The sequence below is a fragment of the Nocardioides sp. PD653-B2 genome (assembly GCF_002117935.1).
In the GTDB taxonomy this organism is placed as follows: Bacteria; Actinomycetota; Actinomycetes; order Propionibacteriales; family Nocardioidaceae; genus Nocardioides.
Map to the genome: position 1 here is coordinate 1 of NZ_BDJE01000006.1, position 48,788 is coordinate 48,788.

The window sequence follows — 48,788 nt, forward strand, 5'->3', positions numbered from 1 at the left end:
GTCTCGAAACCCCGGGGACCCGGGCAGGCGCGGGGGCTGCGGGGGTTTCGAGACGGTTGCTGCGCAACCTCCTCAACCACCGATGCTCTCTCCGAACCCCTGTGGACAAAGGCGAAACACTGTTACCAGACCGTTACCCCCAACCCCCGATATCCACAGGAAGTCAGGGCCTCATTGTCGGTGGTCCCTGCTTGAGTGATGCGTATGGCGACCACCACGCACACCCCACCACGACACGTGATCTCCCGTGCCGTGGTGGGAATGCGCGCCCAGGTCGCCGACCTCGCCCACGCCAGCGTCTGGTCGATGGACCGCGACGAAACCGCCGCCACGCTGACCTCGCTCGCGAGACTGAAGGCCAGCATCACCGAGCTCGAGCTCCGCGTCGCCGCCCACGCCGACGACGCCGCCGTAGGCGAGGCCTCCGGCGCGACCTCGACCGCGGTGTGGTGGGCCCACGCCACCAACCAGACCCGCCGTGAGGCGATCCGGGACATGCACCTCGCCACCGCGTTGAGCGCCGGCCACGAACCCGTCCGGGTCGCCCTCGCCGCCGGCGACGTCCTGGTCGAGCAGGCGCAGGTCATCGTCCGGGCCGTCGAGCAGCTCCCCGCCGACCTCGACCAGAGCCTCGTCGAACAGGCGGAGCGGCACATGGTCGCCGAAGCCGCCCACCACGACGCGAAAGCCCTGCGGATCCTCGGGCGGCGGCTGTTCGAGGTCATCGCCCCCGATCAGGCCGACGCCCGCGAAGCGAAACTGCTCGAACGCGAAGAACGCGCGGCCCAGGAGTCCCTGCGGTTCACGATGGCCGAGGACGGCCACGGCCGCGTGCACGGCCGGTTCACCCTCGACGCGCTGACCGGCGCGATGCTCAAGAAGGCCCTACTCGCCCTGGCCGCCCCCAAGCACCAAGCAGCCCAAGGTCCGCTCGGTGAACGACGCCCCGGCCCCGAACGCATGGGCCGCGCGTTCGCCGAGCTCATCCAGCGCTACCCGATCGACCGGCTCCCCCACACCGGTGGCCTGAACGCCACCGTGGTCGTGACCATGACCCTCGAGACCCTGGAAGGCCGCCTGCAGGCCGCCCAGCTCGACACCGGCGAACACCTCTCACCCGGGCTTGCCCGGCGCCTGGCCTGCGAAGCCGGTGTCATCCCCGCCGTGCTCGGCGGACCCTCCGAAGTCCTCGACGTCGGCCGCAAAGCCCGCTTCCACACCACCCCCATGCGGATCGCCATGGCCCTCCGCGACCAAGGCTGCACCGCCGTCGGATGCGACTGGCCACCCGGACTGTGCCACGCCCACCACCTCCACCCCTGGTCGAAAGGCGGCGACACCAACGCCAAGGCCGGCCGACTCCTCTGCCCCAAACACCACACCCGAGCCCACGACCCCGCCTACACCACCACCCAGCACCCCGACGGCAAGATCGGCTTCACCCGACGCATATAGGCCTTCAGTTCAAGCAGGAACGCCACCAGCGCAGCGACCCTGACCAGCGCCAGTCGTTGCTCGCCCGGATCAAGAGCGACAACCGCGAACCATCTCCGACCGAGCGCGGGACTCGCTGGCCGCGTCCGTCGTTCGCGTCAAGGAGCTAGACCGGCATGTCAAGGGCCGCGCCCTCGTCGACTCCATCAAGCTCCTCGGGACCTCCGAGGACCTGCCCCGCGACGGCTCTCCGCCCCTCGCCCTCAACAAGTTGGTCCTCACCTAGAAGGCGTGGGCCGGCAGCCCGCCGTCTTTTCCTTCCAGTTCGTCGGCGGGCGGGTGCGGACCCCAGCCGGGGCCACCACACTGGCTCGCTTCCGTCCCCGTGCACGGCGGGCGAGAGCGGGCCAGGGCGCTGCCGCTCACCCATGGGGTATTGCGAATGGAGTACCGGAACCATCGTCAAGTGCACGGACAGGCGGCCGCATTCTGAGTCCTTCGCCAGGGACCGTGAAGTCGGCCATGCGGTCGATATCATCCATCAGCGGTTTCACAGTCGTCGTGGAAGTCGGCGTGAGATCGTCTGGTGCTGACGTCTCCCAACTAACGAGCGGGTTGCGAAGGCGACTACTCCACAGGCCAAAGCATCGGTCGTCTGGAGTGGGATTGCCCGGATGCCAAGAGAGCGCTGCGACTGCGATCCCACCAGTCGTCGGCAACTCATCCCAGATGTCGTCCGTCCTGACCGTGATCAGCAGCACGGCCTCGCGGCCGTAGGCAGACATTGAGACGACTTGATGGGTGTAACCCTCCCCTGCCAGCAACCCAATCGACGGCAAGCCGGGCATTAGTAGCGGTCGCCGCTCCTCTGCCGAGGCCTCAAGCAGGAAGATGGTCCACGTTGCGACATCCGGCCAACGCGCCACCGCTGTGGCGGAATCGCCCCGCCTCGCCATCCCTCCCGCTCTCGACGGCAACTCCCAGGTCCGTACCGCGATCAACGAGAAGATCTGACTGTTGTGCAAACTCGGCAGCGGCGCGAGTTGGAGGCTCCGTCGCTCGAGTTCATTGCCGCTGAGCGTCGCGTAGATCGCTCCCGAGCAGTGATAGTGCAACTTCGGCCTCAGTTGGGTGATGGCGCTTGTGGCCGCGGCTACGGAGTCGCTCTCCAGCACTCCGTATCGCCAGGCCCCAGGCACTTGGGCCGGCGCAAGGAAGACACCGCCGTCGGCCGAGAGGCCAATTGAAGCGGCTGACTTAAAGACCACCTCTTTCCCAACGCGACGCATTAGCCCGATCCGAAATGAGCGCACCCTTTTCGACTCATCCGTTAGTTCTGCCCCTATCCCTAATTCGTCCATGCAGGTCATCGTGCCAAGTGTGTGCGCCTCGTCCCAGTGGGTATCGGTCAGGGCAGGCGCGAAGCGGTTTGTGCTCGGGTTGGTCCAATCGCCTGCGAGAATCCTGGCGTGCTGCAGCCATCGAACCCGCACGACTATGGCTCGACAACTTCCGTTCTCGACGCGATTACCGCTCTCGGCACAGCCGCAGCCGTGCTCGTGGCCCTCGCCGCTGTGGCAGTCGGTTGGCACGTGGCAAATCGAGATCGCAAGCATTCACGGCTCGTTGAACGCCAGCGCGCGCTCATCGACCTGCTCGCCGCCTTTGAGGCGATGCAGGCGTACCAGGTACCAGCCTTCGGAAAAGACGGCGAACTCACCACCTGGTCCCAGACCCACCCCCGCGAGTTCGAGGAGATCCGCGCTCGCTGGCGCGCCAGTCTCTATGCGTCGGGCGAAGATCTCCCCTACACCCGGCGTGCAGCCTTTGACCACTTTGGACCTGGACCGCTGCCCGACGGGGCCAGGCTGGAAGGGAACCCGGAGATCGACACCGACGCGGTGCGCGCGATTCGCGGCGAGATCGTCGATGTGCTGGATCTGCTGCGCACACAGATTGAGGGCTGACCGCACCGGTCCTCACGCAATGACGTCTACTAAAAGGGGAAGGACTCCGCCGGTCAGCGCTGCTGCCACGTTGAGCCTGGCCGCTAGCACCCTTTAGTAAGGGCCCCCGACGGCCGACTCCTCTGCCCCCGACACCACACCCGAGCCCACGACCCCGCCTACACCACCACCCAGCACCCCGACGGCAAGATCAGCTTCACCCGACGCATATAGGCCTTCAGTTCAGCAGGAACGCCAACAGCGCAGCGACGCCGACCAGCACGATCACCACGCGCAGCACCGCGGGCGGCAGCCGCCTGCCCACGGTCGCCCCGAGCTGCCCGCCGATGACCGACCCGACGCCGATCAGGAGCACGACCCACCAGTCGGGGTCGGCGACCACGGCGAAGATCAGTCCGGCGACGGCGTTCACGAGCCCGGCCAGGACGTTCTTGACAGCGTTGAGCCGCTGGAGGTCCTCGTCGATCCCGGTCCCGAGGACGGCCATCAGCAGGACACCCTGCGCCGCGCCGAAGTAGCCGCCGTACACCCCGGTCGTCAGCACGCCGGGCCACACCCACCAGGTGCCGTGGTGCGGCAGCCCGCCGGTCGCGTCGTGACGCTCGGCGACCCAGCGCGAGATCCGCGGCTGGAGCACGACGAGCACGCAGCCGAGCACGATCAGCACCGGCACGATCGCGGAGAACGCGTCGGCGGGCAGCACCAGCAGCAGCACGGCGCCGGCGCTCCCGCCCACCAGGGACGCCAGGCTCAGGCGCAGCACGCGTGAGCGCTGACCGGCCAGCTCCCGCCGGTAGCCGATCGCACCGGAGGCCGAGCCGGGCACCAGCCCGATCGTGTTCGAGACGTTGGCGGTCACGGGTGGGATGCCGAACGCCAGCAGGGTCGGGAACGTGATCAGCGTTCCCGACCCCACCACGGTGTTGATGGTGCCGGCGGCGACCCCGGCGAGCAGGATCGCGACGACCTCGAAGAGACTCACGAAGCGGGCGGCTCCTCCGGCGGTGCCGGGGGTACCTCGCCGGGGTCGACGGACGGATCGGTCGACGTGGGCTGGACTGCGCGCGGGTTGGCGGCCTGGGCGGCCTCGGCGATGGCGGCCTCGACCGCGGCGTTCGCCTTCTCCAGCTCGGAGGTGGCGAGGGCGCCGCTGCCACCGAGCTGCGGACGCTCGGTGCTGCCCATGTCGACCCGGGTCTTCGAGCCCGACGAGTGCTGCGGGATGCCTGCGAGGTCGGTCATCGTGGAGCCGAGACCCTCGAGGGCCTTGCCGATCTCGCTCGGCACGATCCAGAGCTTGTTGGCACCGCCCTCGGCGATCTTCGGCATCATCTGGAGGTACTGGTAGGCCAGCAGCGACTGGTCGGGGTTGCCGTCGTGGATGGCCTGGAAGACCGTCTGGATGGCCTGACCCTCACCCTGGGCCCGCAGGATCGACGACTCACGGTCGGCCTGGGCGCGCAGGATCTGCGACTCGCGGTCACCCTCGGCGTTCAGGATCGCGGACTGCTTGTTGCCCTCGGCGGTGAGGATCGCCGACTGGCGCTGGCCCTCGGCGGTGAGGATCGACGCGCGCTTGTCGCGGTCGGCGCGCATCTGCTTCTCCATCGCGTCCTTGATCGACGGCGGCGGGTCGATCCCCTTGATCTCGACACGGTTGACCCGGATGCCCCACTTGCCGGTGGCCTCGTCGAGGACGCCGCGCAGCCCGGTGTTGATCTCCTCGCGGCTGGTCAGTGTCTGCTCGAGGTCCATGCCACCGACGATGTTGCGCAGCGTGGTCATCGTGAGCTGCTCGACGGCCTGGATGTAGTTCGCGATCTCGTACGTCGCGGCGATCGGGTCGGTGACCTGGAACCAGATGACCGTGTCGATCGAGACCACCAGGTTGTCCTCGGTGATGACCGGCTGCGGCGGGAAGCTCACCACCTGCTCGCGCAGGTCGATGACGTAGCGGACCTTGTCGATGAAGGGCACCACGATGTTGAGGCCGGCCGGCAGCGTCTGCTTGTACTTGCCGAACCGCTCGACGATGCCGGCCCGCGCCTGCGGGATGATCCGGACGGTCTTGGCGAGCAGCAGGATCACGAAGAGCAGCAGCAGCGCCGCCAGGACGAGGACGACGGTCGTCACAATGATTCTCCCGAGTCGAGGGTGGGCATCGGATGGACGTAGGCGGTGGCGCCGCGGATCTCGAAGACCTCCACGACGGCGCCGGGCTCGATGGTGTCGTGCTCGTCGTACGGCGCTGCGGTCCAGATCTCGCCGGCGAGCTTGATCTGCCCGGTCTGGAGGCCGGTGATCCGGACGGTCACCGTGCCCTGCTGGCCCACCAGCTTGCCGTGACCGAGCCGGAGCTCGGGGCCGCTGTGCAGCTTGGCGATCAGCGACGGGCGGACGAACGCCAGCATCGCGACCGAGGCACCGGCTGCGATCAGGACCTGGAGGACGACGGCCGCGCCGAGCGCGGCGGAGACCATGCCGGCGAGAGCGCCGACCGCGAGCATGGCGAGCACCAGGTCGAGGCTGACGAGCTCGGCGGCGCCCAGCAGGATGGACAGGCCGAGCCAGCCCGCCCACAGGTGGTCGCGCATCGAGTCCCAGTCCATGGGCCGACCCTAACCCGCCTTGCCTACCGGTGGCGCGTGCGGCGGCGTGCGCTCCAGCGGCCGTCGCGGTAGTCGAGCACCAGGGGCATCCCGAACGTCGACGACAGGTTCGCCTCGGTGACGACCTCCTCGATCGGCCCGGCGTGCACGACCTGGCCCGCGCGGAGCAGCAGCGCGTGCGTGAACCCGGGCGGGATCTCCTCGACGTGGTGGGAGACGAGGACCGTCGCGGGCGAGTCGGGGTCGGCGGCCAGCACGGACAGCGTCGACACCAGGTCCTCACGGCCACCCAGGTCGAGGCCGGCGGCGGGCTCGTCGAGCAGGAGCAGCTCGGGGTCGGCCATCAGCGCCCGGGCGATCTGCACCCGCTTGCGCTCCCCCTCGCTCAGCGTGCCGAAGGTCCGGTCGAGGAGGTGCTTCGCGCCGACCTCGACGAGCAGCGAGCCGGCGCGGTCGTGGTCGAGGTCGTCGTAGGACTCGCGCCAGCGGCCGACGACGCCGTACGACGCGGAGACGACGACGTCGTGCACCCGCTCCGAGCGCGGGATCCGCTCGGCGAGCGCCGCGCTGGTCAGCCCGATCCGTGGTCGCAGGTCGAAGACGTCGACGGTCCCGAGCACCTCGTCCAGGATGCCCGCGACACCCGACGTCGGGTGGATCTGCGCGGACGCCACCTGCAGCAGTGTGGTCTTGCCGGCGCCGTTCGGTCCGAGGACGACCCACCGGTCGTCTTCCTCGACCCGCCACGAGACCCGGTCCAGCAGCGTGGCCTGCCCGCGCCGGATGGTGACTTCGACGAAGTCCAGCACGGCGGTCATGCGCGCCACCCTATCCAGTCCCGACGGGCTATCGTCGGCCGCCGTGACCACCCTGCTGCCCAGCGCCGCCCGCCTCGCGTGGTGGGGTACGGCGTGGCTGCGCGGCCAGGTCGTCACCGACCTGCTCATCGACGCGGTGATCGGCGACGACGCCACCCATGCGGTCGCCGGGCTGCCGGGGTCCGACGGCACCGAGACCCTGGTCCTGGCGCTCGGTCGGCTCCGCGCCCTCGGCGCCACGTCGTTCGGGGCCGCGTTCCCGGCCGAGGGCGACCCGGTAGGGCTGGGTGGACCGCGCGCCTTCAACGCCGACTCCTACGAGGCCGGCGAGTCGGTCGTCGTCGCCGGGACGGGTCTGGGCCTGGTCCCCGACCGGACCGGCGCGGCGGTGATCTGGGTGGCCCAGCCGGCCGAGCGGCGACAGCTGCCCGACGTCGCGGAGGCCGACCAGCAGCTCCGGCTCGCGCTGATCGAGTCGGCGGACGCGCTCGCGCGACTCGACGTCGCCCGCTGGCGCCCGGAGGTGGCCGACGAACTGCTCAACCTGCGACACCGCGCCCCGGTCGCAGCGCCCGCGGGCGTGCCCCCGCGCTGCGTCGACCTGGCCGCCCGCGGACTCCAGGCGCTCGGCATCGCCGATCTGGCGCTCGAGGACGACGGCGGGGCGGTCAGCGCCGCCGAGATCTCCGCCCGTGAGGCGGCGCTGCGCCCCCTGGCCCGGGCCGGACGCCGGGCGCTAGTCGCCGCCTGCTCGCCCGAGGTGTGGCCGCCCGCCTGACCGTCACGAGTGTGCGAAGACGCCCAGCTCGTTGCCGGCCGGGTCGGTGAAGTGGAAGCGCCGGCCGCCCGGGAAGGCGTACGGCCCCTCCACCACCTCCCCGCCGGCCGCGGTCACGGCGGCGACGCTCGCGTCGAGGTCGTCGGAGTAGATCAGCACCAGGACACCGCCTCGTGAGCCCTCGCGGGCCGCGTTGAGCCCCCCGACCTCGCCCTCGCCGTCGCTCCACCTGATGCCGGCGTAGTCGGGCCCGTAGTCGTTGAACTCCCAGCCGAACGCCTGCGCGTAGAAGGCGCGGGTCGGCGCCATGGAGGCGCCGACGTTGATCTCGACGTAGTCGATCGCGTGATGGATGTTCGTCATGGCCCCGAACCTACGTCGGGCTTGCGACGTGGACGTGCGCACGGACAGCGCGCCGACGGGCGATAACCTCAGGCCACCATGACCGACCCGATCACGATGCCCGGCGCCAAGCCGGAGACCCTCCTCATCACGCTGTCGGGCAAGGACCGCCCCGGCGTGACGTCGTCGGTGTTCACCGCGCTCTCCGGCGCCGGCCTCGAGGTGCTCGACATCGAGCAGATCGTGCTCCGCCGGCGGCTGATCCTCGGCGTGCTGGTGACCGCGCCCCGCAACGTGAAGAAGGTGCGGGCCGCGATCGAGGACACCGCCGAGGCGCTCGGGATGAGCGTCGACATCGACCGCGGTGTGGGCGACAACAAGTCCCGCCGCGAGGGTCGCTCCCACGTCACGATCATCGGTACGCCGCTGCGTGCGTCCGCCATGGCCGCGATCGCCGGGCGGATCGCCGACGCCGGCGCGAACATCGACCGGATCGAGCGGATGGCGCGCTACCCCGTCACCGCCATCGACCTGCACGTCTCCGGCGCCGACACCGGCATGCTCCGCACCGTGCTCGCCGCCGAGGCCGCGGCCCAGGGCGTGGACATCGCGGTCCAACCCGCCAACCTGCTGCGCCGGGGCACCCGCCTGATCGTCATGGACGTCGACTCGACCCTGATCCAGGGCGAGGTGATCGAGATGCTCGCGGCACACGCCGGCTGCGAGCCCGAGGTCGCGGCCATCACCGGCGCGGCGATGCGCGGCGAGCTCGACTTCGAGGCGTCGCTCCGCGCCCGGGTCGCCCTGCTCGCCGGCGTGCCCGCCGTCGCGCTCGACGAGGTGTACGCCGCCATCCAGCTCCAGCCCGGCGCCCGGACCCTGGTGCGCACCCTGCGCCGCCTCGGCTATCGCTTCGCGCTCGTCTCCGGGGGCTTCAGCCAGATCACCGACCGGCTCGCCGAGGACCTCGGCATCCACTTCTCGCGCGCCAACGAGCTCGAGATCGTCGACGGCGTGCTCACCGGCCGGATCGTCGGCGCCGTGGTCGACCGGGCCGGCAAGGCGAGCGCCCTGCGCGAGTTCGCCGCCGAGATCGGGCTGCCCGACGAGGCGGTGATCGCCATCGGCGACGGCGCCAACGACCTCGACATGCTCAACGCCGCGGGCCTCGGCATCGCCTACAACGCCAAGCCCGTGGTGCGCGACGCCGCGGACACGTCGGTCAACGTGCCGTACCTCGACGCGATCATGTACCTCCTGGGCATCTCCCGCGAGGAGATCGAGGCAGCCGACGCCGAGGCCGGCATCGTCACGCCCTCCCCCCCTGTCTGAGCAGGTCAGCCGCGCCCGACGTGGAAGGCGACCAGCCGAGCCGTGCCCGCGGCGAGGTCGGCCCACGACCCGTCGTACTCGAAGACCGCGACCGCGCTCGTGGGGTACCCGGAGGCCATCTCGGAGGCCAGCTCGTCGTCGCCGTCCCCGTCGTCGAGCAGCTGCGCGACCACGGCCATGGTCGGGTTGTGACCGATCACCAGGAGCCGGCGCACGTCGTCGTCGACCAGGCGCACCAGGTCGAGCGCGGAGTCCGGGCCGGCGGCGTACAGGCCACGGTCGAGGTCCGGGTCGAGGTCCCAGTCGGCTCCCCCGGCGACGCTCTCCCACGTCTCGCGGGTCCGCAGCGCGGCGGAGACCAGCGCGTGGTCGGGCTCGAAACCCGCCGCGGCCAGCCAGGCACCCGCGGCCGCGGCGTCCCGGTGCCCGCGCTCCGCGAGCGGCCGCTCGAAGTCGGTCGGCCCCTGTTCCGCCTTCGCGTGCCTCATCACCGCGATGCTCCTCACGACGCCCACTGTCCCAGCCGCTAGCCTCGCTGTCATGCCCAGGGGACCTCTCATGATCATCGGCGGCGCCGAGGACAAGCTCGGCAAGCGCGCGGTCCTCGGTGAGTTCGTCGCCGCCAGCGGTGGGAGCGAGGCTCGGATCGCCGTGATCCCGACCGCGTCGTCGCTCGGGTCCGAGGTGGTCGAGCTGTACGACGCGGTCTTCCGCAAGCTCGGCGCGGCCGAGGTGATCGCCGTACGCCCCGAGACCCGCGCGGACGCCCACGACGAGAACCTGGTCGAGCAGCTGGCCAAGGCGACCGGCATCTTCATGACCGGCGGCAACCAGCTCAAGCTGTCGAGCGTGGTCGCAGGCACCCCCCTCGGCGACGCCATCGTCGAGGCGCACCGCACGGGCGTGGTCGTCGGCGGCACGTCGGCCGGTGCGAGCATCCAGTCGAGCCACATGGTGGCGTTCGGTGTCGGCGGCGCGACCCCCAAGCAGCGGATGACCCAGGTCGCCGGCGGGCTCGGCCTGCTCCAGTCGTCGGTCATCGACCAGCACTTCGACCAGCGCAACCGCTACGGCCGGCTGCTGATGATCGTCGCCCAGTCCCCCTCCCTGCTCGGCATCGGCGTCGACGAGGACACCGCCGCCGTGGTCGAGGACACCCTCGTCGACGGCGAGGAGCACGAGGTGCTCAGGGTGATCGGCAAGGGCTCGGTCACGGTCATGGACCCGTCCCGGATCGTGACCAACGCCCACGAGGCGAAGCGGTCGTCACCCCTGCTCGCCTCGGGCGTCGTGCTGCACGTGCTGCCCGGCGGATCGGCGTTCGACCTGACGACCCGCAGCCTGATCCCCGCGGCCGCGGTGCCCGACGCGGCGGAGGCGGCGGAGATGGCCGAGGCGGGCCGCGATCTCAGACAGATGGCCCGTGACATCGCGGCGGGCGACGTCTCCCCCACCACCCTGCGCCGCCGGCTCGCCCGCGGGCGCAAGCCCCACGACTCGCACTCGGACGGAACCATTCATGAGTGAACGCCCCACCCCCGACCTGACCATCCTCGAGACCCGCGTCTACCGCGGCGCCAACGTGTGGTCCTACGAGAAGGCCATCCACCTCGTCGTCGACCTCGGTGTGCTCGAGAAGTTCCCCACCAACACGATCCCCGGGTTCACCGACAACCTCCTGGAGATGCTGCCCGGTCTGCGCCAGCACTCCTGCTCCCGCGGACGCCGTGGCGGTTTCGTCGAGCGGCTCAACGAGGGCACCTGGCTCGGCCACGTCGCCGAGCACACCGCGCTCGCGCTCGAGCAGGTCGTCGGCCACGACATCCGGCGCGGCAAGACCCGCCAGGTCAAGGGCCGCCCGGGCGTCTACAACGTCATCTACGGGTACGCCGACGAGCAGGTCGGCCTGGCAGCGGGGCGGCTCGCCGTGCGCCTCGTCAACCACCTCGTCGAGGCCGACCCCGAGTTCGACTGGGAGGCCGAGCTCGAGTCCTACATCCTGCGCGCCGAGCGCACCGCCTTCGGGCCGTCGACGCAGGCGATCCTCGACGAGGCGGTCTCACGCGACATCCCGTGGCTGCGGCTCAACCAGCACTCGCTCGTCCAGCTCGGTCACGGTGCCCACGCGAAGCGGATCCGCGCCACCATGACGTCCGAGACGAGCTCGATCGCCGTCGACATCGCCTCCGACAAGGACCTCACGACGACGCTGCTGGGCGCTGCGGGGCTCCCCGTGCCCAAGCAGGAGATGATGCGCAGCGTCGACCAGGCCGTCCGCGCGGCCGAGCGGATCGGCTACCCCGTCGTGCTCAAGCCGCTGGACGGCAACCACGGGCGCGGCGTGATCCTCGACAACGAGAACGAGGCCGACGTCCGTGCGGCGTTCGAGATCGCGAAGGCCGAGTCCCGGCGCGGCATCGTCCTGGTCGAGTCGCAGATCGTCGGGAAGGACTACCGCTGCCTGATCATCGACGGCCGGATGGCCGCGATCGCGGAGCGCGTCCCCGCATCGGTCACCGGCGACGGCACCAGCACCGTCGAGCAGCTGGTCGAGCTCGCGAACGCCGACCCGCGCCGCGGCGTCGGCCACGAGAAGGTCCTCACCCGGATCAAGGTCGACGAGGCCGCGGTCCAGCTGGTCCGCGATCAGGGCTTCGCGCTCGACGACGTGCCACCGGAGGGTACGACGGTCAAGCTCGCCCTCACCGGCAACATGTCGACCGGGGGCATCTCCATCGACCGCACGCTCGAGGCGCACCCCGAGAACGTCGAGATCGCCGAGGAGGCGGCCCGGATGATCGGGCTCGACATCGCCGGCATCGACTTCATCTGCCCCGACATCACCGAGCCGGTCCGCGAGACCGGCGGCGCGATCTGCGAGGTCAACGCCGCGCCCGGCTTCCGGATGCACACGCACCCGACGATCGGCGAGCCGCAGTTCATCGCCAAGCCGGTCGTCGACATGCTCTTCCCGCCCGGCGCTCCGTCACGGATCCCGATCGTGGCCGTCACCGGCACCAACGGCAAGACGACCACCTCGCGGATGATCTCCCACATCTTCAAGGGCATGGGCCGCAAGGTCGGCATGACCTCGACCGACGGCGTCGTGATCGACGAACGGCTGCTGATCCGCTCCGACGCGTCCGGGCCGCGGTCGGCGCGGATGGTCCTGCAGAACCCGCGCGTCGACTTCGCGGTCTTCGAGGTCGCCCGGGGCGGCATCCTGCGCGAGGGACTCGGCTACGAGCGCAACGACGTCGCGGTGGTCCTCAACGTCCAGCCCGACCACCTCGGCCTGCGCGGCATCGACACCGTCGAGCAGCTCGCCGACGTGAAGGCCGTCCTCGTCGAGGCGGTGCCCCGCGACGGGCACGCCGTGCTGAACGCCGACGACCCGCTGGTGCGCGAGATGCGCCGCCGCTGCTCGGGACAGGTCGTCTGGTTCTCGATGGAGGAGCCGGGCAGCGAGACCCGCGACATGATCGACGCCCACTGCCGCCGCGGCGGCAAGGCGTTGGTGCTCGAGCCGTCGGAGCGCGGCGAGATGATCGTCGTCAAGCACGGCCGTCGCGAGATGCAGCTGGCCTGGACCCACCTCCTCCCGGCCACCTTCAGCGGCCGGGCCCGGATGAACGTCCAGAACTCCCTGGCCGCCGCGGCCGCGGCGTTCGCCGCCGGCGCGCCGCTCCACGACATCCGCCAGGGCCTGCGCACGTTCTCCACCAACTACTACCTGTCCCCCGGCCGCCTCAACGAGGTCGACGTCGACGGCGTGAACGTGATCGTCGACTACTGCCACAACGCGCCCGGCATGAAGATGCTCGGCGACTTCGTCGACCGGGTCGGCGAGTCGCTGGAGTCGTCCCACGAGCTGGCCCGGCCGTCGCGGATCGGCATCATCGCGACCGCGGGCGACCGGCGCGACCAGGACATGGTCGAGCTCGGCCACATCGCGGCCCAGCACTTCGACGTGGTCGTCGTCCGCGAGGACACCCAGCTGCGGGGCCGCGAGCGGGGCGAGGTCTCCGTGCTGGTGGCGGAGGGCGTGCGCGCAGCGATGGCCGAGGGCACCCGCTGCAAGCAGCTGGAGGTCGTCGTCGACGAGCTCGACGCCGTCCGGCACGCGCTCTCGCGGGCCAACCGCGGCGACCTGGTGGTCGTCTGCGTGGACAAGCACGCCGAGGTGATGGCCGAGCTCGAGTCCTGGTCGCACCAGGCCCAGCCCGGCTCCGGCGCCAACGCCGACTCCCCCGCCGCCGACCCCGACTACGCGCCCGCGCCGACGGAAGGCTGATGCGGGTCCTCTCGCTGGAAGGCTTCCCCGGCCGACCGAACGACGCGCACGACAGCTCGGGCTTCAGCGTGGGCGCCTTCGGCCTGGTCGCCGACGCCCACCTGGTCGTCGTACGTCTGAAGGCGGGTGGAGTGATCGGCCGGCACCCGGCCCAGGGCCGCCAGGTCCTCGCCGTCCTCGTCGGCGACGCGATCGTCTCCGGCTCGTACGGCGACCCGGTGGCGATCGGTCCGGGTCAGGTCGCGATCTGGGAGCCGTACGAGGAGCACGAGACCCGCTCCGAGACCGGTCTGACCGCACTGGTGATCGAGGGCGACCTCGACGTCACGTCGAGCTGAGCCCGGGGTCGGATGCGGCCGGAAATGACTGGGTTCCGACTCGGCGAATCGAGCACGCCGCCACGGCTTCGCCGTGCATAATCAGCGACCCGAGGGCATCCCACTGGGCCCGTCACGTGCAGCCCGGAACCTGGAGGAGCCACCGTGCAGCGCTACACCGACGAGCTCCAGCTGCTCCACGCGCTGAGCCTCGCGCTGCTCGCCACCGACGCCAGCGGGGCCGTCACCTTCGCCAACGAGGCCGCGGACGAGATCTTCGCCCGGAGCGACGAGGAGCTGGTCGGTCGCGTGGTCACCGACCTGGTCGGCCTCGACGACGACCCGGAGGAGACCCTCCCGCTGACCGCCGTGCTCGGCGGCACCAGCTGGCGCGGCGACCTCACGGTTCGCCGTCCCGGCGGCGACAGCCTCGTGGCTGCGGCGTCGGCCACGCCGATCCGCGACGCCGAGGGCACGGTCATCGGCGCCATCATCGGCCTCGAGGACATGACCGACATCCGCCGCGCCGAGGCCGAGGCACTCGAGAGCGAGACCCGGCTGCGCCTCGCACATGCGGCCGCCGAGCTCGGCACCTGGCACTGGAACGCCCTCGACGGCACCAACGTGTGGGACGAGCAGATGCACCACATCTACGGTCTCCCGCAGGGCGGCTTCGACGGCACCTGGGACGCGTGGGTGGCCAGCATCCATCCGGACGACCAGCCCGAGGCCATGGCGATCGTGGCCACGGCGATGGAGGAGCGCTCGACGTACGTGCTGCGCAACCGGATCGTGCGACCCGACGGCCGGCCGACGTGGATCGAGGCGCACGGCAAGGTCCTCGTCGACGCCGACGGCAACCCGGCCGGCACGATCGGGTGCGTCCAGGACGTCACCGCCCGCGTCGAGATGCAGCAGCGCCAGGACGACGCCGCTGCGCGGGCGCTGCTGCTCCAGCAGGTGACCGCGGACTTCTCCGAGGCGCTGACCCCCGAGCAGGTCGCCCACGTCCACGAGGCCAGCCTCGAACGGGTCCGGGCGATCGTGGGCGACCAAGCCGTGTCGAAGGAGGACGAGCAGCTGCTCGACACCCTCGCCTCCCAGCGGGCGATCGCCGAGGCCCGTGCCGAGCTCTTCCGGCACACCACCTCGATCTCCGAGGAGCTCCAGTCCAGCCTGGCCGCGAGCCCGCTGCCGAGGATGGAGCGGTTCGAGATCGCGGCGTACTACGCACCCGGCGGCGACGACCTCGAGCAGGTGGGCGGTGACTGGTACGACGCGCTCGCGACCCCGACCGGAGGGCTGGTGCTCGTCGTCGGCGACGTGATGGGCCGCGGCGTGCGCGCCGCCACCACGATGATCCACGTGCGCGCCGGAATCCGTGGTCTGCTGACCGTCGAGTCGTCCCCGGCGGCGCTGCTCCAGGCAGCCGACCACATGATCGTGCGGGACGCGCCGGAGCAGTTCGTCACCGCTGCCGCCCTGAGGCTTGAGCCGGAGACCGGCACGCTCGACCTGTGCAACGCGGGGCACGTGCCGCTGCTGGTGGTGCGGCCCGACGGGACCGCCACCGTCGTCGCCGACGGCTCCGGGGCCCCGCTGGGCGTCGTGCCCCGCCTCGAGCGCACCTCCCACCAGGTCACGGTGGAGCCGGGCTCGGTCGTGGTCCTGGTGACCGACGGCGTCGTCGAGTCCCGCGACCACGACATCGACGCAGGGATCGAGCGGCTCCGTCGACGCGCCGCCGAGCTGGCCCGGAGGCCCCTCGACGAGCTGGTCGACGGCCTCGCCTCGCTGGCCGACGAGCACCTGCGCGACGACGTCACGGTGGTCGCGGCGCGGCTGCGCTGACTCAGGCCGGTCCCGCGGCCCGCACTTTCGCCGCGAGCGTCTCGGGCGAGTCCGGCGTGCCGCCCTCTTCGGCGATCCAGTCGTAGACCTCCTGGCGCTCCGCATGGCACATCAGGCCGACGACGTCCCCGGGGAGCGCCTGACCGACCAGCGCGGAGAGGCAGGCGACCTCGGTCGGGTACGCCGGGATCCCGGTGACGCCGACCCGCTCGGCGCCCGCGCGCATCAGTGCCTCCAGCTCCTCGGCCGTGCGGCCCCGCAAGTACTTCTCCTTGTGCCCGATCGCCAGCACGTCGCTGTCACGCGCCGCGATCTCGCCGAGCTTCTCGATCAGGTCGTCCTGCCGGTCGCCCACGACGCCGAGCCCGAGCAGCAGCCGGCTGCCGGGGCGACGCACGCCGTTCATGATCTCGATCAGCGCCTCGAGCCCGGCCTCGTTGTGGGCGAGGTCGATGACCACGGAGACGTCGCCGAGGGAGAAGAAGTTCATCCGGCCCGGATTGTGCTCGGCGTCCGGGAGGAACGTCCGCAGGCCGTCGACCACGACCTCGCGCGGGATCCCGGCGGCGAGCGACGCGGAGACGGCCGCGAGGGTGTTCTCGACGTTGAAGCGGGACAGTCCGGCGAGCGTCATCGGCACGTCGACAAGCTCGATCAGCGGGTCGGGGTCGGCGTTCGGCAGCAGCACCGCCACCCAGCCGTCGATCACGGTCGTGGCCCGGCCCCCGGCCGACAGCACCTCGCGGATGGCCGGCGAGTCCGGGTCGCGGGAGAAGACCCACGGCCGGGCCTTGATCACCGAGCGCATCGCGAGCACGCGCGGGTCGTCGGCGTTGAGGACCGCCCAGCCGTCCTTGCGGGTGATCCTGGCGACGACCGACTTCACCTCGGCGAGCTGGTCGACGGTGTCGATGCCCTGGAGGCCGAGGTGGTCGGCGGAGACGTTGGTGACGACCGAGACGTCGTTGCGGGTCAGGCCGATGCCCTTGAGCAGGATCCCGCCGCGGGCGGTCTCGGTGACGGCGAAGCGCACGTTGTCGTGGGCGAGCACTTGCGCGGCGCCGCTCGGTCCGGAGTAGTCGCCGGCCTCGACCAGTTCGCCGTCGATGTAGATGCCGTCCGTGTTCGACCAACCGACGATGCGGCCGTCGGTGCGCGCGATGTGGGCGATCATCCGCGAGGTCGTCGTCTTGCCGTTGGTGCCCGTGACGGCCACGACGGGGACCTTCGGGGTCAGCGTGTGCGGCCGGGCGCCCGGTTCGGCGGCGTGGACGCGCTCGGCGGCAGCGGTGACGGCCTCCTCCAGCTCCGGGGTCTGGATCGCGTCGAGCACCTCGGCGACCGCGCGGCCCATCACCTGGGCGCGCTCGCGGTGCACCCACGGGTAGGCGACGACGATCTGGTGCTGGTCGGAGGTCGGCCGGACGCGCACCCCGAGGCGCGCCGTGCCGGACTCCCCGGCGACCGCGCGCACCAGCCGGCTCACCGCGCGCAGCGCGAACCGCTGGCGGAAGCCGGAGTCGGGCGCCCCGGGGCGGGCGTTGGCCAGTCCGATCCGCTTCGCGAACCGGGACGCCGTCTCCTCCGACACCCCGGACAGCGCGCTGATGTCCAGCGTCAGCTTGATGGCGGCGCGAGGGAAGTAGAGGTTCGGTCCCTCGAGGACACGGAGCTCGACGAGTGAGGCCACGCGGGCACGGTACCGGTCTGGGGTGCTAGGCACCCATCGCGTGCAGGCCGCCGTCGACGTGGATGATCTCGCCGGTGGTGGCGCGGAAGAAGTCCGACAGCAGCGCACACACGGCCTCGGCCGTCGGCTGCTGGTCGGTGTTGTCCCAGCCCAGCGGGGCGCGCTCGCTCCACATCGACTCGAGGTCCTCGAAGCCGGGGATCGCCTTGGCGGCCAGGGTCTTGAGCGGACCCGCGGAGACCAGGTTGCAGCGGATGCCGTGGGGTCCGAGGTCACGGGCCAGGTAGCGCGACGTCGACTCGAGCGCGGCCTTGGCCACGCCCATCCAGTCGTACGCCGGCCAGGCAACGGTCGCATCGAAGGTCATCCCGACCACCGAACCGCCCTCGCTCATCAGCGGCCGGCAGGCCTCCGCGAGCGACTTCAGGGAGTACGCCGAGACCTGCACGGCCTGCGCGACGTCCGGCCACGGACCGGTCAGGAACTTGCCGCCCAGCAGCGTCTCGGGGTTGCCGTACGCGATCGAGTGGACCACGCCGTCGAGCCCGTCGACGTGCTCGCGCACCAGCTCGGGGAGCCGTGCTAGGTGCTCGTCGTCGGTGACGTCGAGCTCGAGCACCGGCGGCTCGACCGGCAGCCGCTTCGCGATCCGGCGGGTGATGCCGAGCGCCCGGCCGAAGTTCGAGATCAGCACGGTCGCGCCCTGCTCCTGGGCGACCTTGGCCGTGGCGAACCCGATGGAGCTGTCCATCGTCACGCCGGCGACCAGGATCCGCTTGCCGTCGAGAATGCCAGTCATAGGTCAGTGCCCCATTCCGAGTCCACCGTCGACCGGGATGACAGCCCCGGTGACGTACGACGCGCCGGGGCCGGTCAGCCACAGCACGGTCTCTGCGATCTCCTCCGCGGCGCCGTAGCGTCCCAGCGGCACCTGCGCCTTGATGAGCGCCTTCTGCTCGTCGGTGAGCACCCCGGTCATGTCGGTCTCGATGAACCCCGGCGCGACGACGTTCGCGGTGATCGACCGCGAGCCGAGCTCCCGGGCGATCGAGCGGGCCATGCCGACCAGGCCGGACTTCGACGCCGCGTAGTTGACCTGCCCGGCGGAGCCGGTGAGGCCGACCACCGAGGAGATGAAGACGATCCGGCCGCGGCGGAGCCGCAGCATGCCCTTGGAGGCGCGCTTGGCGAGTCGGAAGGAGCCGGTGAGGTTGGTGTCGATCACCGAGGACCAGTCGTCGTCGGACATCCGCAGGAGCAGCGTGTCGGCGGTGATGCCGGCGTTGGCCACCAGCACCTCGACCGGCCCCTGCGCCTCCTCGACGGTCGCGAAGGCCGCCTCGACCTGCCCGGCGTCGGTGATGTCGCAGCGCACGTCGAGCGCTCCGTCGGGCGCACCGCCGTTGCGCGTGGTGACGGCGACCCGGTCGCCGTTCGCGACGAACGCCTCCGCGATCGCGCGCCCGATCCCCCGGTTGCCGCCGGTGACCAGGACGGACCTGGCCGTGGTCTCCTCGGTTTCGCTCACGGGGGCGACGCTAGCGACTACTGCCGGGTACGCCGAACCGGGTCACTCGTCGTCCTCCAGCCGGAAGCCGACCTTGATGCCGACCTGGAAGTGCTCGACGACTCCGTCCTTGACCTGGCCGCGGACCTGGGTGACCTCGAACCAGTCCAGGTGGCGCAGCGTCTTGCCGGCGCGCTCGACGCCGTTGCGGATGGCCGCGTCGATGCCGTCGGGCGACGTGCCGACGATCTCGGAGACGCGGTAGGTGCGGTTGGACATGATGACCTCCAGGGGGAGCGTGGGTGGCTGACACTACCGACGTACAGTTGCGGTCATGGCCCGGGACCTGCGACGTGAGCAGGACGCGGCGGTCCGCATCACGACTGCCGCGTCGAGCCGGGACGTCGACATCGCCACTCGGCAGAGGCGCTACCTCCTCTCGATGACCCTGCGGTCGCTGTGTTTCGTGGGAGCGATCGTCGCCGCCCTGGCGCACGTCGGCTGGCTGTGGCCGATCCTGATCGCGGGCGCGCTGATCCTGCCGTACGTCGCGGTCGTCATGGCCAACGCGACCAGTGCGAAGTCCGACGGATTCTCGCTCGTCGACGGCCAGTACGGTCGTCCTGAGCTCACCACCGGGCCGAAGTCGGGGCCCGACCCCGGGCCAGACCGTCCTTGACTTCGGTTCGCCAGATGGCAGACTGCCGGACGCGAGCCGGGTCTCCCCCGTCTCGGTTCGCACTGGTGCCGGACGGCTTCCCCCGTGGCTGTCCGGCACCATTCACATGTCGTGGGAGAGGACACCGTGACCGAGGCTGACGTCGACCTGTGCTCGGCGAAGGGGTGCCAGGCGCCCGCGACGTGGCAGCTGCTCTGGAACAACCCCAAGCTGCACACGCCCGAGCGCCGCAAGACCTGGCTGGCCTGCGACGACCACAAGACCTCGCTCTCGGAGTTCCTCGGCGCCCGCGGCTTCCTCAAGGACGTCGTCCCGCACGAGTAGCTGCTGGTCGAGCAGGTTGCGCCAGCAACCGTCTCGACCCCGGCAGCTATCCGCCGATGGCCGACATCGGGCGGTCGGGCTGGAGGAACGTCGGGTCGTCGATGCCGTGGCCGGCGCGCTTGCCGCGCATCGCGACCACCCAGCGGTCGGCGATCTCCTCGTCGGTCGCACCACCGCGCAGCGCGCCGCGGAGGTCGGACTCCTCGCGGGCGAAGAGGCAGTTGCGGACCTGGCCGTCGGCGGTGAGCCGGACCCGGTCGCAGTCGCCGCAGAAGGGCCGGGTGACCGAGGCGATCACGCCGACCGTGGCGGGGCCGCCGTCGACCGAGAACAGCTCGGCCGGGGCGCTTCCCCGCGGCTCGGCGGCCGGGGTGAGCACGAACTCCTTCTCCAGCCGGCCGAAGATCTCGTCGGCGGTGACCATGCCGTCGCGGCTCCAGCCGTGCTGGGCGTCGAGCGGCATCTGCTCGATGAAGCGGAGGTGGTAGCCCTCGGCGATCGCCCAACGCAGCAGCTCGGCCGCCTGGTCGTCGTTGTGGCCCCGCATCAGGACGGCGTTGATCTTCACCGGTCCGAGCCCGGCGTCGCGGGCGGCCTCGAGGCCGGCGAGGACGTCCTGGAGGCGGTCGCGACGGGTGATGGCGGCGAAGGTCTCGGGCCGGATGCTGTCGAGACTCACGTTGACCCGGTCGAGCCCGGCGGCGGCGAGCGTGCCCGCCGTCCGCGCCAGGCCGAGGGCGTTGGTGGTGAGGGACAGATCGAGGTGCGGGGCGACCTCGTGGCTGCGGCGCACGATGTCGACCAGGCCACGGCGGACCAGCGGCTCGCCGCCGGTGAACCGCACCTCCTGGATGCCGAGCAGGTCGGCGCCGATGCGGACCAGGCGCACCACCTCGTCGTCGGTCAGCACGGAGTCGTCGGGCAGCCAGTCGAGTCCCTCTGCGGGCATGCAGTAGGAGCAGCGCAGGTTGCATCGATCGGTCAGCGAGACCCGCAGGTCGGTCGCCACCCGTCCGTAGCGGTCGTCGAGGCTGCGTGTCGTCATCACCACAGTCTAGGAGGCGGCCCTGACAGCCGGCGGCGCCGCATGCTGCGCCGCCGGATAACCTCGACGGGTGCGCTCGTTCCGGTTCCTCCTGAGTCGGCGCTGGCTGCTGTTCGCGCTCGTGGTGGGCGTGCTCTGCTACGCGACCTGGTGGCTCGGCGAGTGGCAGTTCCACCGCCTGGCCGACCGCAAGGACAGCAACGCGGTCGTGCGTGCCAACGAGGACAAGCCGCCGGCGCCGGTGGCCGACGTCCTCTCCCCCGGCGGGACCGTCGACGAGGACGACGAATGGCGGATCGTCACGGCCACCGGGACCTACGACGCCGACGACACCGTGATCGTGCGCTACCGCACCCGTGACGGCGCGTCGGGGATCGACGTGGTGGTGCCCCTGGTGACCGCCGACGGGACGGCGCTGGTCGTCGACCGGGGCTGGATGGCCTCCGACAACCAGGGCGCCGGCCCGGACGACGTCCCCGCCCCGCCCGACGGCGAGGTGACCGTCGAGGGCTGGGTGCGAGCCGATGCGACCGACAGCGCCTCGGTCAGCGACCACTCCACCCGCGCGATCTCCAGCCAGGAGATCGGCGCCGCTCTCGACCGCGAGGTGTACGGCGGGTTCGTGGAGCTCAAGTCCGAGGACGGCTCGCCCGCCGACGCGCTGGAGCCGGTCGAGCTGCCCGAGCTGAACAACGGGCCGCACTTCTTCTACGGCCTGCAGTGGTGGTTCTTCGGGCTCCTGGCGATCTTCGGGTTCTGCTACCTCGCCTGGGACGAGCGCCGTTCGGGCAAGGGCTCCGGCGGCCCGGCCCGCGAGACCGTCGTGGCCGCGCGCAAGCAGAAGCAGCACGAGAAGATCGCGAAGAAGCAGGCGGTGCGCGCGGCCTACCAGCGCGCCTACGAGCAGGAGCGCCGGGAGCGGGGTCAGAGGGTGCGCAGCATCCCGCCGTCGACCGGCAGCATCGAGCCCGACACGAAGGACGCGGCCGGCGACAGCACGAAGGCGGCCACCCGACCGAACTCCTCCGGCTCCCCGTAGCGCCCCAGCGGGATCGTCTTCGACGACGCGGCACGGGAGGCCACGGGGTCGCCGCTCGCGGCGTCCAGCTCGACGACCCGCTCCGTGCCGAACCGGCCCGGGAGCAGCCCGTTGACCCGTACGCCGGCCGGGCCGAGCTCGTCGGCCAGCGTCTTCGCGACCATCGCCAGCCCGGGCCGCAGCCCGTTGGAGATCGCCAGGTCGGCGATGGGTGACCGGACGCTCGTCGAGAGCACGAACGCGATCGACCCGCCCGGCGCGAGCGCCTGCCCGACCTCGCGGGCCAGGCGGACGGCGCCGAGGAACACCGACCCGAACGCCGCCGTCCACTGCTCGTCGGTGATGCCCGTGACCGGGCCGATGGGCGGGCCCCCGGCGCTGATCAGGGCGCCGTCGAGGCGCCCCCAGCGCTCCTGGGCGGCGGCGACGAGCCGGTCGGGGGTGTCGGTGTCGGCGATGTCCGCCACCACGCCCGTGGCCCGGTCGCCGAGCTCGCCGACGGCGCCGCGCACCGACTCCGGGCTGCGGCTCGAGAGCACGACGCGGGCGCCCTCGGCGACGAGGGCGTCGGCGGTGGCGCGGCCGAGCCCGCGGGTGCCGCCGGTGACGAGGAAGACCCGGTCGGTGAGGTCCAGGTCCATGTCAGAGGCCCGCGACGGGCGGGATGGTGACCACCTGAGACGCGTAGCTCAGCCCGGCCCCGAAGGCGATCAGCAGAGCGGTGTCGCCGACCTTCGCCTCGCCCTTGCGGAGCATCGCCTCGATGGCGAGCGGCACGGACGCCGCCGAGGTGTTGCCCGAGTCCTGGACGTCGCGCGCGATCGCGATGCCGTCCGGGAGCTTCAGGTTGCGGGCCAGGGTCTCGGTGATCCGCAGGTTGGCCTGGTGCGGGACGAAGGCGTCCAGGTCGGTCATCGCGAGACCGGCGCCGTCCACGGCCTCCCGGGCGACGTCGGCCATCGCGAACGGCGCCCAGCGGAAGACCGCGGTGCCCTCCATCCGCACGACCAAGGGGTGCTCCTGGTCGAGCTCGTCGCAGCGCATCGACTGGGTGATCACGTGGGACTGCGAGCCGTCCGACCCCCAGGCCACGGGACCGATGCCGGCCTCCTCGGCCGGTCCGACGACGACCGCGCCGGCCCCGTCGGCGAAGATGAAGGCCGTGCCCCGGTCCGTCGGGTCCATGAACGTGCTCAGCCGTTCGACGCCGACCACCAGGACGTGACCGGCGTTCCCGCCGCGCACCAGGTCGGACGCGACCGAGAGCGCGTGGCAGAAGCCCGCGCAGCCCGCGGACACGTCGAACGCCGCCGCTCGCGAGCCCAGCCGGTCGGCCAGGATCGGGGCGGCGGCCGGGGTGTGCTGGACGTGCGTGGACGTCGCGAGGATGACGGTGCCGATCTGGGTCGCGGCCACGCCGGCGGCGGCGAGCGCACGCTCGGACGCGATGGTGGCCATGTCGAGCAGGCTCTCGTCCTCGCCCGCGTAGCGCCGGGTCCGGATGCCCGAGCGGCTCTGGATCCACTCGTCGCTGGAGTCGAGCACCTCGCAGATCTCGTCGTTCGTCACCACCCGCTCCGGGCGGTAGACGCCGAGCCCGAGCATCGCGGTCGCGGCCGCCCCTGACCGCTGGCTGATCTTCGTCACTGTGGTTCCCTGCCTTCTCTCCGGGTGATCCAGGTCGAAGGCTACGACCCCTCAGACCGGCGTCGGAGGCAGGTCCTCGACGAACTGGGTGCGGTAGAGGTCGGCGTACAGGCCGCCGTCGGCCAGCAACGAGGCGTGGGTGCCGCGTTGCACGATCCGGCCGCCGTCGACCACCAGGATCTGGTCGGCGTTGCGGACGGTCGAGAGCCGGTGGGCGATGACCAGGGACGTGCGGCCCTCGAGCGCGGCGTCGAGGGCGCGCTGCACGGCGGCCTCCGACTCGCTGTCGAGGTGGGCGGTCGCCTCGTCGAGCACGACGATCGACGGCGCCTTGAGCAGGAGCCGGGCGATCGCCAGGCGCTGGCGCTCGCCGCCCGAGAGCCGGTAGCCCCGGTCGCCGACCACGGTGTCGAGCCCGTCGGGCAGGGCGCGGACCAGGCCCGCGATCTGGGCGGCCTCGAGCGCGGCCCACACGTCCTGGTCGTCGGCGCCCGGGCGCGCGTAGAGCAGGTTGGCGCGGATCGTGTCGTGGAACATGTGGGCGTCCTGGGTGACGTAGCCGACGACGTCCTCGAGCGACTGCAGCGTCACGTCGCGTACGTCGTGGCCCCCGACGCGCACGACGCCCGCGTCGGCGTCGTACAGCCGGGCGACCAGGTGGGTGATCGTGGTCTTGCCGGCGCCGGACGGCCCGACCAGGGCGACCATCTGCCCGGGCTCGGCGACGAAGCCGATGTCGGTGAGCACCGGGCCGCCCTCGCGCGACTCCTTGCGGGCGATGGTCTCGAGCGAGGCGAGCGAGATCTCCTCGGCCCGCGGGTAGCCGAACGCGACGTGGTCGAACTCCAGGCGCGAGGCCGAGCGCGGCAGCGCGACGGCGTCCGGCTTCTCCTCGATCAGCGAGGGCAGGTCGAGCACCTCGAAGACGCGCTCGAAGCTCACCAGCGCGGTCATCACGTCGATCCGCACGTTGGAGAGGCTCTGCAGCGGGCCGAGCAGGCGCAGCAGGAGGGTCGCGAGCGCGATCAGGGTGCCGACGGTCAGGGTCTGGTCGACGGCCAGGTGGCCGCCGACGCCGTACACGAGGGCCGTGGCGAGCGCCGGCACCGCCATCATCGAGGCCGCGAAGACCCGGGTGAGCAGGGAGATCCGGACGCCGAGGTCACGGACCGTCGCGGCCTTGGTCGCGAAGAGCGCGTCCTCCTCGTCGCGGCGGCCGAAGAGCTTCAGCAGCATGGCGCCGCCCACGTTGAAGCGCTCGGTCATGGCGTTGCCCATGTCGGCGTTGCCGTCCATCTGCTGGCGGGTGAGCCCGGCCAGCCGGCCGCTGACCCAGCGCGACACCAGCAGCATCAGGGGGAAGATCGCCAGGCAGAGCAGCGTCACCTGCCAGCTCAGGGCGAGCATGGCGACGCCGACCACCACGACCGAGATGATGCTCGCGACGGTGCTCGACAGGGTCGAGGTGAACGCGCGCTGGGCGCCGATGACGTCGTTGTTGAGGCGCGACACCAGCGCGCCCGTCTGGGTGCGGGTGAAGAACGCGAGCGACTGCCGCTGGACGTGCCCGAACACGCGGGTGCGCAGGTCGTAGATCAGGCCCTCGCCGATCCGCGACGAGAGCCAGCCCTCGCCGACGGAGAGCAGGGCGCTGACGATCGCCGTCGCGGCCATCGCCAGCGCGAGGATCGTGATCAGGCGGCTGTCGCCGCCGACGATGCCGTCGTCGATGATGTGCTTCGCCAGCAGCGGCGTCACGACCACCAGGCCGCTGTCGATGACGGTGAGGACCAGGAAGACCGTGATCAGGCGGCGGTGTGGCCGGGCGAACCCGAAGACCCGGCGGACGGTCCCCCGCTCGATCCGGTTGTGGACGATGCTGCGGTCCGACCGCAGGTGGCGCCACGCGGCGCCCGAGCCCTGCATCCCCGACATCACGTCTCCCTACCCACCCATCAACGCCACCAGCTCGCGGAACCTCCGCGTCTGCGCCTCACGCTCCAGCCGGCGCTGGTCGTCCAGGCTCCGGTCGGAGGCTCCTTGGAGCAGTGCCTTCGTCTCCCGTACGGCGCCGGCCAGCGGCGCCGTCAGGGCCGCCACCAGATCGGCCACGGTCGCGTCCAGCTCGTCACCGGGTACGGCGGCGAGCGCGAGCCCGATGTCCACGGCCTCGTCCGCGCCGACCATCCGCGCCGTGGCACAGATCTCGAGCGCCCTGGCGTAGCCAACGCTCTCGACGAGCGGCTTTGTTCCCGTCAGGTCGGGCACCAGGCCGAGCGCCGACTCCTTCATGCAGAACTGCACGTCGTCCGCGACGACCCGGAGGTCGCACGACAGGGCCAGCTGGAAGCCGGCGCCGATGGCGTAGCCCTGCACCTGGGCGATCGACACGAAGCGCGGGTCGCGCAGGAACGTGAAGCCCCGCTGGAAGCCGTCGATCGCCGCCGAGACGTCCTCGTCGGACTGCGTCATCAGCGACGCCACCGAGCCCTCGCCGGCGCTGCTGGGGTCGAGCATGCTGCGGTCGAGCCCGGCCGAGAAGGCGGCGCCCGAGCCCTTCACCACGACCACGCGGACGTCGTCGGGCAGCTCGTCGCCGATGGCCGCCAGGGCGTGCCACATGGTCGGTGTCTGCGCGTTGCGCACCTGTGGACGGTTGAGCGTGATCGTCGCGACCGCACCGGTCACGTCGTACAGCAGGCCGGCGTCCTCGAGCGTCTTCTCGTCCATGGTGCGAACGATAGAGGGGGCCCCCGTCAGGCCAGGGACACCAGGTCGGCGTAGTCGTCGTTCCAGAGGTCTTCGTCACCGTCGGGCAGCAGCAGCACCCGGTCGGGCTCGAGCGCGCGGACGGCGCCCTCGTCGTGGGTGACCAGGATGATCGCGCCCTCGTAGGTGCGGATCGCGGCCAGCACCTCCTCGCGGGAGGCGGGGTCGAGGTTGTTGGTGGGCTCGTCGAGGAGCAGCACGTTGGCGCTCGAGACGACCAGCGACGCCAGCGCCAGGCGGGTCTTCTCGCCACCCGAGAGCACCTTGGCGGGCTTGTGGGCGTCCTCGCCCGAGAAGAGGAACGAGCCCAGCACGGAGCGGGCCTCGGTATCGGTCAGCTGCGGCGCCGCGCTCTGCATGTTCTCGAGCACGGTGCGGCTGACGTCGAGGGTCTCGTGCTCCTGGGCGTAGTAGCCGACCTTGAGCCCGTGGCCCGGGACGACCTCGCCGGTGTCGGGCTGGTCGACGCCGGCGAGGATCCGCAGCATCGTCGTCTTGCCGGCGCCGTTGAGGCCGAGGATGACCACGCGTGAACCCTTGTCGATGGCCAGGTCGACGTCGGTGAAGACCTCCAGCGAGCCGTACGACTTCGACAGCTCGGCGGCGGTGAGCGGCGTCTTGCCGCACGGCGCCGGGGCGGGGAACTTGATCCGCGCCACCTTGTCGCTCTGCCGCTCGCCCTCGAGGCCGGCCATCATCTTCTCGGCGCGCTTGAGCATCGACTGCGCCGCGGTGGCCTTGCTGGCCTTGGCGCGCATCCGGTTGGCCTGGTCGGTGAGGGTCTTGGCCTTCGTCTCGGCGTTGGCCCGCTCGCGCTTGCGACGTCGCTCGTCGGTCTCGCGCTGGGTCAGGTAGGCCTTCCACCCCATGTTGTAGACGTCGATCTCACCCCGGTTGGCGTCGAGGTGCAGCACCTTGTTGACGGTCTGCTCCAGGAGCGCGTTGTCGTGGCTGATCACGATCAGCCCGCCCTTGTGGGCCTTGAGGAACTCGCGCAGCCAGACGATGGAGTCGGCGTCGAGGTGGTTGGTGGGCTCGTCGAGCAGCAGCGTCTCGGCGCCGGAGAAGAGGATCCGGGCCAGCTCGACGCGGCGGCGCTGGCCACCGGAGAGGGTCTTGAGGGGCTGGGCGAGGATCCGCTCCTCGATGCCGAGGCTGCTGGCGATCGTGGCGGCCTCGGACTCGGCGGCGTACCCGCCGCCGGCGTGCAGCTCGGCGTCGGCGCGCTCGTAGCGGCGCATCGCCCGCTCGCGGACGGCGACGTCGTCGCTGCCCATCTCGGTCTCGGACTGGCGCAGCCGGCGTACGACGTCGTCGAGGCCGCGTGCCGAGAGGATCCGGTCGCGGGCCAGCACCTCGGGGTCGCCGATCCGCGGGTCCTGCGGCAGGTAGCCCACCTCGCCGGTGGTCTGCACGGTGCCGCTGGCGGGCTGGGCCTCGCCCGCGAGGATCTTGGTCAGGGTCGTCTTGCCGGCGCCGTTGCGGCCGACGAGACCGACCTTGTCACCGGCCGCCACCCGGAAGCTGACGTTCTCCATGAGCAGGCGCGCGCCGGCACGGACTTCCAGCTGGTGGGTGGTGATCATGAGGGTACGAATTCTAGGTGCGGGTACGGTCCTTCCGGGCATCGGCGCTGGTGTCCCAGGTCACGTCAAGGAGTGCGGATGCGGTTCAACCCGAAGGCTCGGCTCAACACCCGTCGGATGGGCGACGCCGGCCGCTCCGGCGCGGGTCGGGGTGCGAGCGGTGGCGGTGGCATCCCGATCCCCGGCGGCGCGGCGGGCGGTGGCATCGGCACGCTGGTCATCATCGTGATCGTCGTGGTCATCAGCATGGTGGCCCGCGGCGGCTCCGGCGGTGGCAGCTCGTACGACGACAGCCGGATGTCCGACACCGGGCGCTACGAGAAGTGCGACAGCGGCGAGGACGCCAACAACAGCTCCGACTGCGCGCGGGTGGCCGTCGAGAACTCGCTCACCGACTACTGGTCCGACGCGCTGCCCGACCAGTCCGGCACGGCGTTCGAGCCCGAGAAGAAGGTGGAGACCTTCACCGACGGGATCGGCACCGGCTGCGGCGCCGCGACCGCCGACGTGGGGCCCTTCTACTGCCCGAGCGACCAGACGATCTACCTCGACACGACGTTCTTCGACGACGTCCTGGAGCAGCAGCTCGGCGGGCCGGACGGCGGGTTCGTGGAGGCCTACGTGCTGGCCCACGAGTACGGCCACCACATCCAGAACCTGCTCGGCACCATGGGCCGGGTGAAGACCCAGCAGGGCCCGAAGAGCGACGCCGTACGCCTCGAGCTCCAGGCCGACTGCTACGCCGGGATGTGGGCCAAGGCCGCCACGACCACCGAGGACGACGACGGCAACGTGCTGATCCAGGACCTCACCGAGGACGACATCCAGCAGGCGATCGACGCGGCCACCGCGGTCGGCGACGACCGGATCCAGGAGGCGTCGGGCGGCGACGTCGACCCGGAGTCGTGGACCCACGGCTCGGCGAAGTCCCGGGTGCAGTGGTTCCTCACCGGCTACCACGACGGCACGCTGAAGGCCTGCGACACGTTCGCCGCAGGAGCCCTCTAGGAGTCGATCAACGCCTCGAGGTGGGTGAACTGCCGCTGCAGCGCGCGCAGGTGCGGCGCGACCGAGGGGTGGCGGTACTTGCCCGCAAGGGCGCCCTCTCCCCCGGCGACCCGGGCCAGCGCCCACTCGGCCCGGTTGAGGACCGTGAAGACGGCGGTGACCCGCGCGCCGAGGGTGACCTCCTCGCGGGTGGCGAGACCCTCCGGCAGTCCCATCAGGTAGGCATCGAGCAGCGGCTCGAGCTCCTCGCGGGCGGCGAGCGCGAAGTAGCCCAGGTCGGCACCGACCGGGCCGGTGCCGAGCGTCCCCCAGTCGATCGCGACGACGTCGTCGCCGTCTCGACCGGGCAGGTTGGCCGGCACCGGGTCGCCGTGCTGCGGCACCTGCACCAGCGCGTCGGCGGCGGCGAGGAACTCCGCCCGGCGTGACCACAGGTGGTCGGCGACGTCGGCGACCGTCGTCCGGGCCAGTGTCGTCCAGCCCCCACGCCGCTCGACCCGGTCCAGCCGGTCGCGGAGCAGGTTGCGCGCCAGCCACGGGGCGGGCGCGAGCTGGGCGCCGGCGAACCGGCCGAGCGCGTGCGCCACGAAGAGCCCGCTCAGCGAGGCGTCCTCGACCCACTCCTGGGTGATCGTGATGCCCTCCACGTCCTCCTCGATCGCGGCCAGCGGCGGCGGTCGGAGACCCGGCGCCGCGGCCACGATGTCGCTGGTCACGACGTCGGCGGCCCGCCGCCAGTAGGCGAAGTGCCGCGGGTTGCCGAGCTCCGCGGGGTCGTGCTCGGAGGGCGCGGCCAGCCGCTTGACGACGACCGGCTGGTCGCCGAGGACCGTACGCCAGACGCCGACCGTCGAGGCGCCGGTGGCTCCCGGGAGTGCTAGCCATCCCGGTTCGGGCTGCCACATGAGGCAGACGCTAGTGCACGTCGCGCCTGCGGAAGGCGATCTGGCCCGCGACACTCAGTGCGGCGGCGACCGCGGCCAGGACCAGGAAGGGCGTCCACCGGAAGGGCTCGACGGGCACGAGCGCCAGGTGCTCGAACGGCGAGAGGTCCTGGAACCACTGCGGCAGGTCGAGCAGCTCCCCGAAGATGAGGACGACGTACGAGAGCAGCAGCGCCAGCCAGGCGAGGAGCGCGGCCCGGGGCAGCAGCCCGTGCAGCAGCCGTGCGAACCCGGCCAGCACCAGCACCGCCGGGGCCGTCATCAGCAGCTCCACCGTCATCCGGGCGACCGCGCTCCCGTCACCGGTGACCAGCGCATAGCTCGTCCCGAGGCCCGCGCCCGCGAGGACCAGGACCGTCAGGGTGCCGGCCACGGTGACGGCGACGTGACCGGCCAGCCACGTGGAGCGCGGGAGCGCGGTGGCGAGCAGCACCTCCACGCGGCCGGCGTCCTCCTCGCCGCGCGGGCGCAGCGCCGACGAGATCGCGAACCCGGCCGCGAGCATCGCCAGCATCACGATGAGCATCGCGTAGAAGCCGTCCACGATGTCACCGCTCCCCTGGAGCACCAGGTCCCGCGACGTCTGGGAGTCGCCGACGAGGTCGCCGACGTCGTCGCCCATCGTCCCGAAGGCCAGCCCGCCGAGCAGCAGGCCGACCGCCCAGGCGGCCAGTGCGGCGCGCTGCAGCCGCCAGGCCAGGCCGAGTCCGGTGCCGAGGCTGCGGCTGGCGCGGGCGGGGCCGGGCCGGGCGGGCAGCACCCCGGACCCGAAGTCCCGGCGGTCGAACACGGCGTACCCCACCGCGACGGTGATGCCCGCTCCCGCGAGGAGCAGCAGCCCGGGCCACCACCGCAGCCCCGAGAACGCGTGCATCGCCTGGTACCAGCCGATCGGCGACATCCAGCTCAACGCCGCGGCGCTGATGTCGCCGAGCGCGCGCAGCGCGTAGGAGAGGCCGATCACCGCGCCGGCGAGGCCGTACGCCGCGCGCGTGCTCGTCGTCAGCTGCGCGGCGACCAGGGCCGTGCCGGTGAAGGACCAGCCGCAGAGCGTGAGCCCGGCGGCCAGACCGATCGAGTCGGCCGGCGCCAGCCCGTAGGCGACCAGGCCGGCGCCGGTGACGGCCCCGACCACGAGGTTGGCCAGCCCGGCGTCGAGGACGGCGGCCGTCATCGCGGCGTGCCGGCCCACGGGCGCCGCCCGGAGCAGCTCGTCGCGTCCGGTCTCCTCCTCGGCGCGGGTGTGCCGGCCGACGATGAACATGCTCATCAGGCCGACCAGGATCGCTCCGAACGCCGCGGACTGCCAGGTCACCTGCCCGCCGGTGGTGTTCAGCGCCCGGGCGGGCCCGGCCATCGCGATCAGCGCGGCGTTGTTCTCCATCCCGGCCGCCGCCTTGTCGAACTCCGCCTGGGTCGCATAGAGGCCGTCGACGCTCCAGCCCTGGCTGACGTAGAGGATCGCGATGCCCACCGGCCACCAGAGGTACATCCAGCGGTCGCGGCGCAGGAAGGCCCGCAGGAGGACTAGGGTCCCGGTCATCGCCGGCCGTCCTCCTCCCCGTCGATCCGGTCGCCGTAGTGCCGCAGGAACAGGTCCTCGAGGGTGGGCGGCTGGCTGGTCAGCGATCGCACACCGGCGGCCTGGAGGGCGTCGAGCACGGCGTCGAGCGCCGTGGTGTCGACCTCCAGGTGCACCCGGTGGTTGTCGATCTCGAGGTCGTGGACGCCGGGGAGCGCGTCGAGGCCGACCGGCGCGGACGCGAGGTCGGCGGTGACCGACGTACGGGTCAGATGACGCAGGTCGGCGAGCGTCCCCGACTCGACGCAGGCGCCCGACCGGATGATGCTCACCCGGTCACACAGGCGCTCGACCTCGGCGAGGATGTGGCTCGACAGGAGCACGGTGTGACCCTCGCTGCGGAACTCGTCGATGCACTCGCGGAAGACGGACTCCATGAGGGGGTCCAGCCCGGAGGTGGGCTCGTCGAGCACCAGGAGGTCGACGTCGGAGGCCAGCGCCGCGATCAGCGCGACCTTCTGCCGGTTGCCCTTGGAGTAGCTGCGGCCCTTCTTGGCCGGGTCCAGGTCGAAGCGCTGCAGCAGGTCGGCCCGGCGCCGCTCGTCGAGGCCGCCCCGGAGCCGGCCGAGCAGGTCGATGACCTCGCCGCCGGTGAGGTTGGGCCAGAGGTTGACGTCGCCCGGCACGTAGGCGAGCCGCCCGTGCAGCCGCGCCGCGTCGCGCCAGGGGTCACCTCCGAACAGCCGCACCTCGCCGTCGTCCTTACGGAGCAGGCCCAGCAGCACCCGGATCGTGGTCGACTTCCCGGCCCCGTTCGGCCCCAGGAAGCCGTGCACCTCGCCCTTCGCCACCGTGAGGTCGAGCCCGTCGAGGGCGCTCACGTGGCCGAACGTCTTCACGAGACCGGCGATGTCGATCACGTTCGTGTCCACGTCGCGACGGTACTCCCGGCGCCCGGGAAGCTAGCGGATCCGCGGCGGCAGCCGGTGGAGCTCGAGGTCGGCCAGGGTGCCGTCGACCGCGGTCGCTGTCAGGAAGGTGCAGTACGGCTGGCGCCGGCGGTCGGTCGGGGACCCGGGGTTGAGCAGCCGCAGGCCGGAGGCCGCGGTCGTGTCCCACGGGATGTGGCTGTGCCCGAAGACGAGGACGTCCACATCGGGGTACGCCGCCTCGCATCGTTGCTCGCGCCCCTGGGCGGCGCCGGTCTCGTGGACGACCGCCCACCGGACGCCGCCGATCGTCGCCCGGGCCACCTCCGGGAGACGGGCCCGCAGCTCGGGCCCGTCGTTGTTGCCGTGGACCCCGACGAGACGGCGGGAGCGCGCCTCCAGCTGGTCGAGGAGCGAGACGTCGACCCAGTCGCCTGCGTGGACGACCACGTCGGCTTGCTCGACCGCCGACCAGAGGGCAGCAGGCAGGTCCCGGGCCCGCTTCGGGACGTGGGTGTCGGCCATCAGCAGCAACCGGGTCATGCGTTGACGACCTCGACCCGCACCGCGCACGCATCGACGACGGCCTGCTCGAGGATCCCGCGCTTCGGATCGGGGACGGCCAGCCACGGCTCCACCACGGTGAGCTGCCTGAGCCGGCTGTCGGCCAGCACCTCCTCGACGGCGCCGTGGTCCCCGCCGGTCACCACCGGCAGCCGGTGGTCGAGCTTGTCGAGACCCTCCGTGAGGATCCGGGCCGCGTGGTCGGCCGCGGCCTCGTAGGCCTGGCGCGCCTGGTTGTCGCGCCGTCGCGCGAACCGCTGCTGGCTCTGACCCCCGGCCTTGGTGCGGCCCTGGACGTGGCGCTGGCCGACCTTGCTCTCCCGGGTCGTGGTGCCACTGAGCCGGGCGACCGCGAAGCCGCCCTTGCGCACCAGCAGCACGCCCCAGTCGTCGGGCGCGGTCGTCTCGGCGCGGAAGGCCGCGGCGTCGGGGAGCCCGTCGTACGACCGGTCGAACGGGAGCCGGGCGGTGAAGGTCGAGCCGTCGGCCGCCGCCCCCGTGAGCGCGCCCTCGGCGACGCCGAGCCCGGTCGCGCCGTGCCGGCCCTGGAAGTTGAGGACCCAGCGCTCGAAGCGCTCTGCGGGCACGGAGACGGTCACACGCCGACGCTAGGGCATGCCGGAAGCAGGTCGGGCGTGCCGTCCCATCGCCGGGCGAGAGGCGTGGACCGAGCCTGGAGCGGGTAGGGGTGATCGCCGTGAGGCCCTCTGCGGCGCTGGCCGCTGTCACCGTCCTGATCGTGGCCACCGGCTGCTCCGGTGCCGACGACGCCCCACCGCGGGAGGCGGTCCCGACCACCCTCGCGCCGGCCGACGTCTCGTGCCCCCAGACGGACATCGACCGCCAGCACGTCACCCACTTCCGTGCGGTCGCCCAGGGCGCGCCGAAGCTGCGCGCGGACCTCACGGTGACCGACCTCGGGCACCGCGACTTCTGCGTCGTGCCGGACAGCTACGAAAGCCCTCGGGTCGCCTCGAAGATCAGGTCGTACACCGTGCAGCTCGACGACCGCGACAACTACGGGGAGCGGTACGGCACCTTCGACCGCCGGCCGAGTGAGGAGCTGCTCAACTTCCCGTTCGAGTTCCACGTCTACGGCGCCTGTCGTCAGGTCACTGCCACGATCGTGGTGCGCAGCCACGGCACCGACTACACCTACCGGGCCCCGGCGCAGGCCGGCCCGAAGTGCGCGGCCGACTGAGGCGTCGCCCGAGAAGTGACTGTTCCACCGGCGCACCGACCGTCGCGGTCTCGCTCGACCTCGTCGGGTCGCGACCGCTCACGTCGTCCGCGGTCGCACCTCAGACGTTGAAGCCGAGGGCGCGCAGCTGCTCGCGGCCGTCGGGGGTGATCTTGTCGGGGCCCCACGGGGGCATCCAGACCCAGTTGATGGCGACGTCGTTGACGAGGCCCTCGAGCGCCGAGTTGGTCTGGTCCTGGATCACGTCGGTCAGCGGGCAGGCCGCGGACGTCAGGGTCATGTCGATGACGAGGTTGGAGCCCTCGTCGAGGTGCAGGTCGTAGACCAGGCCGAGATCGACGACGTTGATGCCCAGCTCGGGGTCGACGACGTCCTTCATCGCCTCGGTGACGTCGTCCAGCGAGACGGTCGAGGTGCCGACGCCACCACCGGAGAGCACAGCCTCGGGGACATCGGGGAGGTCACTGTGGTCAGCCATGGTTCGACTCCTCTTGGTGTGTTGGTGATCCGGCCTGGACGGTGGCGTCTTTCCAGGCCATCCACGACAGTAGTGCGCACTTCACGCGCGCGGGGAACTTGGCGACGCCGGCGAACGCGATGCCGTCCTCCAGCACGTCCTCGTCGGGCTCCACGTTGCCCTTGCCCTGCATCAGGGTCAGGAAGTCCTGGTGGATCGCCATGGCCTCGTCGACCGGCTTGCCGATCACGAGGTCGGTCAGCACCGACGCGGACGCCTGCGAGATGGAGCAGCCGACGGCGTCGTACGACACGTCCTCGACGACCCCGTCGTGCAGGTGCACGCGCAGGGTGACCTCGTCACCGCAGGTCGGGTTGACGTGGAACACCTCGGCCTCGAAGGGGTCGCGCAGGCCCTTGTGGTGAGGGTTCTTGTAGTGGTCCAGGATGATCTCCTGGTAGAGCGCGTCGAGTTCCTGAGTCATCTCACTCAACCCAACTTGAAATACGAGCGGGTGTATTCCAGGCCCTCGACGAGCGCGTCGATCTCGCCCGGCGTCGTGTAGAGGTACGACGACATCCGGGTCGAGCTCTGCACGCCGAAGCGGGCGTGCGCGGGCTTGGCGCAGTGGTGGCCCGCCCGCACAGCGATGCCGCGCGAGTCGAGCACCTGCGCCACGTCGTGGGGGTGCACGCCGTCGATCTCGAAGGAGATCGCGCCGCCGCGGTCGGCCGCGTCGAGCGGGCCGAGGACCTTCAGGCCGGGCACGGTCGCGAGACCCTCGAGGGCGTACGCCGTGATCGTCTGCTCGTGCCGGTGGATCGCGTCCAGCCCGATGTGGGCCAGGTAGTCGACCGCGGCGCCGAGGCCGATCGCCTCGACGATGGGCGGGGTGCCGGCCTCGAACCGGTGCGGCGCTCGCGCATACGTCGAGCGTGCCATCGTCACGGTCTCGATCATCTCGCCGCCGCCGTGGAACGGCGGGAGCTCGTTGAGCAGCTCCTCGCGCCCCCACAGCACGCCGATGCCGGTCGGGCCCACCGTCTTGTGACCGGTGAACACGAGGAAGTCGCACCCGGCGGCGCGGACGTCGACGGGCAGCTGCGGGGCCGCCTGGGACGCGTCGACCACCGACACCGCGCCGACCGCACGCGCACGCGCGGCGAGGTCGGCCACCGGGTTGATCGTGCCGAGCATGTTCGAGACCCAGGTGAAGGCCACGACCTTGGTGTGCTCGTCGACGAGCCGGTCGGCGTCGGAGAGGTCGAGCCGGCCGTCGTCGGTCAGCCCGAACCAGCGCAGCTCGGCGCCAGACCTCTCGCAGGCCAGCTGCCACGACACGATGTTGGAGTGGTGCTCCATCTCGGTGATCACGACGTTGTCGCCGGGGCCGAGCTCGATCGTGCGGGCCAGCAGGTTCAGCGCCTCCGTGGCGTTCTTGGTGAACACCACCTCGTTGCGCGACGGGGCGTTGACGAACGCGGCCACCTGGTCGCGAGCCGCCTCGAACGCCTCGGAGGACTCCGCACCGAGCTGGTGCATCGCCCGCGCGACGTTCGCGTTGTGGTGCTCGAGGTGGTCGACCATCGTGTCGATGACCACCTGCGGCTTCTGCGACGTGTTGGCACTGTCGAGATAGACCAGCGGCAGACCGCCCGCGAGAGTTCGCTCGAGGATCGGGAAGTCTGCGCGGATCACCTCCAGCTCAGGGAGGAGGCCGGCCAGCTGGGTCGTCGTCATGTCAGACCGCCGCCGTGAGGTACTTCTCGTAGCCCGAGGCTTCCAGCTCCTCGGCGAGCTCCGGCCCGCCCTGCTCGGCGATCCTGCCGTCGACGAAGACGTGGACGTAGTCGGGCTCGATGTAGCGCAGGATGCGGGTGTAGTGCGTGATCAGCAGGACGCCCTTGCCCTCCTGCGCGCGGAAGCGGTTGACCCCCTCCGACACGATCTTGAGCGCGTCGATGTCGAGGCCGGAGTCGGTCTCGTCGAGGATGGCGACCTTGGGGTTCAGCAGCTCGAGCTGGGCGATCTCGTGGCGCTTCTTCTCGCCGCCGGAGAAGCCCTCGTTGACCGAGCGGGTGCCGAACGTCGGGTCGAGGTTGAGCTTCTCGAGCGCGGTGTTGACGTCCTTGACCCAGGTGCGGAGCTTCGGGGCCTCGCCGTCCAGCGCGGTCTTCGCCGTGCGCAGGAAGTTGGAGACCGAGACGCCGGGCACCTCGACGGGGTACTGCATGGCCAGGAACAGCCCGGCCCGCGCCCGCTCGTCGACCGACATCGCGAGGACGTCCTCGCCGTCGAGGGTGACGGTGCCACCGGTGATCGTGTACTTCGGGTGGCCGGCGATCGAGTAGGCCAGCGTCGACTTGCCCGACCCGTTGGGGCCCATGATCGCGTGCGTCTCGCCGTCCTTGATGGTCAGCGTGACGCCCTTGAGGATGTCCTTGGGGCCGTCCTCGGTGTCGACGGACACCTTGAGGTCCGTGATGACGAGCTCGCTCATGAGGGGGTGACTCCGTTCAGGGTGGTGGTGGTGTCTACGTAGATGTCGTCGCCCTTGACCTCGACCGGGAAGGTCGCGACGGGTTCGGTGGCGGGCAGCCCGGTGGGCTTGCCGGTGCGGAGGTCGAACCGCGAGCCGTGCAGCCAGCACTCGACCGTGCAGTCGGCGACCTCGCCCTCGCTCAGCGCGACGGCCGCGTGGGAGCAGAGGTCCTGGATGGCGAAGAACTCGTCCCCGTCACGCGCGAGCGCCACGTCGTACTCCCCGACCGTGACGCCGAGCGCCTCGTCGGTCGGGACGTCGCTGACCGCGCAGGCACGCTCGAAGCTCATCGGGCCTCAGACCCGGGTACTGAGGAGCCGACGAAGGAGGCGTCTCGAAGTACGTTCTTCGCCAGCTCCGCCTCGACCGTCGTGAGCAGCTGCTCCTCGATGGAGGGGATGCCGACCTTGCGGATCAGGTCGTTGAAGAAGCCGTGCACGACGAGGCGCCGCGACTCCTTCTCCGAGATCCCGCGCGAGCGCAGGTAGAAGAGCTGCTCGTCGTCGAAGCGGGCGGTCGCGGACGCGTGGCCCGCCCCCTCGATCTCGCCGGTCTCGATCTCGAGGTTGGGCACGGAGTCGGCCTGGCAGCCGTCGGAGAGGACCAGGTTGCGGTTCTCCTCGTAGGTCTCGATGCCCTCGGCGATCTTGCGGATCAGCACGTTCCCGATCCAGACCGTGTGGGCGCCCTGGCCCTGGAGCGCGCCCTTGTAGAGCACGTGGCTCTTGGTGCGGGGCGCGTTGTGGTCGGCGAAGAGGCGGTGCTCGAGGTGCTGGCCCTCGTCGGCGAAGTAGAGGCCGAGCAGCTCGGCCGAGCCGCCGGGGCCGGCGTACTCGACGTTGGCGTGCATCCGCACCAGGTCGCCGCCGAAGGAGATCGACGTGTGCTTGACGCTGGCGTCGCGCCCGACCTGGATCGCGTCGCGGCCGAGGTGGACCGCGTCGTCGTCCCAGTCCTGCAGGGACAGCACGTTGACGTTGGAGGCGTCTCCGGCGAGCACCGTGGTGATCGCGGAGTAGCGCGCCGAGCCCGTGTGCGTGATCACGACCGTGGCCTGCGCGTGGCGACCGACCCGGATCACCAGCCGACCCCAGACCAGGTCGTCGGCCGACTCGCCGTGCAGGCGCAGGACGATCGGCTCGGCGATCTCCGACTCCGCCGGGACGTCGAGCAGCACCGCGGTCCCCGCGTTGGCAGCAGCCAGCGCGGAGGGCCGGTCGATCGGGGCGAGCTCGCCGAGCTCACGCGCCTGCTCGGCGGAGATCTCGGTCAGGGTCACGCCGTCAGGCAGCGTGGCCTCCCGGGTGAGGGTCGCGTCGGACGCCTCGCCGTCGAGGATGCCGCGGAGCCGCTTGAGCGGCGTGAAGCGCCAGATCTCCTCACGACCGTGCGGGACCGGGTGGTCAGCCAGGTCGTACGACGGGGGCGGGTTCAGGTGGCTGAACAGCGGCCCCTGCTCCAGGGCGGACTCCACGCTCTCGCGGGCAGTGTCGGTCAACGTCATCTAAGCAAACTTCCTAGTGTTCAAAAGCGATCGTAACCACGGGAAGGGCGGTCTACCGCGTGACAGAAAAGGGGCCCGCGTGGCGGAGCGAAGCGACGACACGCGAGTCTCCGTGGGCCGGCGTGGCGGAGCGAAGCGGAGACACGTCAGCCCACGGCCCCTTCCATCTGGAGCTCGATGAGCCGGTTGAGCTCGAGGGCGTACTCCATGGGGAGCTCCTTCGCGATCGGCTCGATGAAGCCGCGCACGATCATCGCCATCGCCTCGTCCTGCTCCATGCCGCGGGACATGAGGTAGAAGAGCTGGTCGTCGGAGACCTTCGAGACCGAGGCCTCGTGGCCCATCGACACGTCGTCCTCGCGGATGTCGACGTACGGGTAGGTGTCGCTGCGGCTGATCTGGTCGACCAGGAGCGCGTCGCAGAGCACGTTGGACTTCGAGCCGTGCGCGCCCTCGTTGACCTGGATCAGGCCGCGGTACGACGTCCGCCCACCGCCGCGCGCCACCGACTTCGACAGGATCGACGACGAGGTGTGCGGAGCGGCGTGCACCATCTTGGCGCCGGCGTCCTGGTGCTGGCCGGCCCCGGCGAACGCGATGGAGAGCGTCTCGCCCTTGGCGTGCTCGCCCATCAGGTAGATGGCGGGGTACTTCATCGTCACCTTGGAGCCGATGTTGCCGTCGACCCACTCCATGGTCGCGCCGGCCTCGCAGGTGGCGCGCTTGGTGACGAGGTTGTAGACGTTGTTCGACCAGTTCTGGATGGTCGTGTAGCGGCAGCGCCCGCCCTTCTTCACGATGATCTCCACGACCGCGGAGTGCAGCGAGTCGGAGGAGTAGATCGGGGCGGTGCAGCCCTCGACGTAGTGCACGTAGGCACCCTCGTCGACGATGATCAGGGTGCGCTCGAACTGGCCCATGTTCTCGGTGTTGATCCGGAAGTAGGCCTGCAGCGGGATGTCCACGTGGACGCCGGGCGGGACGTAGATGAACGAGCCGCCCGACCACACCGAGGTGTTGAGCGCGGCGAACTTGTTGTCGCCGACCGGGATCACGGTGCCGAAGTACTCCTGGAAGAGCTCCGGCTGCTCCCTGAGCGCCGTGTCGGTGTCGAGGAAGAGGACACCCTGCTCCTCGAGGTCCTCACGGATCGAGTGGTAGACGACCTCGGACTCGTACTGGGCCGCGACGCCGGAGACCAGGCGCTGCTTCTCCGCCTCGGGGATGCCGAGCTTGTCGTAGGTGTTCTTGATGTCCTCGGGGAGGTCGTCCCACGTCGCCGCCTGCTTCTCGCTGGAGCGCACGAAGTACTTGATGTTGTCGAAGTCGATCCCGGACAGGTCGGATCCCCACGACGGCATCGGCTTGCGGTGGAAGAGCTTGAGACCCTTCAGCCGCAGGTCGAGCATCCACTGCGGCTCGTTCTTCTTCGCGGAGATGTCGCGGACGACCTCTTCGCTCAGGCCGCGCTTGGCGGTAGCACCGGCCACGTCCGAGTCGGCCCAGCCGAAGTCGTAGCGTCCGATGCCCTCGAGCTCGGGATTGCGCTCGTCGATGGTGGTCATCAGCTGACCCGCTCCTTCGTGTTGATGGGCGTTGCGGTGGGTGTGCTCGGAATGCAGGTGGTGCAGACCCCGTCGCCGTGGGCGATCGTGGCCAGCCGCTGGACGTGCCGGCCGAGGACCAGGCTGATCGCCTCGGTCTCGGCCTCGCACAGCTGCGGGAACTCATGGGCCACGTGGGCCACCGGGCAGTGCTGCTGGCACAGCTGCTCGCCGACCGGCAGCTCGCGAACCGTCGCGGCGTACCCCTCGTCGGTGAAGACCTGGGCCAGGACCGCGGCGGACCCGAGCTCGGGGTGCTCCGCCCGGATCCCCTCGAACCTCTCCTGGACGAACGCCACCCGACGGGTCGCGAATTCCCGGACGGCCGCTTCTCCCCCGGTCTCGGCGAGGAACCGGAGCGCCTGCGCCGCGAGGTCGTCGTACTGCTGGTCGAAGCCGTCGCGGCCCGACTCGGTCAGGGCGAAGAACTTGGCCGGCCGACCCCGGCCGCGGGCGGCCTGGCTGCGCGGCTCGCGGGCCTCCACGGCACCGTCCTCGAGCAGCTGGTCGAGGTGACGGCGCACGGCCGCGGGAGTGAGGTCGAGCCGCTCGGCGAGCGCCGCGGCGGTGGAGGGTCCGTTGACGAGGATCGACCGGGCGACGCGCTGGCGCGTCGTCTGGTCGTGCCCGGCTCCGTCACTCCGGGCGGGCGCCTCGTCGAATTCCACAACACCAGTGTGCCGTTAATGAAACTGAGGGTTCAAGCAAGGCGACCCTTACCTGCGCCGGCTCGGGGTCCATCGGGCCCCGAGGTCTTGGACCACCTGCGAGAATCGAGACAGCTTGACGATGATCCCTCACCCACCCGTGGACCAGCCATGATCGAGCGCCTGGGCGCCCTGCTCCGCTCCCGCACCGTGCTGGTCCTGGGCGTCCTCGTGAGCATCGTGGTGCCCGTCGTGACGCTCCCGCGGCTGCCGGCCGTGAGCCCGTGGCCGCTGCTCGCCGGACTGCTGCCCTGGGTGGTCGGCAAGTACCTCCTGTGCCCGCTGCGGTGGCGGGCCCTCACCGACGCGGGCCTCACCCGGCGCTGGCACCTGCGCGCGTACGCCGAGTCGGAGCTCCTCGGGCTGCTGACCCCCGGGCACGTCGGCGCCGACCTGTGGCGGGTGCACCGGCTCACCGGCGCCGGGCTGGGGCGCGGCGACGCCGTCCTCAGCGTCGGCGCGGACCGGCTCGTCGGCGCCCTCGCGCTGGCCGCGTTCGTCGGCTTCGCAGGAGCCGCGCTCCCGGTCGACATGCTCCTCGGGGTCGCCGGCGTCGCCCTCGCCGGCGTCGTCGTCGTCCTGGTCCTCCACCGGGTCCGCCCCGGGGTGCTGCCGACCCGGCGGCTCCCCCGCCCCCGCCAGCTGGTCCACGGCCTCGTGCTGTCGGCGGGCTACCAGCTCTCCATCGCAGCCCTCCTGCTCGGTGCCGTCGCGGCGACGGGTCACAGCGTCTCCCCCCTGGCCGTCCTCGGCGCGTTCGGCGCCAGCCAGCTCGCGGGCGCCGTGCCGGGCCCGAACGGCGCCAGCCCGCGCGACGGCGCGCTCGTCGTCGGCCTGGTGGCGACCGGGGTGCCCTGGGCCGCGGCGGTGGCGGCCGTCTCCCTCAAGGCCGCCCTGGCCTGGCTGCCGGCGCTGACCCTCGGTGGCACGAGCCTGTTCGTCACCCGTCGCCAGCTGGCCGCCGCCGCGGCGCCGGCCTGATCGGGACTTCGGCCGACCAGGTCGGGACCTTCGCCTCACGCCCGCACCGCCGGGTCCCCACGACGATGGTGAGAGGTCGTCGTAGCCCCACCGGCGTCGTCGCGTCGGATGCAGGAGTCGAGCCATGCTCATGCCGCCCAGCGCTCTCACGGGGCACCGGCGTGTGCGGTGGGTGGCGACCCAGGCCGTGCTGGTGGCGGCCGGCGTCTTCTGCTACTTCCAGGTCCGCGGGCTCACCGCCGCCGCGCCGCGGGTCGCCTTCGCGCACGCCCGGGACGTGCTCTCCTTCGAGCAGCGCCTGGGCATCGACGTCGAGCCGGGCCTCCAGGCGGTCGTCACCGTGTCACCCGTCCTGGAGACACTCGCGAACTGGGTCTACATCTGGGGCCACTGGCCGGTGATCGTCGGCGTGATGGCCTGGCTCGCCTGGCACCACCGCCACGTCTTCCTCCGGCTGCGCGACGCGATGCTGATCTCCGGCAGCCTCGGCCTGGTGGTGTTCGTGTCCTACCCCGTCGCCCCGCCCCGCCTCGCCGACACCGGACTGGTCGACACCGTCACCGAGCACTCCCGGGCCTACCGGTTCCTCCAGCCGCCGAACTTCGTCAACCAGTACGCCGCGATGCCCAGCCTCCACGCCGGCTGGGACCTCCTCGTGGGTCTCTCCGTGGCCGCGGCCGCCACCACCGTCGCCGTACGCCTCCTCGGCTACCTGCTGCCGGTGCTGATGGCCTTCTCCGTGGTCGCGACCGCCAACCACTACGTCGTCGACGTGGCCGCCGGACTCGCCCTCGCCCTGGTCGGCTACGCCGGAGCGCTGCTGCTGGAGCGCCGGCGCGAGCGACGCAGCCGGGAGGAGGTCCCATGACGGTGCTCGCGATCGCCCACCGGGCCGGCAACTCGCTGGCCGGTCTCCACGCGACCAACCTCCTCGGCGCCGACGTCGTCGAGTGCGACGTGCACCGCCATCGGTCCCGGCTCGAGGTGCGCCACCTCAAGACGGCCGGGCCGCTGCCCTTCCTCTGGGACCGCTGGGAGCTCGCCTCGACGAAGGCGCCGCGCCTGGGCCTCGCGGAGCTCCTCGAGGCCGACCGGCACGGCACGACCTTCATGCTCGACCTCAAGGGGCGCGACGTCGCCACCGGCCGCGCCGTCGCCGCTCTCCTCCACGACCGCGCGCACGACCGGCCGCTGCTCGTGTGCGGGCGGCACTGGCCGGCGGTGGAGCGGGTCGCCGAGCTGTCATACGTCCGGTCGGTGCTGTCGGCCCGCAACCGGGCCGAGCTGTCCGCGCTGCGCCGGCGGGTCCGCGACGCCGACCGGCCCGCGCCGTACGGCGTGTCCGTGCACGCCTCGCTGCTCGACGCCGGCGTGGTCGCGGAGCTGCACCGCTGCGTCGAGGTGGTCATGACGTGGCCGGTCAACGACCTGGCCACCCTCGGACGGGTGCTGGCGGCCGGTGTCACCGGCGTCATCAGCGACGAGCCGGCGATCCTGCGCGAGGTCCTGGACCGGAGGAGGCGTCCACCTGCGGGCTAGCCTCGTCCTCGGACTGCTCCTGGGAGACTGGACGAAAATCATGGCGACCTCGCTGTTGGGCACCGTCGTACGCCGTGTCGAGGACCCCGAGCTGCTGCTCGGCCGGTCGACGTTCGTCGACAACCAGCAGGATCCGGACCTGCTCCACGCGGTCTTCGTGCGCAGCCCCGTCGCGCACGCCCGCATCGGGGCCATCGACACCGCGGCGGCCGCCGCCGTCCCGGGCGTCGTGGGGGTCTTCACGGCCGCCGACCTCGGCGAGCGGCACTACCCGCCGTTCGCGGAGGTCAACCCGGCCGCTCGCCGGCGACCGCTCGCCGGCGAGAAGGTCCGCTACGTCGGCGACCCGGTCGCCGTCGTCGTCGCCGATTCCCGCGCCGCCGCGGTCGACGCCGCCGAGCTCGTGGACGTCGACTACGACGTGCTGCCCGCGGTCGCCGACATGGAGGCCGCCCTCGCGCCCGGGGCGCCGCTGCAGTTCGAGGACATCGCGGGCAACATCGCGGGGTCCCGCAAGGACGACGACCAGAGCGACCCGTGGGGAGACGCCACCCACGTGGTGCGGGTCCGGATGGAGAACCAGCGCATCGCCACGTCCCCGATCGAGGGGCACGCCATCGTCGTGCGGCCCGGCGACGGCGAGCTCACGGCGTACGTCGCGACCCAGCAGCCGCACCTGGCGCGCGACCAGATCGCGACCTACACGGGCCTCGCCCAGGACCGGGTCCGGGTGGTCACGCCGCACGTCGGCGGCGCGTTCGGCGGCAAGGCGGGCGCGGCGGCCGAGCACTGCGCGGTCGTCGGCGCGGCCCTCGCGCTGGGCCGCCCGGTCAAGTGGTCCGAGACGCGCAGCGAGGCGATGCTGTCCATGCAGAGCCGCGGGCAGGTGCAGTACGCCGAGCTCGGGCTCGACGACGACGGCCGGATCCAGGGGATGCGCCTGCGGCTGGTCGGCGACTGCGGCGCGTACGCCGGGTTCGGCGGCTCGTTCGTGCTGGGCGGGACCTACCTGATGGCGCAGGGTGTCTACGACGTCCCCCGACTGCGCTACTCCGCGATCGCGGCACTCACGAACACCGCACCCAACGGGGCGTTCCGCGGCGCCGGGCGGCCCGAGGCGGCGGCGCTCATCGAGCGACTGATGGACGTGGCGGCCGACGAGCTGGGGCTCGCTCCCGAGGAGATCCGCCGCCGCAACCTCATCCAGCCCGACGCGTTCCCGTTCGAGACCGTCACCGGCGCGACCTACGACATCGGCGACTTCGACCTGCCCCTGCGCGAGGCGCTGCGGATCGCCGACGTCGAGGGGGCGCGAGCCGAGCAGCGGCGGCGGCGCGAGGCCCACGACGTCCGCCAGCTCGGCATCGGCATCTCGACGTACGTCGAGATCACCGGCTTCGCCGGGTCGGAGTTCGGCGGCGTCGAGATCCACGAGGACGGCACCGCCACGGTCATGGCGGGCACCTCGGCGCACGGTCAGGGTCACGCGACCGCGTTCTCGATGATCGTTGCCGACCGGCTCGGCATCCCCATGGACCGGATCACCTACGTGCAGTCCGACACCACCCGCGTCCGCACCGGCGGGGGCACCGGCGGGTCCCGGTCGCTGCAGCTGGGCGGCACCGCGGTCGACGGCGCGGCCACCCTCGTCCGCGAGCGCGCCCTGGACGTCGCGGCCCGGATGCTGGAGGCCTCCTCCGCCGACGTCGTCGCGACCGACGACGGGTTCGGGGTGCAGGGCGTCGCCCAGGCACAGGTCAGCTGGGCCGAGGTCGCGGCGTACGCCCACGAGCACGACGGCGGCCTGTCCGCCACCCACGACTTCCAGCAGCCTGGGTCGACGTTCCCCTTCGGCGCCCACGTCTCGATCGTCGAGGTGGACACGGAGACCGGCCACGTCACCCCGCTGCGCCACATCGCCGTCGACGACTGCGGACGGGTGGTCAACCCGCTGCTCGTGCGCGGCCAGCAGCACGGCGGCACGCTGTCGGGCATCTCCCAGGCGCTCTGGGAGCACATGGTCTACGACGCCGAGGGCACGCCGCTCACGTCCACGTTCGTCGACTACGCGATCCCGACCGCGGCGGACGCCATCTCGTTCGACGTGTCCACCACCGAGACGCCCACGCCGCTCAACCCGCTGGGCGCCAAGGGCATCGGCGAGTCCGCGACGATCGGGTCGACGCCGGCGGTCCAGAACGCCGTGGTCGACGCGGTCAGCCACCTCGGCGTCCGCCACATCGACCTGCCCTGCACTCCGCAGCGGGTGTGGCGCGCGATCGAGCAGGCCCGCGCGGGGACGCTGCCCGACCTGTGGCGAGAGCCGCCCGCGGCGTTCGACACGATCCCCGGCGACTCCGCGGGCGGCTCGGTCACCAGCGGCGCCGAGGTGTGAGCCCGCGACCCGACACGCGGCCCCCGGCCGGCCGTTCCTACACTTCAGGGGTGCCTGATGACGCATCTCCTGCCGTCTCGGTCGACGGACTGGTCATGCGGTACGGCGAGAAGGTCGCCGTCGACGGGCTCTCGCTGACGGTCGGGCGGCAGACGATCACCGCCGTACTCGGCCCCAACGGGGCCGGCAAGACCACCACGCTCGAGACGTGTGAGGGCTACCGCAAGCCGCAGCAGGGCTCGGTGCGCGTGCTGGGGCTCGACCCCGTCCGCGAGCGCCGCGACCTGCTGCCGCGGATCGGCGTCATGCTCCAGGGGGGCGGGGCGTGGAGCGGCGTGCGCGCGATGGAGATGCTCGACCACGTCGCCCGTCTGCACGCCCACCCGCTCGACACCGCCATGCTCTCCGACCGGCTCGGCCTCGGCGACTGCGGCCGGACGCCGTACCGCCGGCTCTCGGGCGGCCAGCAGCAGCGGCTGGGCCTGGCGATGGCACTGGTCGGCCGTCCCGAGATCGTCTTCGTCGACGAGCCGACCGCGGGCATGGACCCGCAGGCCCGCCGGACCACGTGGGAGCTGCTCACCGAGTTGCGCGACGACGGCGTGACCGTCGTCCTCACCACCCACTACATGGACGAGGCCGAACGGCTGGCCGACCAGATCCACATCATCGACCACGGGCGGCTGATCGCCTCGGGCTCGCCGCTCGAGCTGACCCGCGGCGGCACCCACGCGACGATCCGGCTGGTGGTCACCCGGCCGTTCCCGCCCGGGTCGCCGGACTCGCTGCGGGCGGCGTTCGGCCCCGGGACCGAGGTCACCCTGCTCGACGAGGTGAGCCTGCTCGTGACCGGGCCGGCCGACGCGTCGACGCTGGCGAAGGTCTCGCACTGGTGCGAGGTCAACGACGTACTCCCCGAGTCGCTGACCCTGGGCCAGCGCAATCTCGAGGACGTCTTCCTCCAGCTCACCGGACGGCAGCTGTCCTCCACCCCGACAAGCCGCTCGCTCCGCTCGCGCGTCGCCGGGGACCCCGAGCCATGAGCGGCACCTTCACACCCCGGCCCGGCGCGGCCCCGCTCGGCCGCCAGGTGCTCGCCCAGGCGCGGATGGAGTCGAGGCTGATGCTGCGCAACGGCGAGCAGCTGCTGCTCGCCGTGGTGATCCCGGTGATCGTGCTCATCGGCGGCGTGACGGGCGCGGACAGCATCGGGATCTCGCTCGAGCACGACCCGATCGACGTCTTCGCACCCGGCGTGCTCGCGCTCGCGGTGATGTCCACGGCGTTCACCTCGCTCGCCATCGCCACCGGCTTCGAGCGCCGCTACGGCGTCATCAAGCGGCTCGGCTCCTCGCCGCTCCCCCGGTCCGGCCTGCTCGCCGGCAAGGTCGGCGGCCTGCTCCTCGTCGAGCTGCTGCAGGTGGTCGTCATCTCGGCGGTCGCGCTCGCGATGGGCTGGGACCCGGATCCCGGCTACCTCGGCGCGCTGCTCGCCGTCGTCCTCGGCACCGCGGCCTTCGCCTCCCTGGGGCTCTTCCTCGCGGGTGCCCTGCGCGCCGAGGCGACGCTCGCCGCGGCCAACCTCGTCTACCTCCTGCTGCTCGCGGGCGGCGCGGTCGTGCTGCCTGTCTCGGCGTACGGCGCGTTCGGCGACGTCGTGCGCTGGCTCCCGTCGGGAGCGCTCGGCAGCGCCATGCGAGACGCCCTGATCGACGGCGGCGTCGCCTGGCGCGACCTCGGCGTCCTGCTCACCTGGGCGGTGCTCGGCACCGTCCTGACAGCGAGGACCTTCAAGTGGGAGTGACCGACCGCCTCCGGCGTCTCGACGAGGGGCTGACCGGCTGGGCCTGGGCGACGATCGTGTCCAACTGCGTCCTCGTCGTGACCGGCGGCGTCGTCCGGCTGACGGGCTCGGGGCTCGGCTGCCCGACCTGGCCGCGCTGCACCGACGAGTCGTTCACGCCGCACGGTGCCTACAACATGCACTCGGCGATCGAGTTCGGCAACCGGCTGCTCACCTACGTGCTCGTCGCGGTCGCGGTCGCCACGTTCGTCGCCGCCTGGCAGTCCGGCCGGCGCGACCTGCGCCGCCTGGCGCTGGTGATGGCGCTGGGCATCCCCGCACAGGCGGTCATCGGCGGCATCACGGTGCTGACCGACCTCAACCCGTGGGTCGTCTCGCTGCACCTGCTCTGCTCGCTCGCGATCATCGGCGTGGGCGTGCTCTTCCTGCACCGGATCGACCACCCGGCGCCCGCCGTACCTCCGCGCGGGCCGGTGGTCGGTCTCGCCTGGGCGACCTTCGGCGCGGCCTGGGCCGTGCTCTACGTCGGCACCGTCGTGACCGGCTCCGGCCCGCACGCCGGCGACGCCGACTCGGCCCGCAACGGCCTCTCGCCCCTCCAGATGAGCCAGCTGCACGCCGACCTGGTGTTCCTGTTCGTCGGGCTGACCCTGGGCCTGCTCTTCGTGACGTTCGCGACCGGCGCCCCTGCGGGGACCCGGCGCGCGGTCATGGTGCTCCTCGTGGTCGAGGTGGCCCAGGGCGCGATCGGCTTCGTGCAGTACTTCACCGACCTGCCGATCGTGCTCGTGGGCTTCCACATGCTCGGCGCCGCGCTGGTCTCGGCGACGGTCACCTGGGCCGTGATCCGGGTCCGCGAGCCGGTCCTGCGCTGACCCGTCGCTTCGGCACACCGGAGGAGCGCTGAGCCGTCGCTTCGGCACGCAATAGGAACGCTGAGCCGTCGCTCCGGCTCGCGGCAGGAGCGCTGAGCCGTCGCCTCGGCTCGCCGACCACCCAGGCCGGCTGTGCACCAGCGACGGGTCAGTGCCACCGGAGCGTGCACCAGCGACGGGTCAG

The 48,788-nt window shown here is 71.7% G+C and carries 50 protein-coding genes; 20 read left to right on the top strand and 30 right to left on the bottom strand.

Features of this window, described 5'->3' with window-relative positions; genetic code table 11:
• Positions 1-204 precede the first annotated feature (204 nt).
• Positions 205-1,455, top strand: coding sequence for an HNH endonuclease signature motif containing protein (locus tag PD653B2_RS02440; protein ID WP_085870738.1), 1,251 nt, complete (start codon positions 205-207; stop codon positions 1,453-1,455).
• A gap of 401 nt (positions 1,456-1,856) precedes the next feature.
• Here the strand turns inward: PD653B2_RS02440 and PD653B2_RS24575 are convergent, their stop codons facing one another.
• Positions 1,857-2,804, bottom strand: a complete 948-nt coding sequence (locus PD653B2_RS24575; protein ID WP_133059103.1) for a hypothetical protein — start codon at positions 2,802-2,804, stop codon at positions 1,857-1,859.
• Between the two features lie 99 nt (positions 2,805-2,903).
• Here PD653B2_RS24575 and PD653B2_RS02445 point away from each other — a divergent pair, with 99 nt between their 5' ends.
• Complete coding sequence (locus PD653B2_RS02445) at positions 2,904-3,401, top strand: hypothetical protein (protein ID WP_133059104.1); 498 nt, start codon at positions 2,904-2,906, stop codon at positions 3,399-3,401.
• 217 nt (positions 3,402-3,618) lie between these two features.
• Here the strand turns inward: PD653B2_RS02445 and PD653B2_RS02450 are convergent, their stop codons facing one another.
• Genes PD653B2_RS02450 through PD653B2_RS02465 form a run of 4 tightly spaced genes read right to left on the bottom strand, consistent with a single transcriptional unit; the run spans position 3,619 to position 6,828 of the window.
• Complete coding sequence (locus tag PD653B2_RS02450) at positions 3,619-4,383, bottom strand: sulfite exporter TauE/SafE family protein (protein ID WP_085870740.1); 765 nt, start codon at positions 4,381-4,383, stop codon at positions 3,619-3,621.
• A complete protein-coding gene (locus PD653B2_RS02455) occupies positions 4,380-5,534 on the bottom strand; it encodes an SPFH domain-containing protein (protein WP_085870741.1) in 1,155 nt (384 codons plus the stop codon). The genes PD653B2_RS02450 and PD653B2_RS02455 overlap by 4 nt, the downstream gene beginning before the upstream one ends.
• Positions 5,531-6,010: an NfeD family protein gene (locus tag PD653B2_RS02460; RefSeq protein ID WP_085870742.1), complete on the bottom strand. Its 480-nt coding sequence runs from the start codon at positions 6,008-6,010 to the stop codon at positions 5,531-5,533. The genes PD653B2_RS02455 and PD653B2_RS02460 overlap by 4 nt, the downstream gene beginning before the upstream one ends.
• A gap of 23 nt (positions 6,011-6,033) precedes the next feature.
• A complete protein-coding gene (locus tag PD653B2_RS02465; protein ID WP_085870783.1) occupies positions 6,034-6,828 on the bottom strand; it encodes an ABC transporter ATP-binding protein in 795 nt (264 codons plus the stop codon).
• A gap of 43 nt (positions 6,829-6,871) precedes the next feature.
• Between PD653B2_RS02465 and PD653B2_RS02470 the strand changes: the two genes are divergently transcribed.
• On the top strand, positions 6,872-7,606 hold the full coding sequence (locus PD653B2_RS02470; protein ID WP_242665107.1) for a hypothetical protein: 735 nt from the start codon (positions 6,872-6,874) through the stop codon (positions 7,604-7,606).
• A gap of 3 nt (positions 7,607-7,609) precedes the next feature.
• Here the strand turns inward: PD653B2_RS02470 and PD653B2_RS02475 are convergent, their stop codons facing one another.
• A complete protein-coding gene (locus PD653B2_RS02475) occupies positions 7,610-7,969 on the bottom strand; it encodes a VOC family protein (protein ID WP_085870744.1) in 360 nt (119 codons plus the stop codon).
• A gap of 78 nt (positions 7,970-8,047) precedes the next feature.
• Between PD653B2_RS02475 and serB the strand changes: the two genes are divergently transcribed.
• Positions 8,048-9,280: a phosphoserine phosphatase SerB gene (serB, locus tag PD653B2_RS02480; RefSeq protein ID WP_242665108.1), complete on the top strand. Its 1,233-nt coding sequence runs from the start codon at positions 8,048-8,050 to the stop codon at positions 9,278-9,280.
• A 5-nt stretch (positions 9,281-9,285) separates the two neighbouring features.
• Here serB and PD653B2_RS02485 read toward each other — a convergent pair whose 3' ends face one another.
• Positions 9,286-9,786 carry a SixA phosphatase family protein gene (locus PD653B2_RS02485; RefSeq protein WP_242665109.1) on the bottom strand — a complete coding sequence of 167 codons (501 nt, stop codon included), beginning with the start codon at positions 9,784-9,786 and terminating at the stop codon, positions 9,286-9,288.
• A 34-nt stretch (positions 9,787-9,820) separates the two neighbouring features.
• Here PD653B2_RS02485 and PD653B2_RS02490 point away from each other — a divergent pair, with 34 nt between their 5' ends.
• The 4 genes from PD653B2_RS02490 to PD653B2_RS02505 all read left to right on the top strand — a co-directional run bounded on the left by PD653B2_RS02490 (position 9,821) and on the right by PD653B2_RS02505 (position 15,742).
• Positions 9,821-10,807, top strand: a complete 987-nt coding sequence (locus tag PD653B2_RS02490) for a cyanophycinase (protein WP_089503867.1) — start codon at positions 9,821-9,823, stop codon at positions 10,805-10,807.
• Entirely contained in the window at positions 10,800-13,574 is a 2,775-nt protein-coding gene (gene cphA, locus PD653B2_RS02495; protein ID WP_085870746.1) for a cyanophycin synthetase, read from the top strand. Before PD653B2_RS02490 ends, cphA begins: the two co-directional genes overlap by 8 nt.
• Entirely contained in the window at positions 13,574-13,912 is a 339-nt protein-coding gene (locus tag PD653B2_RS02500; protein WP_085870747.1) for a hypothetical protein, read from the top strand. The genes cphA and PD653B2_RS02500 overlap by 1 nt, the downstream gene beginning before the upstream one ends.
• Positions 13,913-14,056: 144 nt before the next feature.
• Positions 14,057-15,742 (top strand): SpoIIE family protein phosphatase, encoded by a 1,686-nt coding sequence (locus PD653B2_RS02505; RefSeq protein ID WP_085870748.1) that lies wholly within the window; start codon positions 14,057-14,059, stop codon positions 15,740-15,742.
• Between the two features lies 1 nt (position 15,743).
• Here PD653B2_RS02505 and PD653B2_RS02510 read toward each other — a convergent pair whose 3' ends face one another.
• The 4 genes from PD653B2_RS02510 to PD653B2_RS02525 are packed head-to-tail and all read right to left on the bottom strand — an operon-like array spanning position 15,744 to position 19,218.
• On the bottom strand, positions 15,744-17,432 hold the full coding sequence (locus tag PD653B2_RS02510; RefSeq protein WP_085870749.1) for a Mur ligase family protein: 1,689 nt from the start codon (positions 17,430-17,432) through the stop codon (positions 15,744-15,746).
• 25 nt (positions 17,433-17,457) lie between these two features.
• Positions 17,458-18,231: an enoyl-ACP reductase FabI gene (gene fabI, locus PD653B2_RS02515; protein ID WP_085870750.1), complete on the bottom strand. Its 774-nt coding sequence runs from the start codon at positions 18,229-18,231 to the stop codon at positions 17,458-17,460.
• A gap of 3 nt (positions 18,232-18,234) precedes the next feature.
• The gene (gene fabG / locus PD653B2_RS02520) at positions 18,235-18,960 is read right to left on the bottom strand and encodes a 3-oxoacyl-ACP reductase FabG (RefSeq protein WP_085870751.1); all 726 of its coding nucleotides are present in this window, start codon (positions 18,958-18,960) and stop codon (positions 18,235-18,237) included.
• 42 nt (positions 18,961-19,002) lie between these two features.
• Complete coding sequence (locus PD653B2_RS02525) at positions 19,003-19,218, bottom strand: dodecin (protein ID WP_085870752.1); 216 nt, start codon at positions 19,216-19,218, stop codon at positions 19,003-19,005.
• 55 nt (positions 19,219-19,273) lie between these two features.
• Here PD653B2_RS02525 and PD653B2_RS02530 point away from each other — a divergent pair, with 55 nt between their 5' ends.
• Both PD653B2_RS02530 and PD653B2_RS02535 read left to right on the top strand, forming a co-directional pair.
• On the top strand, positions 19,274-19,618 hold the full coding sequence (locus PD653B2_RS02530; protein ID WP_085870753.1) for a DUF3099 domain-containing protein: 345 nt from the start codon (positions 19,274-19,276) through the stop codon (positions 19,616-19,618).
• A 126-nt stretch (positions 19,619-19,744) separates the two neighbouring features.
• Entirely contained in the window at positions 19,745-19,942 is a 198-nt protein-coding gene (locus PD653B2_RS02535) for an acetone carboxylase (RefSeq protein WP_207559527.1), read from the top strand.
• Between the two features lie 46 nt (positions 19,943-19,988).
• On the opposite strand, the gene moaA is transcribed toward PD653B2_RS02535, so the two are convergent.
• On the bottom strand, positions 19,989-20,987 hold the full coding sequence (moaA, locus tag PD653B2_RS02540) for a GTP 3',8-cyclase MoaA (protein ID WP_085870755.1): 999 nt from the start codon (positions 20,985-20,987) through the stop codon (positions 19,989-19,991).
• Positions 20,988-21,057: 70 nt separating this feature from the next.
• On the opposite strand from moaA, the gene PD653B2_RS02545 reads away from it, so the two are divergent.
• Entirely contained in the window at positions 21,058-22,026 is a 969-nt protein-coding gene (locus PD653B2_RS02545; RefSeq protein ID WP_085870756.1) for an SURF1 family protein, read from the top strand.
• Here the strand turns inward: PD653B2_RS02545 and PD653B2_RS02550 are convergent.
• From PD653B2_RS02550 to PD653B2_RS02570, 5 genes are read right to left on the bottom strand one after another with little or no spacing between them, the layout of a single operon-like run.
• The gene (locus PD653B2_RS02550; protein ID WP_085870757.1) at positions 21,912-22,667 is read right to left on the bottom strand and encodes an SDR family oxidoreductase; all 756 of its coding nucleotides are present in this window, start codon (positions 22,665-22,667) and stop codon (positions 21,912-21,914) included. The two genes, PD653B2_RS02545 and PD653B2_RS02550, sit on opposite strands and share 115 nt — an antisense overlap.
• A 1-nt stretch (position 22,668) precedes the next feature.
• Positions 22,669-23,673 carry a beta-ketoacyl-ACP synthase III gene (locus PD653B2_RS02555; RefSeq protein ID WP_242665110.1) on the bottom strand — a complete coding sequence of 335 codons (1,005 nt, stop codon included), beginning with the start codon at positions 23,671-23,673 and terminating at the stop codon, positions 22,669-22,671.
• A 51-nt stretch (positions 23,674-23,724) separates the two neighbouring features.
• Positions 23,725-25,608 carry an ABC transporter ATP-binding protein gene (locus PD653B2_RS02560; protein WP_085870758.1) on the bottom strand — a complete coding sequence of 628 codons (1,884 nt, stop codon included), beginning with the start codon at positions 25,606-25,608 and terminating at the stop codon, positions 23,725-23,727.
• Positions 25,609-25,617: 9 nt separating this feature from the next.
• Complete coding sequence (locus PD653B2_RS02565) at positions 25,618-26,403, bottom strand: enoyl-CoA hydratase/isomerase family protein (protein ID WP_085870759.1); 786 nt, start codon at positions 26,401-26,403, stop codon at positions 25,618-25,620.
• Positions 26,404-26,429: 26 nt separating this feature from the next.
• Positions 26,430-28,028, bottom strand: coding sequence for an ABC-F family ATP-binding cassette domain-containing protein (locus tag PD653B2_RS02570; protein ID WP_085870760.1), 1,599 nt, complete (start codon positions 28,026-28,028; stop codon positions 26,430-26,432).
• A gap of 78 nt (positions 28,029-28,106) precedes the next feature.
• On the opposite strand from PD653B2_RS02570, the gene PD653B2_RS02575 reads away from it, so the two are divergent.
• Positions 28,107-29,036, top strand: coding sequence for a KPN_02809 family neutral zinc metallopeptidase (locus PD653B2_RS02575; RefSeq protein WP_085870761.1), 930 nt, complete (start codon positions 28,107-28,109; stop codon positions 29,034-29,036).
• Here PD653B2_RS02575 and PD653B2_RS02580 read toward each other — a convergent pair.
• The 5 genes from PD653B2_RS02580 to PD653B2_RS02600 are packed head-to-tail and all read right to left on the bottom strand — an operon-like array spanning position 29,033 to position 33,594.
• The gene (locus PD653B2_RS02580; protein ID WP_085870762.1) at positions 29,033-29,941 is read right to left on the bottom strand and encodes a phosphotransferase; all 909 of its coding nucleotides are present in this window, start codon (positions 29,939-29,941) and stop codon (positions 29,033-29,035) included. The two genes, PD653B2_RS02575 and PD653B2_RS02580, sit on opposite strands and share 4 nt — an antisense overlap.
• 10 nt (positions 29,942-29,951) lie before the next feature.
• The gene (locus tag PD653B2_RS24170) at positions 29,952-31,523 is read right to left on the bottom strand and encodes an ABC transporter permease (RefSeq protein WP_089503868.1); all 1,572 of its coding nucleotides are present in this window, start codon (positions 31,521-31,523) and stop codon (positions 29,952-29,954) included.
• Positions 31,520-32,434 (bottom strand): ABC transporter ATP-binding protein, encoded by a 915-nt coding sequence (locus PD653B2_RS02590; RefSeq protein ID WP_085870764.1) that lies wholly within the window; start codon positions 32,432-32,434, stop codon positions 31,520-31,522. The genes PD653B2_RS24170 and PD653B2_RS02590 overlap by 4 nt, the downstream gene beginning before the upstream one ends.
• A 30-nt stretch (positions 32,435-32,464) precedes the next feature.
• Positions 32,465-32,974, bottom strand: coding sequence for a metallophosphoesterase family protein (locus PD653B2_RS02595; protein WP_085870765.1), 510 nt, complete (start codon positions 32,972-32,974; stop codon positions 32,465-32,467).
• Positions 32,971-33,594 carry an acVLRF1 family peptidyl-tRNA hydrolase gene (locus PD653B2_RS02600; protein ID WP_085870766.1) on the bottom strand — a complete coding sequence of 208 codons (624 nt, stop codon included), beginning with the start codon at positions 33,592-33,594 and terminating at the stop codon, positions 32,971-32,973. Before PD653B2_RS02600 ends, PD653B2_RS02595 begins: the two co-directional genes overlap by 4 nt.
• A gap of 98 nt (positions 33,595-33,692) precedes the next feature.
• Here PD653B2_RS02600 and PD653B2_RS02605 point away from each other — a divergent pair, with 98 nt between their 5' ends.
• A complete protein-coding gene (locus PD653B2_RS02605) occupies positions 33,693-34,196 on the top strand; it encodes a hypothetical protein (protein ID WP_133059105.1) in 504 nt (167 codons plus the stop codon).
• 100 nt (positions 34,197-34,296) lie between these two features.
• On the opposite strand, the gene PD653B2_RS02610 is transcribed toward PD653B2_RS02605, so the two are convergent.
• The 8 genes from PD653B2_RS02610 to PD653B2_RS02645 all read right to left on the bottom strand — a co-directional run bounded on the left by PD653B2_RS02610 (position 34,297) and on the right by PD653B2_RS02645 (position 40,971).
• Positions 34,297-34,674: a metal-sulfur cluster assembly factor gene (locus PD653B2_RS02610; protein ID WP_085870768.1), complete on the bottom strand. Its 378-nt coding sequence runs from the start codon at positions 34,672-34,674 to the stop codon at positions 34,297-34,299.
• The gene (gene sufU, locus PD653B2_RS02615) at positions 34,667-35,137 is read right to left on the bottom strand and encodes a Fe-S cluster assembly sulfur transfer protein SufU (RefSeq protein ID WP_085870769.1); all 471 of its coding nucleotides are present in this window, start codon (positions 35,135-35,137) and stop codon (positions 34,667-34,669) included. The genes PD653B2_RS02610 and sufU overlap by 8 nt, the downstream gene beginning before the upstream one ends.
• A 5-nt stretch (positions 35,138-35,142) precedes the next feature.
• Positions 35,143-36,393, bottom strand: a complete 1,251-nt coding sequence (locus PD653B2_RS02620; RefSeq protein ID WP_085870770.1) for a SufS family cysteine desulfurase — start codon at positions 36,391-36,393, stop codon at positions 35,143-35,145.
• Position 36,394: 1 nt separating this feature from the next.
• On the bottom strand, positions 36,395-37,153 hold the full coding sequence (sufC, locus tag PD653B2_RS02625; RefSeq protein WP_085870771.1) for a Fe-S cluster assembly ATPase SufC: 759 nt from the start codon (positions 37,151-37,153) through the stop codon (positions 36,395-36,397).
• Complete coding sequence (locus tag PD653B2_RS02630; protein ID WP_085870772.1) at positions 37,150-37,485, bottom strand: non-heme iron oxygenase ferredoxin subunit; 336 nt, start codon at positions 37,483-37,485, stop codon at positions 37,150-37,152. The genes sufC and PD653B2_RS02630 overlap by 4 nt, the downstream gene beginning before the upstream one ends.
• Complete coding sequence (gene sufD / locus PD653B2_RS02635) at positions 37,482-38,699, bottom strand: Fe-S cluster assembly protein SufD (protein WP_085870773.1); 1,218 nt, start codon at positions 38,697-38,699, stop codon at positions 37,482-37,484. The genes PD653B2_RS02630 and sufD overlap by 4 nt, the downstream gene beginning before the upstream one ends.
• A gap of 146 nt (positions 38,700-38,845) precedes the next feature.
• Entirely contained in the window at positions 38,846-40,264 is a 1,419-nt protein-coding gene (gene sufB, locus PD653B2_RS02640) for a Fe-S cluster assembly protein SufB (RefSeq protein ID WP_085870774.1), read from the bottom strand.
• Positions 40,264-40,971 (bottom strand): helix-turn-helix transcriptional regulator, encoded by a 708-nt coding sequence (locus tag PD653B2_RS02645; RefSeq protein ID WP_085870775.1) that lies wholly within the window; start codon positions 40,969-40,971, stop codon positions 40,264-40,266. Before PD653B2_RS02645 ends, sufB begins: the two co-directional genes overlap by 1 nt.
• A 150-nt stretch (positions 40,972-41,121) precedes the next feature.
• On the opposite strand from PD653B2_RS02645, the gene PD653B2_RS02650 reads away from it, so the two are divergent.
• The 7 genes from PD653B2_RS02650 to PD653B2_RS02680 all read left to right on the top strand — a co-directional run bounded on the left by PD653B2_RS02650 (position 41,122) and on the right by PD653B2_RS02680 (position 48,604).
• The gene (locus PD653B2_RS02650) at positions 41,122-41,991 is read left to right on the top strand and encodes a lysylphosphatidylglycerol synthase domain-containing protein (protein ID WP_165763305.1); all 870 of its coding nucleotides are present in this window, start codon (positions 41,122-41,124) and stop codon (positions 41,989-41,991) included.
• A gap of 124 nt (positions 41,992-42,115) precedes the next feature.
• Positions 42,116-42,859 (top strand): phosphatase PAP2 family protein, encoded by a 744-nt coding sequence (locus PD653B2_RS02655; protein WP_085870777.1) that lies wholly within the window; start codon positions 42,116-42,118, stop codon positions 42,857-42,859.
• Complete coding sequence (locus PD653B2_RS02660; protein ID WP_085870778.1) at positions 42,856-43,530, top strand: glycerophosphodiester phosphodiesterase; 675 nt, start codon at positions 42,856-42,858, stop codon at positions 43,528-43,530. Before PD653B2_RS02655 ends, PD653B2_RS02660 begins: the two co-directional genes overlap by 4 nt.
• A 40-nt stretch (positions 43,531-43,570) precedes the next feature.
• Positions 43,571-45,925 (top strand): xanthine dehydrogenase family protein molybdopterin-binding subunit, encoded by a 2,355-nt coding sequence (locus PD653B2_RS02665; RefSeq protein ID WP_085870779.1) that lies wholly within the window; start codon positions 43,571-43,573, stop codon positions 45,923-45,925.
• Positions 45,926-46,020: 95 nt separating this feature from the next.
• Positions 46,021-46,968 carry an ABC transporter ATP-binding protein gene (locus tag PD653B2_RS02670; RefSeq protein ID WP_085870780.1) on the top strand — a complete coding sequence of 316 codons (948 nt, stop codon included), beginning with the start codon at positions 46,021-46,023 and terminating at the stop codon, positions 46,966-46,968.
• The gene (locus PD653B2_RS02675; RefSeq protein ID WP_085870781.1) at positions 46,965-47,729 is read left to right on the top strand and encodes an ABC transporter permease; all 765 of its coding nucleotides are present in this window, start codon (positions 46,965-46,967) and stop codon (positions 47,727-47,729) included. The genes PD653B2_RS02670 and PD653B2_RS02675 overlap by 4 nt, the downstream gene beginning before the upstream one ends.
• Positions 47,720-48,604, top strand: a complete 885-nt coding sequence (locus PD653B2_RS02680) for a COX15/CtaA family protein (RefSeq protein ID WP_085870782.1) — start codon at positions 47,720-47,722, stop codon at positions 48,602-48,604. Before PD653B2_RS02675 ends, PD653B2_RS02680 begins: the two co-directional genes overlap by 10 nt.
• Positions 48,605-48,788 lie beyond the last annotated feature (184 nt).

Bases quoted from the DNA above. Each gene is read 5' to 3' on its own strand.
- PD653B2_RS24170 (WP_089503868.1), bottom strand. From the start codon at position 31,523: ATGACCGGGACCCTAGTCCTCCTGCGGGCCTTCCTGCGCCGCGACCGC.
- PD653B2_RS02610 (WP_085870768.1), bottom strand. From the start codon at position 34,674: ATGGCTGACCACAGTGACCTCCCCGATGTCCCCGAGGCTGTGCTCTCC.
- moaA (WP_085870755.1), bottom strand. From the start codon at position 20,987: ATGACGACACGCAGCCTCGACGACCGCTACGGACGGGTGGCGACCGAC.
- sufC (WP_085870771.1), bottom strand. From the start codon at position 37,153: ATGAGCGAGCTCGTCATCACGGACCTCAAGGTGTCCGTCGACACCGAG.
- sufB (WP_085870774.1), bottom strand. From the start codon at position 40,264: ATGACCACCATCGACGAGCGCAATCCCGAGCTCGAGGGCATCGGACGC.
- sufU (WP_085870769.1), bottom strand. From the start codon at position 35,137: ATGACTCAGGAACTCGACGCGCTCTACCAGGAGATCATCCTGGACCAC.
- PD653B2_RS24575 (WP_133059103.1), bottom strand. From the start codon at position 2,804: ATGACCTGCATGGACGAATTAGGGATAGGGGCAGAACTAACGGATGAG.
- PD653B2_RS02490 (WP_089503867.1), top strand. From the start codon at position 9,821: ATGCCCAGGGGACCTCTCATGATCATCGGCGGCGCCGAGGACAAGCTC.
- PD653B2_RS02575 (WP_085870761.1), top strand. From the start codon at position 28,107: ATGCGGTTCAACCCGAAGGCTCGGCTCAACACCCGTCGGATGGGCGAC.
- PD653B2_RS02675 (WP_085870781.1), top strand. From the start codon at position 46,965: ATGAGCGGCACCTTCACACCCCGGCCCGGCGCGGCCCCGCTCGGCCGC.
- PD653B2_RS02580 (WP_085870762.1), bottom strand. From the start codon at position 29,941: ATGTGGCAGCCCGAACCGGGATGGCTAGCACTCCCGGGAGCCACCGGC.
- PD653B2_RS02465 (WP_085870783.1), bottom strand. From the start codon at position 6,828: ATGACCGCCGTGCTGGACTTCGTCGAAGTCACCATCCGGCGCGGGCAG.
- PD653B2_RS02525 (WP_085870752.1), bottom strand. From the start codon at position 19,218: ATGTCCAACCGCACCTACCGCGTCTCCGAGATCGTCGGCACGTCGCCC.
- PD653B2_RS02570 (WP_085870760.1), bottom strand. From the start codon at position 28,028: ATGATCACCACCCACCAGCTGGAAGTCCGTGCCGGCGCGCGCCTGCTC.
- cphA (WP_085870746.1), top strand. From the start codon at position 10,800: ATGAGTGAACGCCCCACCCCCGACCTGACCATCCTCGAGACCCGCGTC.
- fabI (WP_085870750.1), bottom strand. From the start codon at position 18,231: ATGACTGGCATTCTCGACGGCAAGCGGATCCTGGTCGCCGGCGTGACG.
- PD653B2_RS02620 (WP_085870770.1), bottom strand. From the start codon at position 36,393: ATGACGACGACCCAGCTGGCCGGCCTCCTCCCTGAGCTGGAGGTGATC.
- PD653B2_RS02655 (WP_085870777.1), top strand. From the start codon at position 42,116: ATGCTCATGCCGCCCAGCGCTCTCACGGGGCACCGGCGTGTGCGGTGG.
- PD653B2_RS02475 (WP_085870744.1), bottom strand. From the start codon at position 7,969: ATGACGAACATCCATCACGCGATCGACTACGTCGAGATCAACGTCGGC.
- PD653B2_RS02630 (WP_085870772.1), bottom strand. From the start codon at position 37,485: ATGAGCTTCGAGCGTGCCTGCGCGGTCAGCGACGTCCCGACCGACGAG.
- PD653B2_RS02460 (WP_085870742.1), bottom strand. From the start codon at position 6,010: ATGGACTGGGACTCGATGCGCGACCACCTGTGGGCGGGCTGGCTCGGC.
- PD653B2_RS02670 (WP_085870780.1), top strand. From the start codon at position 46,021: ATGCGGTACGGCGAGAAGGTCGCCGTCGACGGGCTCTCGCTGACGGTC.
- PD653B2_RS02595 (WP_085870765.1), bottom strand. From the start codon at position 32,974: ATGACCCGGTTGCTGCTGATGGCCGACACCCACGTCCCGAAGCGGGCC.
- PD653B2_RS02530 (WP_085870753.1), top strand. From the start codon at position 19,274: ATGGCCCGGGACCTGCGACGTGAGCAGGACGCGGCGGTCCGCATCACG.
- PD653B2_RS02660 (WP_085870778.1), top strand. From the start codon at position 42,856: ATGACGGTGCTCGCGATCGCCCACCGGGCCGGCAACTCGCTGGCCGGT.
- serB (WP_242665108.1), top strand. From the start codon at position 8,048: ATGACCGACCCGATCACGATGCCCGGCGCCAAGCCGGAGACCCTCCTC.
- PD653B2_RS02565 (WP_085870759.1), bottom strand. From the start codon at position 26,403: ATGGACGAGAAGACGCTCGAGGACGCCGGCCTGCTGTACGACGTGACC.
- PD653B2_RS02550 (WP_085870757.1), bottom strand. From the start codon at position 22,667: ATGGACCTGGACCTCACCGACCGGGTCTTCCTCGTCACCGGCGGCACC.
- PD653B2_RS02560 (WP_085870758.1), bottom strand. From the start codon at position 25,608: ATGTCGGGGATGCAGGGCTCGGGCGCCGCGTGGCGCCACCTGCGGTCG.
- PD653B2_RS02500 (WP_085870747.1), top strand. From the start codon at position 13,574: ATGCGGGTCCTCTCGCTGGAAGGCTTCCCCGGCCGACCGAACGACGCG.
- PD653B2_RS02650 (WP_165763305.1), top strand. From the start codon at position 41,122: ATGATCGAGCGCCTGGGCGCCCTGCTCCGCTCCCGCACCGTGCTGGTC.
- PD653B2_RS02440 (WP_085870738.1), top strand. From the start codon at position 205: ATGGCGACCACCACGCACACCCCACCACGACACGTGATCTCCCGTGCC.
- PD653B2_RS02665 (WP_085870779.1), top strand. From the start codon at position 43,571: ATGGCGACCTCGCTGTTGGGCACCGTCGTACGCCGTGTCGAGGACCCC.
- sufD (WP_085870773.1), bottom strand. From the start codon at position 38,699: ATGACGTTGACCGACACTGCCCGCGAGAGCGTGGAGTCCGCCCTGGAG.